At 42.2% G+C, this 57,671-nt stretch carries 51 protein-coding genes and 1 rRNA gene (1 of these 52 running past the window's edge); 35 read left to right on the forward strand and 17 right to left on the reverse strand.

Going from position 1 to position 57,671, the window contains the following annotated elements:
• The 19 genes from rrf to AAEU28_RS17900 form a co-directional block, all read left to right on the forward strand.
• Positions 1 to 103 (forward strand): 5S ribosomal RNA (gene rrf / locus AAEU28_RS17810); the annotation flags it as partial.
• Between the two features lie 1,247 nt (positions 104 to 1,350).
• Positions 1,351 to 1,968, forward strand: a complete 618-nt coding sequence (lexA, locus tag AAEU28_RS17815; RefSeq protein ID WP_421965318.1) for a transcriptional repressor LexA — start codon at positions 1,351 to 1,353, stop codon at positions 1,966 to 1,968.
• A 249-nt stretch (positions 1,969 to 2,217) separates the two neighbouring features.
• Entirely contained in the window at positions 2,218 to 3,357 is a 1,140-nt protein-coding gene (coxB, locus tag AAEU28_RS17820) for a cytochrome c oxidase subunit II (protein WP_421965319.1), read from the forward strand.
• A gap of 2 nt (positions 3,358 to 3,359) precedes the next feature.
• The gene (ctaD, locus tag AAEU28_RS17825) at positions 3,360 to 4,940 is read left to right on the forward strand and encodes a cytochrome c oxidase subunit I (RefSeq protein ID WP_138478192.1); all 1,581 of its coding nucleotides are present in this window, start codon (positions 3,360 to 3,362) and stop codon (positions 4,938 to 4,940) included.
• A gap of 1 nt (position 4,941) precedes the next feature.
• On the forward strand, positions 4,942 to 5,493 hold the full coding sequence (locus tag AAEU28_RS17830) for a cytochrome c oxidase assembly protein (RefSeq protein WP_421965320.1): 552 nt from the start codon (positions 4,942 to 4,944) through the stop codon (positions 5,491 to 5,493).
• An 8-nt stretch (positions 5,494 to 5,501) separates the two neighbouring features.
• A complete protein-coding gene (locus AAEU28_RS17835; protein WP_421965321.1) occupies positions 5,502 to 6,371 on the forward strand; it encodes a cytochrome c oxidase subunit 3 in 870 nt (289 codons plus the stop codon).
• 20 nt (positions 6,372 to 6,391) lie between these two features.
• Entirely contained in the window at positions 6,392 to 7,114 is a 723-nt protein-coding gene (locus AAEU28_RS17840; RefSeq protein WP_421965322.1) for an SURF1 family protein, read from the forward strand.
• Positions 7,104 to 7,592, forward strand: coding sequence for a transmembrane cytochrome oxidase associated protein (locus AAEU28_RS17845; protein WP_421965323.1), 489 nt, complete (start codon positions 7,104 to 7,106; stop codon positions 7,590 to 7,592). Before AAEU28_RS17840 ends, AAEU28_RS17845 begins: the two co-directional genes overlap by 11 nt.
• A gap of 8 nt (positions 7,593 to 7,600) precedes the next feature.
• Complete coding sequence (locus AAEU28_RS17850) at positions 7,601 to 8,602, forward strand: COX15/CtaA family protein (RefSeq protein ID WP_421965324.1); 1,002 nt, start codon at positions 7,601 to 7,603, stop codon at positions 8,600 to 8,602.
• Complete coding sequence (cyoE, locus tag AAEU28_RS17855) at positions 8,599 to 9,498, forward strand: heme o synthase (RefSeq protein ID WP_421965325.1); 900 nt, start codon at positions 8,599 to 8,601, stop codon at positions 9,496 to 9,498. The genes AAEU28_RS17850 and cyoE overlap by 4 nt, the downstream gene beginning before the upstream one ends.
• A complete protein-coding gene (locus tag AAEU28_RS17860) occupies positions 9,486 to 10,088 on the forward strand; it encodes an SCO family protein (protein WP_421965326.1) in 603 nt (200 codons plus the stop codon). Before cyoE ends, AAEU28_RS17860 begins: the two co-directional genes overlap by 13 nt.
• A gap of 155 nt (positions 10,089 to 10,243) precedes the next feature.
• Positions 10,244 to 10,510 carry an STAS domain-containing protein gene (locus AAEU28_RS17865; protein WP_138478207.1) on the forward strand — a complete coding sequence of 89 codons (267 nt, stop codon included), beginning with the start codon at positions 10,244 to 10,246 and terminating at the stop codon, positions 10,508 to 10,510.
• Positions 10,511 to 10,524: 14 nt separating this feature from the next.
• The gene (locus AAEU28_RS17870; protein ID WP_058031180.1) at positions 10,525 to 10,887 is read left to right on the forward strand and encodes a response regulator; all 363 of its coding nucleotides are present in this window, start codon (positions 10,525 to 10,527) and stop codon (positions 10,885 to 10,887) included.
• A gap of 14 nt (positions 10,888 to 10,901) precedes the next feature.
• The gene (locus tag AAEU28_RS17875) at positions 10,902 to 13,007 is read left to right on the forward strand and encodes a chemotaxis protein CheA (protein WP_421965327.1); all 2,106 of its coding nucleotides are present in this window, start codon (positions 10,902 to 10,904) and stop codon (positions 13,005 to 13,007) included.
• Positions 13,008 to 13,493, forward strand: coding sequence for a chemotaxis protein CheW (locus AAEU28_RS17880; RefSeq protein ID WP_421965328.1), 486 nt, complete (start codon positions 13,008 to 13,010; stop codon positions 13,491 to 13,493).
• Positions 13,494 to 13,516: 23 nt separating this feature from the next.
• Entirely contained in the window at positions 13,517 to 16,222 is a 2,706-nt protein-coding gene (locus AAEU28_RS17885) for a methyl-accepting chemotaxis protein (RefSeq protein ID WP_421965329.1), read from the forward strand.
• A gap of 101 nt (positions 16,223 to 16,323) precedes the next feature.
• Entirely contained in the window at positions 16,324 to 17,136 is an 813-nt protein-coding gene (locus tag AAEU28_RS17890; protein ID WP_421965434.1) for a CheR family methyltransferase, read from the forward strand.
• A gap of 1 nt (position 17,137) precedes the next feature.
• Positions 17,138 to 17,755: a chemoreceptor glutamine deamidase CheD gene (gene cheD, locus AAEU28_RS17895; RefSeq protein ID WP_421965330.1), complete on the forward strand. Its 618-nt coding sequence runs from the start codon at positions 17,138 to 17,140 to the stop codon at positions 17,753 to 17,755.
• Positions 17,756 to 17,763: 8 nt separating this feature from the next.
• Positions 17,764 to 18,795 (forward strand): protein-glutamate methylesterase/protein-glutamine glutaminase, encoded by a 1,032-nt coding sequence (locus tag AAEU28_RS17900; RefSeq protein ID WP_421965331.1) that lies wholly within the window; start codon positions 17,764 to 17,766, stop codon positions 18,793 to 18,795.
• Here the strand turns inward: AAEU28_RS17900 and AAEU28_RS17905 are convergent.
• The gene (locus AAEU28_RS17905; protein ID WP_421965332.1) at positions 18,785 to 19,822 is read right to left on the reverse strand and encodes a polysaccharide deacetylase family protein; all 1,038 of its coding nucleotides are present in this window, start codon (positions 19,820 to 19,822) and stop codon (positions 18,785 to 18,787) included. The two genes, AAEU28_RS17900 and AAEU28_RS17905, sit on opposite strands and share 11 nt — an antisense overlap.
• On the opposite strand from AAEU28_RS17905, the gene AAEU28_RS17910 reads away from it, so the two are divergent.
• Positions 19,799 to 21,130, forward strand: a complete 1,332-nt coding sequence (locus AAEU28_RS17910) for an MATE family efflux transporter (RefSeq protein ID WP_421965333.1) — start codon at positions 19,799 to 19,801, stop codon at positions 21,128 to 21,130. The two genes, AAEU28_RS17905 and AAEU28_RS17910, sit on opposite strands and share 24 nt — an antisense overlap.
• Here AAEU28_RS17910 and AAEU28_RS17915 read toward each other — a convergent pair.
• Both AAEU28_RS17915 and nfuA read right to left on the reverse strand, forming a co-directional pair.
• Positions 21,075 to 21,350, reverse strand: a complete 276-nt coding sequence (locus AAEU28_RS17915; RefSeq protein WP_130254198.1) for a hypothetical protein — start codon at positions 21,348 to 21,350, stop codon at positions 21,075 to 21,077. The genes AAEU28_RS17910 and AAEU28_RS17915 overlap by 56 nt on opposite strands.
• 2 nt (positions 21,351 to 21,352) lie before the next feature.
• Complete coding sequence (gene nfuA, locus AAEU28_RS17920; protein ID WP_138478225.1) at positions 21,353 to 21,928, reverse strand: Fe-S biogenesis protein NfuA; 576 nt, start codon at positions 21,926 to 21,928, stop codon at positions 21,353 to 21,355.
• 146 nt (positions 21,929 to 22,074) lie between these two features.
• Here nfuA and AAEU28_RS17925 point away from each other — a divergent pair, with 146 nt between their 5' ends.
• Positions 22,075 to 24,630: a M14 metallopeptidase family protein gene (locus AAEU28_RS17925; RefSeq protein ID WP_421965334.1), complete on the forward strand. Its 2,556-nt coding sequence runs from the start codon at positions 22,075 to 22,077 to the stop codon at positions 24,628 to 24,630.
• On the opposite strand, the gene AAEU28_RS17930 is transcribed toward AAEU28_RS17925, so the two are convergent.
• Positions 24,592 to 25,296 carry a ComF family protein gene (locus AAEU28_RS17930; protein WP_421965335.1) on the reverse strand — a complete coding sequence of 235 codons (705 nt, stop codon included), beginning with the start codon at positions 25,294 to 25,296 and terminating at the stop codon, positions 24,592 to 24,594. The two genes, AAEU28_RS17925 and AAEU28_RS17930, sit on opposite strands and share 39 nt — an antisense overlap.
• 56 nt (positions 25,297 to 25,352) lie before the next feature.
• Here AAEU28_RS17930 and bioH point away from each other — a divergent pair, with 56 nt between their 5' ends.
• The 3 genes from bioH to AAEU28_RS17945 all read left to right on the forward strand — a co-directional run bounded on the left by bioH (position 25,353) and on the right by AAEU28_RS17945 (position 27,414).
• Positions 25,353 to 26,090, forward strand: coding sequence for a pimeloyl-ACP methyl ester esterase BioH (gene bioH, locus AAEU28_RS17935; protein WP_421965336.1), 738 nt, complete (start codon positions 25,353 to 25,355; stop codon positions 26,088 to 26,090).
• A 104-nt stretch (positions 26,091 to 26,194) separates the two neighbouring features.
• Positions 26,195 to 26,503, forward strand: a complete 309-nt coding sequence (locus AAEU28_RS17940) for a hypothetical protein (RefSeq protein ID WP_421965337.1) — start codon at positions 26,195 to 26,197, stop codon at positions 26,501 to 26,503.
• Between the two features lie 5 nt (positions 26,504 to 26,508).
• Complete coding sequence (locus AAEU28_RS17945; protein WP_421965338.1) at positions 26,509 to 27,414, forward strand: putative metalloprotease CJM1_0395 family protein; 906 nt, start codon at positions 26,509 to 26,511, stop codon at positions 27,412 to 27,414.
• A 212-nt stretch (positions 27,415 to 27,626) separates the two neighbouring features.
• Here the strand turns inward: AAEU28_RS17945 and AAEU28_RS17950 are convergent, their stop codons facing one another.
• Both AAEU28_RS17950 and greB read right to left on the reverse strand, forming a co-directional pair.
• A complete protein-coding gene (locus AAEU28_RS17950; protein WP_421965339.1) occupies positions 27,627 to 29,951 on the reverse strand; it encodes a Tex family protein in 2,325 nt (774 codons plus the stop codon).
• A gap of 88 nt (positions 29,952 to 30,039) precedes the next feature.
• The gene (gene greB, locus AAEU28_RS17955; protein ID WP_421965340.1) at positions 30,040 to 30,513 is read right to left on the reverse strand and encodes a transcription elongation factor GreB; all 474 of its coding nucleotides are present in this window, start codon (positions 30,511 to 30,513) and stop codon (positions 30,040 to 30,042) included.
• A 182-nt stretch (positions 30,514 to 30,695) separates the two neighbouring features.
• On the opposite strand from greB, the gene ompR reads away from it, so the two are divergent.
• Positions 30,696 to 31,415 (forward strand): two-component system response regulator OmpR, encoded by a 720-nt coding sequence (gene ompR, locus AAEU28_RS17960; RefSeq protein ID WP_058031161.1) that lies wholly within the window; start codon positions 30,696 to 30,698, stop codon positions 31,413 to 31,415.
• An 8-nt stretch (positions 31,416 to 31,423) separates the two neighbouring features.
• On the forward strand, positions 31,424 to 32,725 hold the full coding sequence (envZ, locus tag AAEU28_RS17965) for a two-component system sensor histidine kinase EnvZ (protein ID WP_390448270.1): 1,302 nt from the start codon (positions 31,424 to 31,426) through the stop codon (positions 32,723 to 32,725).
• A gap of 68 nt (positions 32,726 to 32,793) precedes the next feature.
• Here envZ and hemN read toward each other — a convergent pair whose 3' ends face one another.
• Together hemN and AAEU28_RS17975 are read right to left on the reverse strand one after the other, a co-directional pair.
• Positions 32,794 to 34,164 carry an oxygen-independent coproporphyrinogen III oxidase gene (gene hemN, locus AAEU28_RS17970; protein WP_421965341.1) on the reverse strand — a complete coding sequence of 457 codons (1,371 nt, stop codon included), beginning with the start codon at positions 34,162 to 34,164 and terminating at the stop codon, positions 32,794 to 32,796.
• Between the two features lie 107 nt (positions 34,165 to 34,271).
• A complete protein-coding gene (locus tag AAEU28_RS17975; protein WP_421965342.1) occupies positions 34,272 to 36,302 on the reverse strand; it encodes a methyl-accepting chemotaxis protein in 2,031 nt (676 codons plus the stop codon).
• 139 nt (positions 36,303 to 36,441) lie between these two features.
• Here AAEU28_RS17975 and AAEU28_RS17980 point away from each other — a divergent pair, with 139 nt between their 5' ends.
• On the forward strand, positions 36,442 to 37,197 hold the full coding sequence (locus AAEU28_RS17980; RefSeq protein WP_421965343.1) for an NADP-binding protein: 756 nt from the start codon (positions 36,442 to 36,444) through the stop codon (positions 37,195 to 37,197).
• 7 nt (positions 37,198 to 37,204) lie between these two features.
• Here AAEU28_RS17980 and hutC read toward each other — a convergent pair whose 3' ends face one another.
• The gene (gene hutC, locus AAEU28_RS17985; RefSeq protein WP_421965344.1) at positions 37,205 to 37,924 is read right to left on the reverse strand and encodes a histidine utilization repressor; all 720 of its coding nucleotides are present in this window, start codon (positions 37,922 to 37,924) and stop codon (positions 37,205 to 37,207) included.
• A 112-nt stretch (positions 37,925 to 38,036) separates the two neighbouring features.
• On the opposite strand from hutC, the gene hutI reads away from it, so the two are divergent.
• Together hutI and AAEU28_RS17995 are read left to right on the forward strand one after the other, a co-directional pair.
• Positions 38,037 to 39,260, forward strand: coding sequence for an imidazolonepropionase (gene hutI, locus AAEU28_RS17990; protein WP_421965345.1), 1,224 nt, complete (start codon positions 38,037 to 38,039; stop codon positions 39,258 to 39,260).
• 31 nt (positions 39,261 to 39,291) lie between these two features.
• Entirely contained in the window at positions 39,292 to 41,070 is a 1,779-nt protein-coding gene (locus tag AAEU28_RS17995; RefSeq protein WP_421965435.1) for an EAL domain-containing protein, read from the forward strand.
• Between the two features lie 14 nt (positions 41,071 to 41,084).
• Here the strand turns inward: AAEU28_RS17995 and AAEU28_RS18000 are convergent, their stop codons facing one another.
• On the reverse strand, positions 41,085 to 42,137 hold the full coding sequence (locus tag AAEU28_RS18000; protein ID WP_421965346.1) for a formimidoylglutamase: 1,053 nt from the start codon (positions 42,135 to 42,137) through the stop codon (positions 41,085 to 41,087).
• The gene (gene rraA / locus AAEU28_RS18005) at positions 42,137 to 42,646 is read right to left on the reverse strand and encodes a ribonuclease E activity regulator RraA (RefSeq protein ID WP_421965347.1); all 510 of its coding nucleotides are present in this window, start codon (positions 42,644 to 42,646) and stop codon (positions 42,137 to 42,139) included. Before rraA ends, AAEU28_RS18000 begins: the two co-directional genes overlap by 1 nt.
• Positions 42,647 to 42,913: 267 nt before the next feature.
• Here rraA and AAEU28_RS18010 point away from each other — a divergent pair, with 267 nt between their 5' ends.
• Complete coding sequence (locus tag AAEU28_RS18010) at positions 42,914 to 43,927, forward strand: glycosyltransferase family protein (RefSeq protein ID WP_421965436.1); 1,014 nt, start codon at positions 42,914 to 42,916, stop codon at positions 43,925 to 43,927.
• A 129-nt stretch (positions 43,928 to 44,056) separates the two neighbouring features.
• Positions 44,057 to 45,913 carry a methyl-accepting chemotaxis protein gene (locus AAEU28_RS18015; protein ID WP_421965348.1) on the forward strand — a complete coding sequence of 619 codons (1,857 nt, stop codon included), beginning with the start codon at positions 44,057 to 44,059 and terminating at the stop codon, positions 45,911 to 45,913.
• A 68-nt stretch (positions 45,914 to 45,981) separates the two neighbouring features.
• On the opposite strand, the gene AAEU28_RS18020 is transcribed toward AAEU28_RS18015, so the two are convergent.
• The 5 genes from AAEU28_RS18020 to priA all read right to left on the reverse strand — a co-directional run bounded on the left by AAEU28_RS18020 (position 45,982) and on the right by priA (position 51,108).
• Entirely contained in the window at positions 45,982 to 46,365 is a 384-nt protein-coding gene (locus AAEU28_RS18020; protein WP_421965349.1) for a gamma-butyrobetaine hydroxylase-like domain-containing protein, read from the reverse strand.
• An 89-nt stretch (positions 46,366 to 46,454) separates the two neighbouring features.
• Entirely contained in the window at positions 46,455 to 47,783 is a 1,329-nt protein-coding gene (gene hslU / locus AAEU28_RS18025; RefSeq protein ID WP_421965350.1) for an HslU--HslV peptidase ATPase subunit, read from the reverse strand.
• A 9-nt stretch (positions 47,784 to 47,792) separates the two neighbouring features.
• The gene (hslV, locus tag AAEU28_RS18030) at positions 47,793 to 48,311 is read right to left on the reverse strand and encodes an ATP-dependent protease subunit HslV (protein WP_058031148.1); all 519 of its coding nucleotides are present in this window, start codon (positions 48,309 to 48,311) and stop codon (positions 47,793 to 47,795) included.
• Between the two features lie 84 nt (positions 48,312 to 48,395).
• A complete protein-coding gene (locus AAEU28_RS18035; protein ID WP_421965351.1) occupies positions 48,396 to 48,929 on the reverse strand; it encodes an SPOR domain-containing protein in 534 nt (177 codons plus the stop codon).
• Between the two features lie 7 nt (positions 48,930 to 48,936).
• Positions 48,937 to 51,108, reverse strand: a complete 2,172-nt coding sequence (gene priA / locus AAEU28_RS18040) for a primosomal protein N' (protein WP_421965352.1) — start codon at positions 51,106 to 51,108, stop codon at positions 48,937 to 48,939.
• 254 nt (positions 51,109 to 51,362) lie between these two features.
• Between priA and rpmE the strand changes: the two genes are divergently transcribed.
• Both rpmE and AAEU28_RS18050 read left to right on the forward strand, forming a co-directional pair.
• The gene (gene rpmE / locus AAEU28_RS18045; RefSeq protein ID WP_058031145.1) at positions 51,363 to 51,578 is read left to right on the forward strand and encodes a 50S ribosomal protein L31; all 216 of its coding nucleotides are present in this window, start codon (positions 51,363 to 51,365) and stop codon (positions 51,576 to 51,578) included.
• 821 nt (positions 51,579 to 52,399) lie between these two features.
• Positions 52,400 to 53,653, forward strand: a complete 1,254-nt coding sequence (locus AAEU28_RS18050; protein WP_421965353.1) for a malic enzyme-like NAD(P)-binding protein — start codon at positions 52,400 to 52,402, stop codon at positions 53,651 to 53,653.
• A gap of 81 nt (positions 53,654 to 53,734) precedes the next feature.
• On the opposite strand, the gene metJ is transcribed toward AAEU28_RS18050, so the two are convergent.
• Positions 53,735 to 54,058, reverse strand: coding sequence for a met regulon transcriptional regulator MetJ (gene metJ, locus AAEU28_RS18055; protein ID WP_058031143.1), 324 nt, complete (start codon positions 54,056 to 54,058; stop codon positions 53,735 to 53,737).
• A gap of 299 nt (positions 54,059 to 54,357) precedes the next feature.
• Between metJ and metB the strand changes: the two genes are divergently transcribed.
• Positions 54,358 to 55,581, forward strand: a complete 1,224-nt coding sequence (gene metB, locus AAEU28_RS18060; protein ID WP_421965354.1) for a cystathionine gamma-synthase — start codon at positions 54,358 to 54,360, stop codon at positions 55,579 to 55,581.
• 6 nt (positions 55,582 to 55,587) lie between these two features.
• Positions 55,588 to 57,671, forward strand: the 5' portion of a protein-coding gene (metL, locus tag AAEU28_RS18065) for a bifunctional aspartate kinase/homoserine dehydrogenase II (protein ID WP_421965355.1). The gene runs 265 nt beyond the window's last position; only the first 2,084 of its 2,349 coding nucleotides appear in the window; it begins with the start codon at positions 55,588 to 55,590; its stop codon lies beyond the right edge, outside the window.

Consider the following 57,671-nt stretch of genomic DNA (forward strand, 5'->3'; position numbering starts at 1 on the left):
TAGCGTTTTGGAACCACCTGACCCCATGCCGAACTCAGAAGTGAAACGAAACAGCGTCGATGATAGTGTGGGCTTCCCATGTGAAAGTAGAACATCGCCAGGGCCTAATTAGAGAAAGCCCGACTCGAAAGAGTCGGGCTTTTTTGCGTTTAAGTCCCTTTGTAGCTAAAATAGCTCACTTCACCTTGCGCAAAAGAAGCGCTCTCACTGCGTTCGCTGTCGCTAATTTTGCACGATAGCGTCGATGATTGTGTGGGCGCGGCCAGCTTGGCTTCCCATGTGAAAGTAGAACATCGCCAAGTACCTATTTAGAGAAAGCCCGATTCGAAAGAGTCGGGCTTTTTTTGCGTTTAAGTCCCTTTGCAATAGCTAAAATAGCTCACTTCAGTTCGTTTTTACTTGTTAAATCAGTTGGTATGTAGATAAACCTCGTTCGCCTATTCATCCCTGAAGCTGGGTCCCATCGCGCATCCATGCGCTCATCTCAATGAACTGCGAAGCTACGCTTCGGTCTCATTTCGTCCATGTGAAAGTAGAACATCGCCAGGGCCTAATTAGAGAAAGCCCGATTCGAAAGAGTCGGGCTTTTTTGCTTTTATGGTGCTAAATCGTCCTGCACGGTGATGAGGTAATGCTCGGTGGTAAAAAGACGAATTAGCGCAAGGTGAAGAGAGCTGCCTTCACAGTAGCGTCTCTTATCACTCTGAAACATACCCCCTCAGCTTCAGCTAAAATAGCTTATCTCACCTTGCTCAAAGCAAACGTATTCGCTTCGCTCATTGTCGTTAACACTTTGCACTACATTCATCCCTGAAGCTGGGTCCCATCGCGCATCCATGCGCTCATCTCAATGAACTGCGAAGCTACGCTTCGGTCTCATTTCGTCCATGTGAAAGTAGAACATCGCCAGCAAAGGTTGCCCAAGCTAGGCGCCCCCGAGCAATTAAAGAAACCCGTTGCAGAAATGCAGCGGGTTTTTTGCTTTTAAGTCCCTTATCATCAGCTAAGCTAGTTTATCTCACCTTGCGCAAAAGAAGCGCTCTCACTGCGTTCGCAGTCGCTAATTTTGCACGATAGCGCAAGGTGAAGTGAACAGCCTTCACCGTACTTAATCTTAACGGCCTTAACATCAGCTAAGGTGGTTTATCTCACCTTGCGCAAAAGAAGCGTACTCACTGTGTTCGCTGTCGCTAATTTTGCACCTTTCTTGCTCAAAGCAAACGTATTCGCTTCGCTCATTGTCGTTAACACTTTGCACTTTATTGCATTAAATCTATCCAAATTTAGTTTGCCATTTTGGCATAACTGTATATACTCACAGTATCTTTACCTGTATGGAAAACCAGTTGTATGCGACCACTAACGAAACGACAAGAACAAGTATTTGAACTCATCAAAGTCTTCATCAAAGATACAGGTATGCCTCCAACACGAGTTGAAATAGCAGATGCGCTTGGTTTTAAAAGTGCTAATGCTGCTGAGGAACATTTAAAAGCCTTAGCTAAGAAAGGGGTGATAGAAATGGTGCCCGGGGCTAGTCGTGGTATACGTTTAGTCGACGATGGTTCTGCTGAAGATGCAGGTCTTCCCTTGATTGGTAAAGTTGCTGCTGGAGAGCCTATTTTGGCTCAAGAGCATATTGAAAGTCATTATGAAGTCGATCCGAGTTTATTTAAGCCTGCTGCAGATTACTTATTACGTGTAGATGGAATGAGCATGAAAGACATCGGTATTCTTGATGGCGATCTTTTGGCTGTACATAAAGCGCAAGTTGCTCAAAATGGTCAAGTTGTTGTTGCTCGAGTAGACAACGATGTAACAGTTAAAAGGTTAGAACAAAAAGGCAGTAAAGTGCTATTACATGCTGAAAATGCAGAGTTTTCCCCAATCGAGGTTGATCTAGAACACGAATCTTTTGCTATTGAAGGTCTTGCTGTAGGTGTTATAAGAAATTCTAATTGGATGTAACTTCTATATAATTCTAACAATAGGTTAGCTGTACTCTTCTTCTGTTTCTTTAGTCAGCTAACCATATCTCTTCTTACTTTCCATTTTAATATATCAAATTCTTCTATTTTACTTTCTTGCTAATTGTTTATTTATTGACTAATTGTTAATAGGTCATGTATTGCCTTCGACTTTAGTCGGATCCTATGACGGTCATCCAATAATTTTAACTGCGAACTTCTTGCTGAAGTCGATAAATGGGGGCGTCGTATGAGAATAAGTAAATTTGCTTATTTGCTTACTTTTTTGTTGTTGAGTCCACTTTCATTAGCCAATAGTGACTACAACATGAGAAAAGGGGTTACTGATGTAAGTCATAGTGTTTATGAACTACATATGACCATTTTTCTAATCTGTTGTGTAATCGGCTTGATTGTATTTTCGGTGATGTTTTGGGCTTTATTAAAGCACCGAAAATCAAAAGGAGCTGTAGCCGCACAGTTTCATGAAAGTACCAAAGTAGAAATTGTTTGGACTGCAATTCCTTTTCTTATTCTTGTCATCATGGCGATCCCTGCAACTAAGACTTTAATTGCTATGGAGGATACCAGCAAAGCAGACATAACAATTAAGGTCACAGGGTCACAGTGGAAATGGCATTATGAATACCTTGGTCATGACGTCGATTTCTTTTCTGTATTATCTACGCCTTTATCTCAGGTTAATAATGAGGAAGAAAAAACAGAGACCTACCTATTGGATGTTGATAAACCGCTGGTAATACCTACAAACAAAAAAGTGAGATTTTTAATGACGTCAGATGACGTTATTCATTCATGGTGGGTACCTGATTTTGCGGTTAAAAAAGATGCTAATCCTGGCTTTATCAATGAAGCTTGGACCAAAGTAAATGAAGAAGGTATTTACCGAGGTCAGTGCGCTGAGCTATGTGGTAAAGACCATGGCTTCATGCCTGTTGTTGTTGAAGCTGTCTCGCCTGAAAAATTCGAACAATGGTTAATTCAACAACAGTTAGCCAAAACAGAAGCAGCGAAAGAGGCCGAAGCTCTACTGTCACAAACTCTAAGTAAAGAAGAGCTGATGACAGAAGGTCAGACTGTTTACATGGGGTATTGTGCAGCTTGTCATCAACCGACAGGCTTAGGGCTGCCCGGCGTCTTCCCTGGCCTGAAAGATAACGCGGTTGTTAAAGGGGACCTAGATGCGCACATCGATGTGTTGTTGAATGGTCGCCCTGGTACTGCAATGCAGGCATTTGCCAAGCAACTTACAGTAAAGCAGATTGCAGCTGTTATTACATACAAACGCAATAGCTGGGGAAATGATACAGGGGAAGTTATTCAGCCTAGCCAAGTTCAAGAATTTATTGATAAAACGTCAGGAGAGTAATCATGAGTACTCAGGTTCAAAGTTCAGAACATGCTCATGAGGAGCATCTTACAGGCATCAAGCGCTGGCTGTTTACAACTAACCATAAAGAAATTGGTTCTCTTTATTTAATCTTTTCGCTAGTGATGTTTTTAATTGGTGGGGCTATGGCTATGGTGATCAGAGCTGAGTTATTTCAGCCTGGCTTGCAGTTAGTTGACCCGCATTTCTTTAATCAAATGACCACAGTGCATGGTTTAATCATGGTATTCGGCGCTGTTATGCCTGCCTTTACTGGCCTAGCTAATTGGATGATCCCAATGATGATAGGCGCACCTGATATGGCGCTCCCTAGAATGAACAACTGGAGCTTTTGGATCTTACCTTTTGCGTTTGCAATCTTGCTTGCTTCACTATTTATGGAAGGAGGAGGTCCTGCATTTGGATGGACTTTCTATGCACCGTTATCCACAACATATAGCAATGACAATACCGCATTGTTTGTGTTTGCTGTTCATATTATGGGTATCAGTTCAATCATGGGGGCAATTAATGTCATTGTAACCATTGTCAATTTACGCGCCCCAGGTATGACATGGATGAAATTGCCTCTCTTTGTATGGACCTGGTTAATAACCGCTTTTTTATTGATTGCCGTAATGCCTGTATTGGCTGGTGCTGTAACTATGGTACTTACCGATAAATATTTTGGTACCAGCTTCTTTGATGCCGCGGGAGGTGGGGATCCGGTTATGTTTCAGCATATTTTCTGGTTCTTTGGCCATCCTGAAGTTTATATCATGATACTTCCGGCATTTGGCATAATATCGACGATTGTGCCTACTTTTTCTCGGAAAAAACTATTCGGCTACTCTTCCATGGTATACGCGACCTCTTCTATTGCCTTTTTGTCTTTTATTGTTTGGGCGCATCATATGTTTACGACGGGCATGCCGTTAGCGGGAGAGTTATTTTTCATGTATGCGACTATGTTGATATCAGTACCAACAGGAGTGAAGGTATTTAACTGGGTTGCCACTATGTGGCGGGGCTCGATAAGTTTTGAGATCCCTATGATGTTTTCCATCGCGTTTATCGTGCTCTTTACGTTGGGGGGCTTCTCGGGGTTGATGCTTGCGATCACCCCAGCAGACTTCCAATATCATGATACCTATTTTGTTGTGGCGCACTTCCATTATGTACTGGTAACAGGGGCTGTATTTTCCATAATGGCGGCTGTCTATTATTGGTTGCCTAAATGGACTGGCCACATGTACTGCATAACCACTGCGAAGTGGCATTTTTGGATGTCATTAATAAGCGTCAACATTTTATTTTTCCCAATGCACTTTGTAGGCCTTGCCGGTATGCCAAGGCGCATACCTGATTACGCACTTCAGTTTGCTGATTTTAATGCCATCATTAGCATTGGTGGTTTTGCCTTTGGCCTTTCTCAGCTCATTTTTGTGTGGTGCGTATTCAAATGTGCTCGAGGTGGTGAATCGGTGCCAGCTAAAGTGTGGGATGGTGCAGAAGGGCTAGAGTGGGAGGTACCTTCTCCAGCACCTTTGCATACATTTAGTACCCCTCCTGAGGTGAAATAGTATGCATGCGGCACTTGTTAAGAAACTCATTATTGCTGTTGTAGGCATGTTTGCTTTTGCTTTTGCACTTGTGCCGCTTTACGACGTCTTTTGTGAAGTAACAGGCTTAAACGGAAAGCCTGATATGGAAGCGGCACAGGCCAGTAGTTTAGTGGATGAATCTAGAATGGTTGATGTGAGTTTTATTACTCAAACTAAGCAAGGTGTGCCGTTTAGTGTAAAAGCAAAACAGTTTTCTGTCGCTGTAAAGCCAGGTGAGATGTCAGAGCTTGTTTTTGTCGCTAAAAACCTAAGTGAATATCAGAGAGTGATGCAGGCAGTGCCGTCTGTTTCACCGGGAAAAGCAGCCAAATACTTACATAAAGTAGCTTGCTTTTGCTTTGACAGACAGCCATTCGAACCTAATCAAGAAGTTGAGTTCAAGCTCGTATTTTATGTTGATACAGAGTTACCTCAAGACGTTCAAGAGCTAACCTTATCTTACGCCATTTTTGATATCAGCGACGTCGCGTTAGCGCGTGATGACGCGAAAACCGAACCTTACAAAGGTTAGGAGGAATTATGCAATCTCAAAGTTATTATGTGCCCGCCCAAAGCCCTTGGCCAATTATAGGTGCTGTGGCTATGTTCTTTATTGCCGTTGGGGCCGGACTGACTGTCATGCAATTGGAGAGTGAAGATTTAAGTGGTGTTCTCATATTAGGATTAGGTGTTTTGATATTACTTTATATGCTTTTTGGCTGGTTTAAGCATGTTATCCAAGAGTCAGATAAAGGTTTATATTCAGCGCAAATGGATCGCTCATTCAAGCAAGGTATGAGCTGGTTTATTTTTTCTGAGGTGATGTTCTTTTTTGCATTCTTTGGAGCGCTTCTTTATGCGAGGGTATTTTCTGTGCCTTGGCTAGGGGGAGCCAGTAATAACCAGATGACGAATGAGGTTTTGTGGCCAAATTTTGAAGCAATGTGGCCGCTACTTACTACACCCGCCGGTGATGTAACACAGAGTATGCCATGGTATGGCTTACCACTTATTAATACGGTTATTCTGCTTACTTCATCAGTTACCTTACATTTCGCGCATAAAGCCATAGAGTCAAATAAGCGTAAACCGCTTACGATTTACTTACTAATCACGGTAATACTTGGTTTTATATTCTTAGCGCTTCAAGCCCAAGAATACGTTCATGCATATGAAGCACTCAACTTGACGCTTCAGTCAGGTATCTATGGCAATACCTTTTATCTTTTAACTGGGTTTCATGGCATGCATGTCACCATAGGCGCAATTTTATTAACGATTGTATTAATAAGAGTGGCAAAAGGGCATTTTACCGAAGACAAACATTTCGCTTTTCAAGCCGCTGCTTGGTATTGGCACTTTGTCGATGTTGTGTGGGTGTGTTTATTTGTTTTCGTTTACGTTTTATAGGTGCGAAATGAGGGATTTATATGGCTTTAATCAAAGCGCTGCCATGGCGAGCTATAATCATTTGGCTAGTATGCATCACGGTTGTGACAACGTGTCTAGGTTTGTCTTACTGGCAGTTTTCTAGAGCAAAAGAAAAGCAGCTTCAACTTGATGAATTTAGTCAAGTTGAGCTGACTTCGTTCGAGTTTATCCAAGCATTGCAAAATCGTTCTATTGAAGGGTTGCATGGACAAGCTGTTTCTTTAATGGGAAGACTAGAGCAACAATACACCTGGTTTTTAGATAATAGAATTGTAGATGGACGTGTCGGTGTTGATGTTATTTCTCTTTTTAAAGTTGCGGGTTTAGAAAAGTATCTCTTGGTTAATTTAGGGTTTATACAGCTTCAAGGCCGAGGGCAACCTGAAACTCTCTCTTTTGACGAAATTCAAAACTTAAATTTAGTGATAAAAAGTCGCCATTTAGAGCACTTTACTTTAGCAAAGTCAGCGCTTGAAGCCCACTCTCAGCGGTTGCAGTTTATAGATCATTTGTACTTATCAAATTTAACAGGTAAAGATATCTACCCTGCCATTTTTTATCAATTACCTGACTCTGCAGTGATTGCTGAACCTCATTATCAACCAGTAGTAATGAGCCCTGAAAAACATCATGCCTATGCTTTGCAGTGGTTTTTAATTGCAGTCGCAGCGGCTTTTATCGCATTCAAAGCAACAAGAACAGAGGTGCCGAATGAAGCTTAAACCAATGTGGATGTTTGTTATCTGCTGTATTACGCCATTTATTTTAGCGTATGCGGCAATTCAGACAAACTGGCTGCCAGATAATACAACGAATAAAGGGCGTCTACTCAGTAACGATATACAAGTACCTAATTGGCAGGGAAATGATAATACGCTTTGGAGTATCGCACTATCTGCGCCGGTTGATTGCGGATTGGTTTGTGCTCAACAAAATCAGCGCCTACAAAAGGTGTATCAAGCTTTGGGTAAAAAACAAGACAAAGTAAGTCTAGTGATTTTGGGGGAGGTGAAAAATAATGAAATTACTCAGTATCCGGCACTACCAGAGCTGCGAGCCGGTTGGCTTTATCTTGTCGATCACCACGGTTTAGTTGTGCTTGCTTATCCATACGAAGAAAGTGAGCAAAAAAGCAGAATGTTGCACAAAGGATTGTTATCAGATTTAAAAAAATTACTCAATTATGCGCGCAGTAGCTAGGAGGAATAATGAATAAAAAATATATTTACCTCACTGTGACCAGTACTTTTATTACATTCTGTGTTGTTGCTTTAGGGGCTTATACTCGGTTAAGTAATGCTGGGTTAGGGTGCCCAGATTGGCCTGGGTGTTATGGTTTTTTGACAGTACCAAACTCTGCTGATGAGTTGCGAGCGGCTGCAAATGCTTTTCCTGGCACTACAGTTGAACCCTTTAAAGCTTGGATTGAAATGATCCACCGTTACTTTGCGTCTTCGTTAGGCCTGTTGGTGATTGGCTTATTGTATTTTGCGCTCAGGAAGCGTGTTGAAACAGTACCTAAGAAGTTAACTGTAGCTTTGTTTGTGTTGATTTTACTGCAAGGTAAGTTAGGTATGCTGACAGTAACAATGAATCTACAGCCCTTTATAGTGATGGGCCATTTACTCGGTGGATTTACTATTCTGGCACTACTTTCAATGCATTGCTTTTATTTATTTACACCAGAAAAGCGTTTTCTAGTATCTCCTACAAAAATCCCTGCTAGGTTGTCAGAAATTAGCTTGATTGTCTTGGTGTTACAAATCGCGTTAGGCGGCTGGGTCGCTGCTAATTATGCGGCACCACACTGTGTCGGATTGCCTATTTGTGAGAATATCCATTTATTTTCTGTAGAAAGTTTATTTCATCTTCCCATTGGTGAGTTGAACTATGAGTATGGAGTATTGCCATTTGAAACTCGGTTATCCATACATATGGTCCATCGAGTGTGGGCCGTTGTCACAGTACTTATACTTGGTATATGGGCTTGGTATGTGTTGACTAACAGTAAAGAAAAACTTTTAAAGAATACTGCAAGTTTACTTATTGTCGGTTTAGTTCTTCAGCTTTGTTTGGGGGCATTGATCGTGCACCTGCAATTTCCAATATTAATTACACTTTTTCATAATCTAATGGCGGCATGTTTGCTGATTGTTAGCTTATTTTTATGGTTTCTACTTACTTATAAAATTACCAAGGAGGCAGTATGAAAAGTCTTACTCTCAAGCCCGAAGTACTGTTTCAGTCATTAAACTTATCTGCGTACTTGGGTGTTTGTAAGGTAAAAGTAGTCGTTATGCTAGTCATTACCGCTTGGGTTGGGTTAATGCTTGCGCCTGATATGAACAGAACACTCCTTGAGCAATGCATGAGTTTATTAGGTATAGGGCTATTGTCAGCATCGGCCGCTGCGATAAATCATGTCGTAGATCGAGAGATAGATAAAAAAATGGCAAGAACACGACATAGGCCGTTAGTGCAAACTCAACTGAGCGTGAAACAAGCACTTGGGTTTGCAGCGCTTATTGCTCTGATAGGGAGTGTGGCGTTATTTTATTGGAGCAATGCCTTAACGCTCTTTATGACACTAGGCGCATTAGTTGGTTATGCAGTGGTGTACACCATGTTTTTAAAAAGAGCGACGCCACAAAACATTGTTATTGGAGGCTTAGCGGGTGCAATGCCACCGTTATTGGGTTGGATCAGTGAAACAGGTCAGCTCGATGTGCAAGCTTGGCTGTTAGTCATGATCATCTTTATTTGGACGCCGCCACACTTTTGGGCTTTGGCCATAGCAAGAAGGAATGACTACAAGCGAGCCAATATACCTATGTTACCTGTGACACATGGCAGTGAATTTACTCGATTATTCATTGTAATTTACTCAATACTATTATTTGTAGTGTGCTTGTTGCCTTATCTAGTTACTATGTCAGGCAACATATATTTGCTTTGTGTACTTATACTTAACAGTGTTTTCTTATATAAGAGCATCGTTCTGTATATAAAACGTTCAGATGAAGCTGCTATGGCACTTTTTCATTTTTCAATTACTTATTTGCTGCTACTCTTTATATCGCTATTTATTGATAGATGGATCCTTTGATGCGCTACATATTGTTTTTGCTAGCTTTATTATTGTTTGGATGTGATAAAGATGTGCCTGTTTCAGAGCATGCTATTCACTATAAACAAGCAAAAGAAATCCAAGATTTTAATTTGCAAGATCAGCATGGCAATACAGTCACAAAGCGAGACTTACTTGGGCAGTGGACATTGATATTTTTGGGATACACAAGTTGCCCTGATATTTGTCCAATGACATTAGCAAAGCTTACCGAGATACATACTGAATTAGTACAACAACATAATGTTAAAGTTTGGTTCGTTTCGGTCGATCCTAATAGAGATACTCAGCAACAGCGCAAGGCATATATAGACTATTTCAACTCAGACTTTAAGGCGGTATCGGCAGAGCATGCAAACCTATTTCCTTTTGTCAGAAATATCGGCTTGATATATGCAATCAATAACAGTAAGGAAACTGAGTATTATGTGGACCACAGTGCTTCAGTTGCACTTATTAGCCCACAGGGAAATCTAAGTGGTATTTTTAAGGCTAAATTTGCAGCGAATGAAGTACCATTAATTGATGCAGCGCAAGTAATAAAAGATTTTAATGCTATCGTGCATTAGAGTGCTTGGATAAACTGGGTGAGCTTTATGATTGATTCATAAATCGAGCTAACACCCTAATTATTTTTAGCTTTTAGTTAATAACTTTTATGGCATTTCTGCTAACTAGGTCTAAGCTAAAATTATAAAAATTACACAAGGAGAGCGCATCGCGCATGTTAAAACTTCCTTCAGAACTCACAATAAGTCATGTTGAAGAGTTTCATCAACAGGTATTGCAAGTGCTTCATGCTGAGCACGATGTCAGTATTGATGTGTCAGATGTGATACGTGTAGACACAGCATCAATACAAGTTTTATGTGCTTTGCAAAAGCATCTTCTTGAAATTAACAATGGAATTCGTTGGCATGGTGAAAGTCAGTCGCTTAATAAAGCGGTTGATGAGCTTGGTTTAACAGAATTACTCGCCCTATCGGCGTGAATTAAGAGGTCATTATGAAAAAGATTTTGGCAGTGGATGATTCAGCATCTATGCGACAAATGGTTGGCTTTACTTTAAAGAAAGCTGGTTTTGAAGTAGTTGAAGCAAAGGATGGCAGTGAGGCTTTAGGTATTGCTAAGCAACAAAGCTTTGATGCCGTGATCTCCGATGTCAACATGCCTGTGATGGATGGGATTACACTTATTAAAGAGCTAAGAACATTACCTAGCTATAAGTTTACACCACTACTAATGCTTACGACCGAATCAGGTTTAGACAAAAAAACTGAAGGTAAAGCTGCAGGCGCGACAGGGTGGATTGTTAAACCTTTTAACCCAGATCAGTTACTGGCTGTTCTTAAAAAAGTTATTCGCTAAGCTAGGATGTCATTATGAGTATTGATTTAAGTCAGTTTTTCGAGGTCTTTTTTGAAGAGAGTCTCGAAGGGTTAGATGCAATGGAAGCGGAGCTCCTAAACTTAGAGCCCGGCAATGAAGACATGGAAACCATCAATACTATTTTTCGTGCTGCGCACTCTATAAAAGGAGGTAGTGGCACGTTCGGTTTTACTTCTGTTTCTGATTTCACACATGTATTAGAAACATTGTTAGATCAAATCAGAGATGGTCAACGTGCATTAACAGCAGAGCATGTAAACCTTTTGCTGAAATCAGTTGATTGTTTAAGAGGCATGTTGGCTGCGTTACAGGCAGAACAAGAGCCTGACTTGACAGAAGCCGATGAAATTAGAAAGCGCTTTGAAGTTATTTTAGGTCTTTCAGAAGATACTGATTCAACCAGCTCAGATACTCCAGAAACACAAAGCGAAAATACTTACCAAATTGATTTTAAGCCTCACCCTCACTTATTCAAAACGGGTAATGAGCCCTTATATATGATTTCAGAACTTGCCGAGCTAGGTGAGTTAGAAACGCAGGCATTTTATGATGCCATACCCGATATAGATTCATTACATGCTGAAGAGTGCTTTTTAGCGTGGCGCTTTTTCTTAACGACATCTAAGCCTGAATCTGCGATTTCTGAAATATTTGAGTGGGTTGAAGACGATGCCGATATAGACATTATTTTATGTGGTGGGCTTTTTGAATCTGATTTATCAGATGATGAAGACTCTACTCCCTCAGAACAAGTGTCCACTGAATCTGAAAGTCGATTAGAAAACCCTGAGCCTGAAAGCAAAGCGGTCACGTCAATTGCCACAAATGCTCCTGTTGTGAAAAAAGCAGAGGCTAAGAAACCATCCGATTCTTCAGCAACCTCTATCCGTGTTGGCATAGATAAAGTTGATTCGTTAATTAATATGGTGGGTGAGCTTGTGATAACACAAGCCATGTTGAGTCAAATTGGTGAGCAAGAAATTACCGAGTCAACGATTACAGCATTACAAGAAGGGTTAGCTCAACTTGCCCATAACACTAGGGATTTGCAAGAAAATGTCATGCGGATCCGCATGCTGCCAATTAGTTTCGTGTTTAGCCGATTCCCAAGACTAGTAAGAGATACATCTCAGAAACTTGGTAAGCAAGTTGAATTGAAATTATTAGGTGAACAAACTGAGCTTGATAAAACCGTCATGGAGAAAATATCAGATCCCATGGTTCACCTTGTGAGAAATTCTTTAGATCATGGCTTAGAAACACCTGAACAGCGTGTTGCTGCAGGTAAAGACCCTGTTGGTACTGTCACGTTAAATGCGTTTCATCAAGGCGGTAACATTGTCATTGAGATAATGGATGATGGACAAGGTTTAAATACTGAAAAAATAAGAAGCAAAGCCATCGCTAATGGTCTTATTCAAGAAACTGATGAACTTTCGCCGGATGAAATAAATGAGCTAATTTTTATGCCAGGCTTTTCTACGGCTGATGAGGTAAGTGATATATCCGGCCGTGGCGTGGGCATGGATGTTGTTAGAAGAAATATTCAAGCGTTAAATGGTTCGGTTGAAGTCGCCTCGGCACCAGGAGTAGGATCAACCTTTACAATTCGTCTTCCGCTAACTTTGGCTATTTTGGATGGCCAATTAGTTAAGGTTGCGCAACATACTTACATTATCCCGCTCATTTCAATTGTTGAGTCATTACAAATAGATATTAGTAAAGTCAGTCGTGTAGGGAAAGACCTTGATGTGTTAAGGCTGAGAGATGAATATATTCCGATTCTTCGTCTATACGATATTTTCAACCACGATGGTGCCATTGAAGAATTAGATAAAACATTACTCGTTGTTGTCGAAAGTGATAACCACAAAGTTGGCTTATTGGTCGATGATTTACTTGCTCAACAGCAAGTGGTTATTAAGAGCCTTGAAGCGAACTACCAAAAAGTTGATGGTATCTCTGGTGCAACAATCTTAGGCGATGGCAGAGTGTCTTTAATTATCGATATCAGTGGTTTAATTAAATTAAGTGGTTTAAAAAGGCCAGGTTCCCAAGACTTAATTGTCGAGCAAAACGCAGTAGGGGGGGCAGCATAAATGTCAGAACAGGCAGAACACAATCAGCAATTGATCTTGGAAGGTCAGCACGATGAGAATCAGTACCTGACATTTATGATGGCAGGTGAAGAGTACGGAATGAATATTCTGGCTGTACAAGAGATCCGCGGATGGGAAGATGTCACTGCGATCCCTAATTCTCCCAGTTTTGTGAAAGGTGCCATTAATCTACGAGGCACAATTGTACCAATTATAGATTTAAGACTACGATTCGGTATTGCAGATAATGAGTATGGTCCACTTACCGTTGTTATTGTTGTCGCCGTTGAAATAAATGGTCAGAACAAAGTAATGGGTATCGTGGTTGATGCTGTCTCAGATGTATATAGCATTTCTGAAGAGCAGGCTAAAGATGTGCCTGATTTTCAAGATTCAGATAACGCCGAGTTTGTTCATGGATTGGTTAATGTTGGGGAGAAAATGGTTGTTCTTCTTAATTTGGAAAGCGTTTTAAACTTAGAGTAAAAATAAGCACGGGTAGGGTCAAGATGAGTGATAGAAACGTTCAAAGTGAAATAACCAATAAGCTATTGATAGCAGCGGTAGTTATAGTGGCGTCAATCGCAATTGCATTGCAAATTTTAGGTGTTCCATTGAGTGGTGAAAATGCGATTGGGTTAGGCTTGCCTTTCGTCATCACTCTAGCGGTTATGTTTTATTTAAAGCAAAGTTTCAGCACTTATGCTGCACAATTAGAAACGGTTGATAGTGCAATAAACTTGTTAAAGTTTAAAGATGAAGAAGCCGCACAGCGATTACACTTAGATGCCTACCCTCAATTTCGTACTTTGTTGGTTTCAGATGATACAGAAGCAGAGCAGGTGGATGATGGCCAACTTGTTGAAAGCATGATTAGTGCGCTACAAGTATGTCAGGCAAATATTATGATTGCCGACGCTGATTTAAACATAAGTTACCTGAATGATTCAGTAACAGATATGCTCTCTGCTAATGAACATAAATTACAAAGAGATCTCCCTAATTTCAATGTCGCCTCTTTATTGGGTCAGAACATTGATGTTTTCCATAAAAACCCAAGTCACCAAAGAGGCTTACTAGCTAATTTAAGAACGGTTTATAAGACTCAAATTAATGTGGCTGGCCTTACATTTGACTTGATTGCGACGCCTGTGTTTGATGCTGAACAGCAGCGTATCGCTACACTGGTAGAATGGAAAGATATCACTGAACAATTAGCGAATGAAAAAGAAAAGCAAGAGATGGCAGCAAATAATGCGCGTATTTCAAGCGCATTAGATGTGTGTCAAGCAAATGTCATGTTGGCTGACACAGACCTAAATATTGTCTTTGCAAACCATTCAGTACTTGAAATGTTGAGTAACAATCAAGCGCAGTTACGCACAGCACTACCAAACTTTGATGCAAGTAATTTAATTGGAGAAAACATTGATGTTTTCCATGCAAATCCAGCGCACCAAAGACAGATGCTTAATGCTTTAACAGATACTTATAAAACAGATATTAATGTTGCTGGGTTTACTTTTGGATTAATCGCCACCCCTGTTTATGATGATCAAGGCGAGAAAGTAGGTACCGTAGTCGAGTGGGACGACAAGACCCAACGACTAGCTGCTGAAGAAGCAGCTGCTAAGCTAGCGAATGAAAATTCACGTGTTAAAAGTGCACTCGACAATGTCACTACAAATGCCATGATAGCCGATGCAGAATTTAACATTGTGTATTTAAATGACGCTGTTGTAAGCATGATGCGCAATGCAGAAAATGACCTCAAGAAAGACTTGCCTAACTTTGATTCATCAAAGTTATTGGGTGCTAATATAGATATTTTCCATAAGAACCCTGCGCATCAAAGGGCAATGCTAGAAAGGCTAAGTTCTACATATAAAACAGAAATTGTTGTCGGTGGAAGAACTTTTGCTTTGGTCGCAAACCCGGTTTTCAACGATGAAAATGAAAGAATTGGCACTATCGTAGAGTGGAATGACAGAACTAGTGAAGTCGTGATAGAAAAAGAGGTTGCAGATCTTGTTAGTGCAGCTTCAGAAGGTAACTTGACCCAGAGAATTAATGAATCGGGTAAGGAAGGCTTCTACCTCAGATTATCACAAGGCTTAAATCAACTAGTTAGTATCGTTGATGATGCAGTAACAGACACTGCACAAATGCTTGATGCGTTGGCGAATGGTGATTTAACACAAAGAATTACACAGGAATATCACGGCTCATTTGATAAGTTGAAACGCGATGCGAATGTTACGGCTGATAAATTAACTGAGGTCATCAATCGCATTAGTTCGTCCGCGACTCTTGTGGCCAGTGGGGCTGAAGAAATCTCGCAAGGTAATGCCGACCTAAGTCAGCGTACAGAAGAACAGGCATCTTCGCTTGAAGAAACAGCCTCAAGTATGGAGCAAATGACAAGTACTGTTCGTCAGAATGCAGATAATGCAAAAGTTGCCAATGAGCTTGCAGAAGAAACAAGCTCCAAGGCAATGCAAGGTGGCGAAGTTGTTAACCGTGCAGTACAGAGTATGTCAGGAATTAATGAATCTAGTAAAAAGATTGCTGATATCATTGGGGTTATTGATGAGATTGCTTTCCAAACCAATCTGCTTGCATTAAATGCAGCTGTGGAAGCGGCTAGAGCTGGCGAACAAGGACGAGGCTTCGCGGTTGTGGCAGGTGAGGTTAGAAACTTGGCACAGCGTTCAGCTGGAGCTGCGAAAGAAATCAAAGACTTGATCCGCGATAGTGTAAGTAAAGTTGAAGACGGAACACTACTCGTGAATGAGTCAGGTGAAACGTTGAAGGACATTGTCGCGTCGGTGAAGCGTGTTACTGACATGATTTCAGATATTGCTGAAGCATCTGTTGAACAAAGTTCTGGTATTGAGCAAGTCAATAAAGCCGTGACACAAATGGACGAAATGACGCAACAAAATGCGGCATTAGTAGAAGAGGCATCTGCTGCAGGTGAGTCTATGGCTGAGCAAGCTAATGATATGCGCCGTTTGCTTAATTTCTTTACAATCGATGACTCGACTTCAACATCGATGATGCTTTCAGAGGCTAAGCCAAACAAAGCACCAGCGAGAATAGCTCCGACGCCTTCGGCTGTTCAAGAAACTAAGTCAGAGATCCAGTCTCCTGTGAATCCTGTAGCGACTGCTAATCAATTCGCAGATAGCTCTGATGAATGGGAAGAGTTTTAATTAGGTATGAAGAAGGTGCTTATAGTGAGCACCTTCAAATCTTAAATACACCTTTCTTGTTGAGTCACTCGTTTAAGTGTTGCCTGTTTATAGGATAAATGATGAGAGAATTTGCACTATCTGATCAGGATTTTCAGACCATTGCACAAAAAGTCTATAAAGCATGTGGTATTGTTCTTGGTCCTCATAAAAGGGAAATGGTTTATTCAAGACTGGCGAGGCGTATTAGGGCAAATCAGTTGGATTCATTTTCTTCATATTTAAGTTTCTTAGAAGAGAATGAAGAACAAGAGTTCAGTCAATTTATCAACGCTATCACGACAAACCTCACTTCATTCTTTCGAGAAAATCATCATTTTGAATATCTATCGAATACGGTTATTCCTAAGCTTCTAGAAGAAAATAAACGCTCAAAGAGAATACGTATTTGGTCAGCTGGCTGTTCTACAGGTGAAGAACCCTATAGTATCGCCATGACAATCGCAAACCGTTTCCCGTCTGATTGGGATGTGAAGATTCTCGCTACAGATTTAGATTCCAATGTACTCTCAAAGGCGCAAAGTGGTGTTTATGATGCTGGCAATGTGACCGGACTTGATGATGACGTTTTGAAAAAGTGGTTTTTGAAGAGCTCTGACAATCATGCGTATAAGGTTAAGCCAAGCCTGCAGTCATTAATCTTTTTTAAAAGGCTAAATTTACTTGAAAAATGGCCAATGAAGGGACCTTTTGATGTGATTTTCTGCAGAAATGTGTTGATTTACTTTGACAAGGAAACAAAAGATAAGTTGTTTAGAGGCTACCACCAAATGCTAGGTGAAGACGGGCACTTATTTATTGGCCACTCAGAAACCATGGGTAAAGAACATCATGAGTTTAAAAATTTAGGTCGCACCATGTATCAAAAGGTTTAGTATGGATAATCGATTTAAGCCGGTTATCAGCGGCTTTGAGCACGTCAAACGTTTTTGGGATTCAGGAAGAGGCTGTGTGATAGCCAAAGTGTTACCAGGAGAGTTCTATGTCTCAAAAAATGATGAGCTAATCTCAACTGTACTAGGATCATGTATTGCTGCTTGTGTATATGATGATAAATTGGGCGTAGGTGGGATGAACCACTTTATGCTGCCAGCAGCAAAAGGGATTAAAGAAATTCATGCAGATGATTTAACTTGCCGTTATGGAAACTGGGCAATGGAATACCTAATCAATGAAGTGCTCAAGAACGGCGCATCAAAAGCTAATCTGAAAGTTAAACTGTTTGGTGGTGGTAAAATAATTCGCTCTATGACAGATATTGGTGTCGGTAATATTCGTTTCGCAAATGCTTACATACAAGAGGAAGGACTCGAGTTGGTTTCTCATGATGTCGGTGGTCCATGGCCACGCAAAGTGGTATTTCATCCACAAACTGGTCGTGCACAAGTCAAGAAATTAAGAGAAATGCATAACGACACGATTGAAAGACGAGAAGTGCGTTATTTACATGATATTGAATCGCAAGATGCACAGACAGATATTGAGCTGTTTTAGGAGTTGGCATGATAAAAGTTTTAATTGTTGATGACTCGCCTTTAATCCGAGGGATACTGACAGAGGTGATCCAGCAGGCTAATGATCTTGAAGTGGTAGGTAGTGCTGAGGACCCTTACCAAGCGAGAGAGATGATAAAGTCGCTTAATCCAGATGTGATTACGCTAGATATTGAAATGCCCAAAATGGATGGTATCAGCTTTTTAAGAAACCTGATGCGTCTTCGTCCTATGCCTGTTGTGATGATTTCAACTTTAACGCAACAAGGCTCACCTATTACGTTAGAGGCACTCGAAATTGGTGCCGTTGACTTTATTGCCAAACCCAAAGTCAATGTAGCTGAACAGCTGCAACACTATGCAGAAACAGTGCAAGAAAAAGTACGCACAGCTGCAACTGCCCGCTTACGGCCGTATCGTACTTCTGAGGCAGCAGCGCATAAAGCACAATTACCAACAGGGCAGGCGTTCGAGCGAAACTCGATTATTGCTATTGGTGCTTCAACAGGTGGCACTGAGGCAATTAAAGAGGTTTTGGTTCAGATGCCAAAAGATGCACCACCTATCGTCATTACTCAGCATATTCCTCCTGTATTTAGCACGTCGTTTGCAATGAGGATGGATAAGACCTGTGCAATGCATGTTAAAGAAGCTGAAGATGGAGATATTCTTGAGTTTGGCAAAGTTTATATTGCGCCAGGTGATAAACACTTAAAAGTGGTCAGTAAAGGGCTAAATAAAGTCTGTGTGTTAGATGATGGCGAGCTCGTCAATAGACATAAACCAGCGGTAGATGTGTTGTTTGATTCCTTGAAGCCATTTGCAAAATATGTATCAGCAGTGCTACTGACAGGCATGGGGAGCGATGGTGCAAGAGGGATGTTAGGCTTGTTAGAAGCAGGAGCTAAAACTGCTGCACAAGATGAGCAAACGTCAGTTGTTTGGGGGATGCCAAAAGCGGCTGTAGATATGAACGCTGCACAAAAAGTGCTACCACTACAAAGTGTGGCAGCACATTTGCTCAAGTCTACTAGTCGTTAGTTTGCAACACCCAAGGCTGCGAAAACCAATAAAACTGACCTGTGTGTTTGATAGAAGGGGCTGTACAGTTATAACGTGTACGGCCTTTTTTAATGTTTTTAGGTGAAGTGACCGACACCCTTTTCTCGTTTTTCCAAATAATATCAGCACGTCCAATACCTGACACGAAACATGCAAACTGAGATTTGTAAAAATCTTTACTGGCAAACTCGATCTCAATAGTAGGTGTTGTATTAGTTGTCACAGAGTCAGTGTAAGCAAGTTCAGAGATTGCAAAAGGCAGAGAGTGCAATTTGGTTTTTAAGGTATCTAACTTACTGTAAAAGCCCGATGCAGGGTATCGTGGGACGCGTGTATAGTCGGTAAATTTTGATACCGCACCAGAGTGCTGTCCAATACCAATAAAACCGAGTTCTTTGACGAGGTTTTGTAGTGGTCTATTGAACTCACCATAGGGGTAGGCGAGTAACTTTACATTATGACCCACTTCTTCTTTGATGCGCTTTTCTGAGAATAGGATATCGTCACGGACACGTTTCAACCATTGCGCTTGGGTTTCACTGTCTTGTTTTAAATGTAAGTAATCATGCTTCGCGCTGTGATTGGCAATTAATGCACCGCGTTTTGCTAAAGCTCTGAGCTCCTCCCAAGTCATCACATACGATTTATTTTCATCGATAAGCTGAGGGTTTACAAAAATTGTATACGGGTAGCCAAATGTTTCAAGAATGGGAGCCGCTTGCTCAATGTTATTGTCGTAACCATCATCAAAAGTGATGGCCACGGTTTTGGCAGGCAGTGCCTTACCTTGTTGTGTATGCTGGAGTAACTTATCCAAGTGAATAACATTAAAGTTATTGTCTTTAAGGTAGGTTAAGTGGGTTTTAAACGTTTCTTCACTCACTGATGTTACCGCTGGTAACTTTTCGCTGACGTGGTGATACTGTAAGATCACCGCTGATAGTGATGGGTTTGAAAACAATAACAAAGCGAAAACAAAACAATGAAAAAGATATTTAAAAATCATAAAACGCACCATATAAGTTTGCTATTGCTAGCGGGTCCGATGATTTTATCAAATATATCTGTGCCATTGTTAGGGTTAGTTGATACAGCGGTGATTGGCCACTTATCAGAAGCTCACTTTCTGGCAGGTATCGCATTAGGGTCGGGCAGTATTTCACTGGTTTTTTGGCTTGCGAGCTTTCTAAGGATGAGTGCCACGGGCGTGCTTGCGCAGTCTTATGGAGCAAAAAACTGGCCTAGATTACAACAACAGCTTTTAGCGAGTTTATTGATTGCCTGGACTTTTTCAATCTCATTAATCCTTCTATCTCCTTGGTTATTAGATGGCATAAAAGCTTTATCAAATGCTTCCCAGGATGTGTTTGTCCAAGCACAAAGCTATTTTGAAATTCGAATATTTAGTGCACCTGCGGCGATGACGAATTTGGTGCTTTTGGGTCTTATGCTGGGTATGCAATACGGAAAAGGACCATTCTACTTACTGCTATTTACAAATATCACAAACATTATTTTAGATGTACTGTTTGTGATTGGTTTTGGTTGGCAAGTGGCAGGCGCTGCTTGGGCATCGGTGATTGCTGATTACACGGCACTGCTAGTCGCAGTCGTATTAATTAAAAAGCAACTGGCACAGCACCAAGTTAATTGGCGTTGGTTACTGCCAAACAAAGCGCAGTTTTTTGCATTGTTATCATTAAATCGAGATATTTTTATTCGCTCACTGTTATTGCAGCTCTGCTTTAGTTTTATGACTTTTTATGGCGCACGATTGGGCGAAACGACCCTGGCGGTCAATGCCGTTTTATTAAACTTTTTAATGTTGGTGAGTTTTGCTTTAGATGGTATTGCGTATGCTGCAGAAGCAAAAGTAGGTCAGGCAAAGGGGGAGGGCTCAGAAGCAAAAGTGAAAATTTGGGTCAACTTAAGTTTGTTTTGGGGTGCTGTATTCGCGTTGCTCTATAGCTTAATCTTTGCTGTGTTTGGTTTAAGTATCGTCAAGCTTTTAACAAATATTCCAGAGGTTATCAGTGCCTCAACAACTTATCTATTCTGGCTTATTCTTTTACCGCTATTGGCAATGTGGTGCTTTATATTCGATGGGGTTTTTGTCGGTTTAACTCGGGCTCAAGATATGCGCAATAGTATGTTCTTTTCTGCTATTTTTGGGTTTATGGTGCCTATTTGGCTAACATTAGAGTATGAGAACCACGGTCTGTGGTTTGCCATGAGTTGCTTTATGTTATTGAGAGGCGTTACTTTGGCTTATCGTTATCGTCAAATTCAACGGCAGGGTTTATTGTTGCAATAACTTGTGAGAAGCGGTTAGCAAAGATACCTAAATAACCCCAACCCGCAAAGAAAATTGCTGGCGCGAGAAATATTAGACCAATTATTTGCACCCAGGGTTGGTGATAATAACCCCAAGCAATAAAAGCAACTGCGACAGCAAACAGCCCCAAACCGATAAAAAAGCGTTTGAGGCTGAGTTTAGGTTGTTGCCCTAGACGGTAAATAATGGGCTTCAACATAATTAGTAGTAAGAGTGCTCACCAGCTTGGTGCTCTGTGATATCACGTACCCCTGTGATCTCTTCGAACTTAGCAACCATCTCTTTCTCGATGCCTTCTTTTAACGTTACATCGATCATTGAACAACCATTACAGCCACCACCAAATTGCACCACAGCGATACCTTCAGCTGTAATTTCAACTAGGCTTACTTGGCCGCCATGATTGGCAAGTTGTGGGTTTACCTCAGTCGTTAGCATATGCTCAACTCGCTCAGCTAAAGAAGCATCATCTTTAAGACGCTTAGCTTTCGCATTAGGCGCTTTAAGTGTTAACTGAGTTCCCATTTTGTCAGTTACGAAGTCGATTTCAGCTTCATCCAAAAATGGCGCGCTTTCTTCATCAACAACAGCATCGAAACCATTAAATGGTAGGCGAATATCAGTTTCTTCAACAGCATCAGGTGGACAGTAAGACACACCACATTCAGCTTGAGAAGTACCAGGGTTTACAACGAAAACACGAATGTTTGTGCCTTCAGTTTGATCAGCCAATAGCTTGGCAAAGTGACTTTGTGCAGTTTCAGAAATTGTGATCATAATCGAACTATACTTGACTAAATTACTCGGTTAATGGCTATGATACTCCGCTGGTGGCATTGTCGCCAGTGTTGAACGTAAAAATTTGGCTTATCTGATTTGGCTTGTTAGCTTACTTGCTACAATTTTAAGCAAAAGGTTTTAGTATGCGCACGCTCCTCGCACTCACATTGTTTTGCTGCACTTACTTATTCTCAAGTAGTGCAATAGCAAAACCGGTTTCCTATTACTTCCAACAGAATGTCCAGTTTGATCCTGCTATTCCAAAGCCTGAAGAGGTATTAGGTTATCAAGTCGGCCAGTGGCATGTGCGTCATAACCAATTGGTTCAGTATATGCGGGTGTTAGCTGAAAAAAGCCCAAGAGTGAGTATTGAAACCATAGGTTTTAGTCATGAGCAGCGACCGCTACTGCTACTAAAGTTTAGTCAACCAGAGAATATTGCTCAGTTAGATCAGCTTCGTGAGCAGCATCGCGCACAAGTTTTTGCAAAGCAGTCAGCGAAAAATCTACCCGCTTTTATTTGGATGGGGTATAGCGTGCATGGCAACGAATCATCTGGCAGTAATGCCGCTTTATTAGTTGCTTATTATTTAGCCGCAGCACAAGGAGAAGCAGTAGAGCAACTGCTAAATAACTCTGTGGTGTTACTAGATCCTGCCTTAAACCCTGATGGTTTGGCTCGTTTCGCTCAATGGGCAAATAGTAATAGAGGGCAAACCTTATCTGCAGACCCGCAACATAGAGAGCATGTTGAGCAGTGGCCTTCAGGTCGCACAAACCATTACATGTTCGATTTGAACAGAGACTGGTTGTTATTACAGCATCCAGAATCACGCGCTCGAATCGCCGCATTTCATAAATGGCAGCCACATGTCTTAACGGACTTTCATGAAATGGGCCCTAACAGCACGTATTTCTTCCAGCCGGGGATCCCAACGCGTACTCATCCACTTACGCCCAAGCAAAACACCCAGTTAACAACAGCGCTGGCAGATTTTCATGCGCAAGCTTTAGATGCACAAAATCAGCTTTATTTTACACAAGAGAGCTTTGATGACTTTTACTACGGCAAGGGCTCAACTTATCCTGATATAAATGGCTCGGTAGGCATTTTATTTGAGCAGGCAAGTAGTCGAGGCCATGTTCAAGAGACCATTAATGGTCAACTAACATTTGCACAAAGCATTAAAAACCAAGTTACAACCAGCTTGTCAACCTTTGCGGGCGCGATGGCAAACAAGCAGCAATTAATTGACTACAAGAATAACTTCTACCACCAAGCTGAAACTTTGGCTGATAAAGAGAAGTTTATGGGCTATGTCGTTGCCAAGGGTCAAGATCCACAACGTTTCAATGAGTTTATGTCTGTGCTGTCACAGCATCAAATTAAAGCGTATGGCTTAAATAAAGCCATCAAAGCATCTGATCAAAGCTTCGCTCGGGGTGATGTGTATATTCCATTGAAACAAGCGCAATTCCGTTTAATTAAAGCCATTTTTTCTGAGCAAACAAACTTTCAAGACAATACGTTTTATGATGTATCGGGTTGGACACTACCACATGCTTACAACTTAAAGTTTGGTCAAGTATCTAGCCGCTGGGGTCTAGATGTATCAAAGCAAGCTTGGCAGTCAGAAGATACTGGTTTTTCTGCAGTCAAAGAGAGTTATGCTTATGCATTTGATTGGCAGCCAAGCGCAGCGCCTAAGCTATTAAATGCACTATTACAGCAAGGGATTGACGCACGTGTTGCACTTAAAGGTTTTAAAGCAAAAACGGCACTAGGAAATCGAGAATTCAAAGCGGGAAGTATTGTTGTCGCTTCAGGTGTGCAAAAGCAATCTGACATTGTGACCATCATGCAACGAGCACAAGCTGACTATGGCGTACAAATTCACGCAATTCAAAGTGGCTTAACCAGCGAAGGCGTTGATCTAGGCTCTCGTCAGTTAAGACCAATTAAAGCTCCGAAAGTCTTACTAGTAGGGGGGGCTGGCAGCAGTCAATATGAAGTGGGCGAAGTTTGGTACCATTTAGATACGCAGTTAGGTATAGCGCCGACTCTCATAGAGCAAGATAGATTGCACCGTGTAGAACTTTCTAAATACACACACATTATCTTAGCCCATGGCAGTTATCGTCGTATGTCAGAAAAAGCCAAAACTAAAATTGCTGCCTGGGTGAGTAAAGGCGGAGTGATCTGGGGCCACAAAGGCGGTGCTAAATGGTTAGTTGATAATCAACTTCTGAGCGCACAATTGATCTCGCCTAAGCAAGTGGCAGAGCAGTTTGATACTGCTGGTTTAAGTTATGGAGATAGAGAAGTTTTATCAGGTAAGCAGCGTATTGCTGGTGCTATCTTTGCGTCAAAACTTGATTTAACACACCCACTCAGTTTTGGTTATGAGCGTGAATTGCTGCCGTTATTTAAAAATAGCACACAGCTGTTTGAGATGCCCGGCAAGCCATTTCTAACGGTTAGCCAATATCAGTCAAAACCTTTATTGGCAGGATATGCTGCTACAGAAAATGTCACTCAAATTGCAAACACGGCAGCATTGATAGGCCACCGTTATGGTCAGGGCAGTGTTGTTGGTATGATCGATAACCCTGTGTTTAGAGGTTTCTGGAAAGGCAGCAGCCGTTTACTAACGAATACATTATTTTTTGGTCACACTTTGGCTGTGCAAGGGCGTTAATGCTGTGGCATAAGCCCATATCTCATCAGCGCCTGCTGTATAACACGCTTTTGCAGCAGCGTTGATAGTCGACCCTGTGGTGATCACATCATCGATGATCGCCACTTTCTTACCTTTTAGATTTTGCTCCACTTCAAATGCGCGTTTTACATTTTGCTTGCGTTGTTTGAGACTCAAACCACTTTGCGCTTTTGTGGCATTGATGCGTCTTAAAGTATCGGTACTTACTTTTGTATGAGGTAAATGACTCAACCAGGTCTGTGCAACTTGGTTAAATCCACGGTCGATTAAACGGTTTTTATGAAGCGGTAAAATGATATATAAATCGGGTGAGAAGGTGGATGTACTTTCAAAGTGAGCAAGTTGAGTCGCAATAACTGCATTGATAGCCGTTTGATAATGGCTCTGTTTGGTGAACTTAAATTCACTCAGCCATTGTTTCATAGCACCTTGATACCAAGCACATGCCATTAATCCATGACAATAAGGCAAATTAAAAATGCGTGCTATGTCAGGCTGGAATAGTAAGTTTGGCTGTTCTAATGAGATAAAAGGAAAGTCTGAGAGACAAAGTTGACAGATCCCTTCGTTACTTGAAAGTGGGTTATGGCACATATGGCAGTGACTTGGGAATAAGGCATCTGCTAAATTTCTTAATAGTGACATTGTGTTCATCCTTGGTATCAGTATCATACGTTTAAGTTTGGCTTAGAGTACAAATAATGCAAAAAGAGATAGTGCTACTTCATGGCTGGGGTATGAACCGACAGGTTTGGCAGTTATTAGAGCAAGAATTACAAGGTGTTGTTGAAGGGCAGGTAAAAAGTTTAGACTTACCGGGCTTTGGCCATGCTCAGATGCCAGAACAACCATACTCACTTGCCTCCGCTGCAGCGCTTATTGCTGAACAACTAGCTGATAATTCAACCTTAGTTGGTTGGTCACTTGGTGGCTTGATTGCGCTTCACATTGCAAAGTACTATCCACAAAAGGTAAATAAAGTAGTATTGATCGCTTCAACGCCGTTCTTTGCTGAATCAGATAATTGGTCAGGTATTAAGGTAGAGGTGTTAGAAAACTTTAAAGCACAATTACTCGAGAATAGTGCCAAGACCATAGAGCGTTTTTTAGCGATACAAGCTATGGGGTCAGAACACGCTAAGCAAGATGTTAAGCAATTAAGAGCTTGGTTATTAGAAGCACCAGAGGCAAATTCCGAAGCCTTGAGTACAGGGCTTGATATTCTTTTAAATGATGATTACCGGGACGTTTTTAGTACGCTTGAACAGCCAATATATGGCTTATTTGGTAAACTAGATTCTTTAGTGCCAAGACGAAGTATTACAAAGATGAAGGCTTTAAATAGCAACTTCCAGGTAGAGGTTTTGTCTAAAGCATCACATGCGCCTTTTATCTCACACCGAACAGAAAGTTTAAATTTCCTAAAATCAGTACTTTAGTAAAAAGCGGCAAAAAATTGCCGCTTTTTACTTCCGAAAACTTTATTTTGCACTACATTTGCGCAATAATTAAACATATTTAGATTTTTGCAAAGGTGCTTATTATGCCAATTGGTGACGTGCTAAATAATGGTATAGACGGTTACAACCGCGCCAGTCAAGGTATTGAACGCGCTACGGCAGAGATAAATCGTGCTGCGGTAACCGAACAAGATGAATCTCAACTTGCACAACAACGTCAGTTGCAAGGTGCTAGCCCCGACGAAGCTGTCACTGCGCCTGTATCTCAGCCTGCAAAAATTGATGAGGCTTTAGTTAATCTCAAAGTTGAAGAGTTTAATGCTAAAGCAAACACTCAATCGATCCGAACAGCGGACGAGGCTTTAGGAACAATAATAGATATTTCAGTCTAATTCTAATGAATATTGTAACGCCGCAGCCGGCGATTAATCTTAATACTTCAAACGTCTACACAGAAACTGCTAGGCGAGACAACCAGCTGCGCGAAGTGATACCTAAACCAGCCCCTTCCAATGCAAGTCATTCCGAAAATAAGGCACTGAATGACGGTGACAAATCGCGTCCTCAACTTGCTGATGACGGCGGTACTTACGACAGTACAGGTCAGTTGCAACAAAATAAGGTTATTGCAGAAGATGGTGAGGATCAAAATTCAGAGCAAGAAAACTCTAATTCTGAAGAAGAGAATTCAGAACAAGAACAGCGCAAAGAAGAGGCCGAACAGCAGCAAATTTTAGAGTTAAAGGCACGAGATCGCGAGGTTAGACTTCACGAAGAAGCGCATGCGCGTGTCGGCGGACAATACGCTGGCTCGCCAAGTTATGAGTTTCAGCGAGGGCCAGATGGCAATAATTATGCGATTGGCGGTCAGGTGATGATTGATGTTGCTGAGATCCCTGACAATCCACGTGCAACCATAGACAAGATGCAAACAGTACGCGCAGCTGCACTCGCCCCAGCTGAGCCCTCTGGCGCTGATCGAGCAATTGCTGCAGATGCAACCCAAAAATTAGCATCAGCTCAAGCTGAATTAGCTAAAGAGTCGATTAACGGTGAGGAGCAGGAAAAGAAAGCCTCTTCGATAGGCGCATATCAAACCCGCCGTTTGAGTGAAGATTCAGAAAGAAGTTCTGAAGTTGAGCCTAATGATAGAGCAGCCTTACAAAGTGCCTCTGAACCATATTCTGTCGCGTTGCCAATAGCAGCAGACCCTGAAATTCAGGCAAGATCTTTACGAATTAACGATTTTTATCAGCATGTCGCTGTGCCAAACCCTATTAGTAATTTCTCTTTGAACGTTTAGAAAGCAATCTTTTTATAGCATATGTAATGCTTAATAAAACACAAGTCACTTTTTACGGAATATGCTTGTGAGCTGAGAGTAATAAATTATGCTGCTGTGTTTTTACGTATCTTTTGTTTTAGAGAATATTGGAATAAGAATTAGGTTCGATAGCTTTAGCAAACAATAGACCAGCTTCTAATTGAAGATCTGGTCTATTGTTAAAAGTATTATTACTTTTTCAATTTAGCAAATGCTTCAGCAAAGGCATTGCCCATTGCAGCATTACCAGCCTCTTTTTTAGGACGCTGTCCTTTAGTTTGTTTGTTAGCAGGTTTGTTTTGCTGAGATTTGCTCGAAGTAGACTTACCCTGAGGCGCGGCCTGCTGCACTTCATCATCTAGGCGCATTGTAAAGCTAATGCGTTTTCTAGCTACATCAACTTCTAACACTTTCACTTTTACAATATCACCGGCTTTTACGACTTCGCGCGGATCTGAAATAAATTTATTGGTGATCGCAGAAATGTGAACTAGACCATCTTGGTGTACGCCGACATCAACAAAAGCGCCAAAGTTAGCCACATTTGACACCACACCTTCTAAAATCATGCCGACTTTAAGATCTTGAATGGTTTCAACACCGGCTTTGAAGACCGCCGTTTTGAATTCAGGGCGAGGGTCGCGGCCCGGCTTGTCTAGTTCAGAAATGATGTCAGTGACAGTTGGTAAACCAAATTTGTCATTCGTGAATTGAGCAGGCTCTAGCTGTTTTAAAACTTCGCTGTTACCGATCAGGTCGCTCACTTCGATATTTTTTTCAGTACAGATCTGTTTAACCACAGGATACGCTTCAGGATGAACCGCTGAGCTATCAAGTGGATCAGCACCATTCACGATACGTAAGAAACCGGCTGCTTGTTCGAAGGCTTTAGGCCCTAAGCGCGCGACCTTTTTCAATTGCGTGCGGTTATTGAATGAACCGTTTTCATCTCTGAACTGCACAATATTGCTTGCCAGCGTTTTGTTTAAACCTGAGACGCGGGTAAGCAATGGCACTGACGCGGTATTAACATCAACACCCACCGAGTTTACACAGTCTTCAACTACAGAGATCAGTGACTGACCTAGCTGACTTTGAGAAACATCGTGTTGGTATTGGCCTACACCAATTGATTTAGGCTCAATTTTTACCAGCTCTGCAAGCGGGTCTTGTAGTCGGCGAGCAATTGAAACTGCACCTCGTAACGACACGTCTAAATTTGGGAATTCATTTGCGGCAAACTCTGAGGCAGAGTAAACAGATGCACCTGCTTCACTGACCATGATTTTGCTTATGTTGAGCTCTTTGTTGTTAGCCAGTAGTTCAGCTGCAAGTTTATCTGTCTCACGAGAAGCAGTACCGTTGCCAATGGCGATTAGCTCTACTTTATGTTGGCGACATAATTGCTCTAAAGTACGAACTGACTTGTCCCAATGATTTTGCGGTGCATGTGGGAAGATAGTATTCGTAGTTAACAGCTTACCTGTCGCATCAACTACAGCCACTTTGCAGCCTGTACGCAGGCCAGGATCGATCCCCATAGTTACGCGAGGACCAGCTGGGGCTGCCATCAATAGGTCCTTTAAGTTCTTGGCAAATACATCAATGGCTTGTGTCTCTGCTTTTTCACGCATGGTCCCTAAAAACTCATTTTCTAGGTGCAGAGATAGTTTTACTTTCCAAGCCCATTGAACCACTGACATTAACCAAGCACTTGCTGTTGCTGAGCTTACATTTAATTGGTAATGATCAGCGATGATTTGTGCACAATACTGTGCTGGGTTTTCGCTGCTCGGCTCAGGGTTAATGTTTAACTGTAATATGCCTTCGTTGCGGGCACGAAGCATAGCTAACGCACGATGCGAAGGGACTTTCGTGAGCTTCTCTGAATGCTCAAAGTAGTCGCGGTATTTAGTACCAGCGTCTTCTTGGCCTTTAATTACTTTAGCTTCGATCACACCTTGTGTGTCGATTTGTTTTCTAAGCTTTGCCAGTAACTTAGCATCTTCGGCGAAGCGTTCAATTAAGATAAATTTAGCACCGTCTAGTGCCGCTTTGACATCTTCAATGCCTTTTTCAGCATTTACGAATTGAGCCGCGTGGCTTTCAGGGTCTAAATCAGCATCCTTATAAAGGGCATCCGCAAGAGGCTCTAAACCTGCTTCAATGGCAATTTGACCTTTAGTACGGCGCTTAGGCTTGTAGGGTAGATATAAATCTTCTAACTCGGTTTTACTCTGCGCGCTATTGATATCACCGGCAAGGGCATCACTTAACTTACCTTGCTCGGAAATGGTATCAAGAATGAAGCGTCTTCTGTCTTCTAGTTCTCTTAAATAACCAAGTCGTTGTTCTAGAAGACGAAGTTGCGTGTCGTCTAGACCGCCGGTTACTTCTTTACGGTAACGAGCAATAAATGGAACTGTGGCACCTTCATCAAGAAGTGCAGTGGCAGCAATGACTTGCTGTTCTTTTGCATTTAGCTCTTGTGCCAAACGTGCAGAGATGTTGCTCATGCAAAATCCTTATAAATTCAGATGTATACGTGCTGTCTAAGCGTATTTTATGTGGGCGATCATAGCATAGCGTCTATGAATAAGAAGCTTATTTACGGTATTCGATAGTATTTACATACCAGAGTTTTTCTCCCTCTGGTGTGCGCACGACAAACTCGTCGTCGACTTCCTTACCTAATAGTGCTCGTGCCATTGGTGCGTCTATAGAAATATAGTCTTTTCGGTCATAAATTTCATCTGGACCGACAATTCTGAAACGCTTTATTTCTTCTTGCTCATTTTCAATTTCCACCCAAGCGCCAAAGTACACTTTACCGGCTTGTTGTGGGTCATATTGGACAATCTTTAAATCGGGCAAACGTTTTCTTAAATAGCGTACCCTACGGTCTATCTGTCGCAATAAACGCTTATTAAAGGTGTAATCAGCATTCTCAGAGCGATCACCTAAGCTGGCTGCCCAATTCACTATTTTGGTGATTTCAGGGCGTTTTTCATACCAGAGGTGGTCATGCTCTTTTTGCAGTTGGTTATAACCCTCAGGGGTAATTAAATTGGTTTTCATACATAAACTAGGGTCATTTCTACTCCACTGACACGGTAATAAAAAATCATCTGGGTGTCGAGCTAGCAAAATATTAAAAAATTGTAATGTTCGGTAACAAAACTCTTCATAGTAATGGTGTCGAGAAATCACATTTTCAATTATATTAAGCAAAGATATTGGATAAAAAGAAGAAATCAATCATGGGAAATGAAACTACCAAGGTATTAGTTGTCGACGATGATATGCGTTTACGCAGTTTGTTAGAGCGTTATCTCGTTGAACAAGGTTTTATTGTTCGTGCTGCGGCTAACAGTGAGCAAATGGATCGCTTACTGGAGCGCGAAAACTTCCATTTAATGGTGTTAGATTTAATGCTTCCTGGCGAAGATGGCTTGTCTATTTGCCGTCGCCTGCGTCAAAAAGAGAACGAGATCCCAATCGTTATGTTGACTGCTAAAGGTGATGAAGTTGACCGTATCATAGGGTTAGAGTTAGGGGCTGATGATTACATCCCTAAACCATTTAACCCAAGAGAGTTATTAGCGCGTATCAAGGCAATTTTACGTCGTCGTGCCAAAGAAGTGCCGGGTGCACCAGCTGCCGAAGAAAACGAAGTAGAGTTTGGTATTTTTAAACTGAACCTGGCGACCCGTGAAATGCAAAAGGGCGATGAAGTTATCTCGCTTACCAGTGGTGAATTTGCGGTATTGAAGGCTTTGGTGAGCCATCCAAGAGAGCCATTGAGTCGTGACAAATTAATGAACCTTGCACGTGGCCGTGATTACAGTGCCCTTGAGCGTAGTATCGACGTTCAAGTGTCGCGCTTGCGCCGCATGATCGAAGAAGATGCAGCTAACCCAAGATATATTCAAACTGTTTGGGGTCTGGGTTATGTGTTTGTGCCAGACGGTGAAAAGTAGTTTCGTTTATGAGCTTTTTTCCACGTAGCGCGTTTGGGCAAACGGTTTTCTTTGTTGGTGCTTTATTGCTTATCAACCAAATCGTTTCTTATATCACAGTGACACTGTATGTGTTTAAGCCAACCTTCGAGCAAGTGAATTTGATGTTGGCTAAGCAAGTCAAAACAGTATTCATTGATTGGGAAGAAGGGGTCGAAATAAACAAAGCGACCTCAGATAAGTTCTTTGAAATCACGGGTATTGAAGTCATGACCCAAAGGCAAGCCTATATGAACGGTTTAGAGAAAGCCAAAGAATATAGCTTGTTGTCAAAGAGTATGTCTGAGCAGCTTAATGGCTCTGCAAGAGTGCGGATCAGCCAAGGCGACCCAGTGGTCTATTGGGTAGAAGCGCCGCAAGCGCCTGGCTACTGGGTGAGGGTACCACTGACAGGCTTTAGTGAAACAAAAATGGAGTTTTTGATTTTCTACCTGTCGAGTATTGGCTTTCTAAGTGTATTGGGGGGCTGGTGGTTTGCAAGACACCTTAACCGTCCTCTTAAGGCACTTCAAACGGCGGCTGGTCGAGTCGGTGTAGGAGACTTTTCTACTCGACTCGTGGAGCGAGGATCAACGGAAGTTGTTGAAGTAACACAAGCATTTAACAAAATGTCGAAAGGCATTGCTGAACTTGAGAATGACCGACGTCTTTTGATGGCCGGTGTTTCTCATGACTTGCGTACCCCATTGACCCGTATTCGCTTAGCGACTGAAATGATGTCAGACGAAGAAGACTACTTAAAAGAAGGGATCATTGATGACATTGAAGATATGAATGCCATTATTGACCAGTTTATCGAGTATCTTCGTCACCACAACAGCGGTGAGATGCACCCTGATGATGTGAATAGTTTAGTGTCTGAGGTGGTGCATGCTGAGCAGCAACATCAGCGTGAAATTAATTTAACAGCCGCTGAGAGTTTACCAAGAGTGATCATGAATACGGTTGCGTTAAAACGCGTTGTCACCAATATGATAGAAAATGCCATTCGTTATTCCGATGAGGCCATTGATGTCAGTACCGCATACAACCCGCGTAAGAAAATGGTGATTGTCACTGTGAAAGACCGTGGACCGGGTATTCCTGAAGCTGAGCTTGAGAGTGTCTTTGAGCCTTTTAAGCAAGGAGACCAAGCAAGGGGTAGTGAAGGCAGTGGTTTAGGCTTGGCGATTATTAAACGCATAGTCGCGACACATGGCGGTACGGTGAAGCTTCGTAATCGTCAAGAAGGCGGCTTAAGTGCTGAAGTCTATTTACCGGCTTTAGCCTAATATTTGATTTAGAAAGCAAAAAGGATGGCTCAGCCATCCTTTTTTGTACGTTATTAGATGAGCAGTGCTTAAATAACGCGTGAGAATCGCGTATTTTTAATCTGCTGTTGTAAATATGCGTCAAAGCACATACAGATAATGCGAATGAATAAATTACCTTTGCTGGTGACTTCAATACGCTGCGCTGACAATGTCACCAGCTCATCTTCTGCCAGTGGTTTGAGGGCTTCTAGGGCTTCGCTAAAGTAATCGTTAAAGTCGATATTATATTTAACCTCAATCGCCTTAATATCTAATTCAAAATGACAAATAAGTTGTTTGATAACATCGGCTCTGAGCTCGTCATCATGATTCAAGCGCATGCCTTTATGGGTCGCACAGCCAATCTCGTTAATGTCTGAGTAATAAGCTTTGAGCTCTTTTTGGTTCTGCAAAATCGCATTACCAATTTGTGAAATAGATGAAACTCCTAGGCCTAACAAGTCGCAATTACCATGCGTTGTATAGCCTTGGAAGTTACGGTGAAGCTCACCATTTCTTTGCGCAACCGCAAGCTCGTCATCTTTTTTAGCAAAGTGGTCCATACCGATAAACTGATAACCTGCCTCAGTCATTTGCTGAAGCGTATTTTTGAAGATCTCAAGCTTTTGCTGCGGACTTGGCATGTCCGATTCTTTTAGTTTGCGCTGCGCGGCAAATCTATCTGGGAGGTGAGCATAGTTAAACACTGATACTCTGTCTGGGCTCAGCGCTATCAGTTGTTCAATGCTTTGCTTAAAGCTTTCTGGGGTTTGGTGAGGTAAGCCGTAGATCATATCGGTATTGATTGACTTAAACCCGAGTGCTCTTGCTTGCTTTACCAGTGCTAAAACCTCTTCGACACATTGCGGGCGGTTTACTGCAGCTTGTACTTCATCATTGAAATCTTGAATACCAAATGAAACTCGGTTGAAGCCTAAGTTTTTTAAAGTGACTAACATGTCGTCAGCAATAGAGCGTGGATCAATTTCAATACCGCGTTGCGCGCCTTCGGTGAAGTTGAAGTGTGCTTCAACAATATGAATTAGACGTGTCATCTGCTCGGCAGTTAAAAACGTTGGCGTACCGCCACCTAAATGCAATTGCTCAACGCGGTAATGCGCAAACACAGAAGACTGCGCCTGTACCTCTTTCTCTAGATGATCTAAATAGACGTCAGCTTTTGACTGATGGCGTGTGACGATTTTATTGCAACCACAGTAGTAACAAAGCTGGTGGCAAAATGGGATATGAATATAGAGCGATAATGCTTGGTTTTTTGACTGCTTCACTGCGGTATGTAAATCAGCCTGTTGATAACCGCTTTCTAATGATAATGCAGTTGGATAAGAGGTATATCTTGGTCCAGATACATTATATTTTTTGATTAGGGATTCATCCCAAGTTGGTAAATTAATCACGATACGCACTCATCTATTAGATTAGAGCGTGTAGTGTATGACGAGAAGTGAAGGTCGGTTTTGATCTGTAGCAAAGCAGGGCATAAATCATGCCCTGCTCAGAATAGTTAAAGCTTGAATTGGTTTACCGTACTATTAAGTGATTTAGCCAATCCATTTAGATCATGTGCTTCATCAGCCAAAGTGTGAGCGTGATTAGCAGTGCTGTTAACTAGGTCATTAATTGCATTTAAGCTGGTGTTTATGTCTTCAGCCACAATAGTCTGCTGCTCAGTCGCGGTTGCAATCTGATGGCTCTGATCTTGAACCGTTGCCACAGAGCTGGCAATTTCTTGCAATGAATCGAGCACTTCTTGTGTCTGTGATACAGAGCCTTCAGCCTGATCTTGGCCTTGTTGCATCATAGTGGATGCTTGCTGTGCAATTTGTTGTAGTCGCGTGATCATATTGCGAATATCGTCTGTTGATTCTTGCGTCCTACTCGCCAGCGAGCGCACTTCATCAGCGACTACTGCGAAGCCTCGACCTTGTTCACCGGCACGTGCCGCTTCAATCGCTGCGTTGAGTGCCAGTAAATTGGTTTGCTCGGCAATGCCATTGATCACGTCAATCACCGCGCCAATGTTAGTGGTTTCTTTTTCAAGACCTGCAACAACTTTCGCAGCCTCACCGATGTGGCTAGCCAATTCAGTCATCACTGTTTGTGCTTGGCTTGAGCGTGTCGCACCGTCGTTCGTCATGCGTTGTACTTGCTCAGCAGCGTGACTTGCTTCTTGTGCATTGCGTGAGATTTCAGTCACAGTTGCAGCCATTTCTGTTACCGCAGCACTGACACTGTCAACTTGCTCTTTCTCTTGTTGGATCTCACTATTGGTACTGGCAGACACAGAGCTTAATTGCTCAGAGGCATGACCTAGTTGAGAGGCTTGTTGTGCCGTGGTTTGCATCATGGCACGCAGCTTTTCGATAAAGGTGTTCATATGGGAAGCAAGCTGACCAACTTCATCATTGCTTTCAATATTGATCCGACGCGTTAAGTCGCCTTCACCTGACGCAATGTCACGCATAGTGTCAGCAAGAGACACAATCGGTTTGGTGATCATCTGTGTCGCCCATAAGATCATAAGAACCACAATGCTGATAATCACTAGGAAGGCGATCACGGTACTCATGACGGCTTCATTTACTGGCTCTTCAATAAATGATACTGGGATCATGACACCCACATGCCAATCGAGTAATGGCTCATCGAGTTTCACGCTGTTATACACCACGTAATAGTCTTGCCCTTTGAAGGTAACAACTGATGTGCCTGACTCATTATTTTTAATCTCAGAGTTTAATGCACGGAAGCCAGTGGTATCTGCAAACTGTTTTTCTAGCCCGTCTAAGCCTTCTTTTCCATTCGGACCCTCATCGGTAATAGACAACTTGTGGCCAGTTTGCTTTGATAAATGAACAACGTTTAAGTTGTTATCTAGCAGGAAGCCGTAACCTTTGCCTTGGAAGCGGATCTGCTCAACCAGCTGGTTGATTTGTTCCATTTGCAAATCAATACCTGCGATCCCCAATAACTTACGCGATGAATTGTAGACAGGTAGCTTGATCACCGCAGATACGTCGCCTGTGTTTGCATCGACTGAAACCGGGCTTACATGCAACTTACCAATCGCCATAGCCTCTGGCCACCATCCACGCTTATAAGCAAAATATGGACGACCATCAGAGAAATGAGAAGTTCGTTCGTTTTCTTTGAAGTACTCACCTGTGATAGCAGACGCAAAGAAAGTTGACAGAACATTGTCATTATTTGCCGTCAGCCTATCAAAATCTCTATTCACTAGGCCATAACCTGGTTGGCTTGATAGCTCAGCTTCGCGCTCGGTGTATTGCTCAAAAAAGTCTACAACATGGGCACTTTGTGCAAAGGTGCTGACTAGTTCACCGTATTGGGCGAAAAACGATTCCATCGACAATTTTTCGGCATAAATGTAGCTTTGCGCTTCACGCTCTACACTGTCACGAGAAATCGTTGCTAGGTGATTTACAAAGTAGCTGGAGGCGATAATAAGCAGCACAGAAATTGTACCACCGATCAGTAGGAGTATTTTTCTCCTGAGGGATAAGTTGTTAAGCATGATATATTCTTTTTATTGGTAACCGCACTACACAATCAAATCATATCTGAGTCGCTTTGACCACAGTTAACATTAGATTGACGTTATGTTGTTCCTATAATAATACATTTGCGGTTTGAAATTAATACAGAGGTATGAGATGAAGCTAGTTGTTTTGGGGGCTGGTTGGCTGGGAAGTGCATTAATCGAGAGAGCCACACAGGCGAATTGGCAAGTTCAGGGTACCAGTCGTGGCTCAAACTCCAGTAATGCAATCATTCGACAGTTTACATTGCAAGAAGACAAGTTAATTCATTCTGTAGATTTAAAAGACGCTTATTGGGTGTGTGCTATTCCTCCGAGAGCACGTCATGCTGACAGCAATTATCTTGAAATTCTATCTGCTGCGTTAAGGTTTTCTGATGAATTAGCGTGTAAAGGGTTCTTGTTATGCTCAAGTACAGGTGTGTATTCAGAGCTAGATGGTACCTATACCGAAAGTGGTGAATTAGACAGTGAAACCACGCGTAAAGAGATTTTGCTTGCAGCAGAGCAAAAAGTATTTGATGCCAAAGGAAAGGTTTTACGTTTAGCGGGACTGGTGGGGCCAAATCGAGAACCTGGGCAGTTTGTTGCGGGTAAAACACTTAAAAGTAGCAGCCAAGCGACTGTAAACATGGTGCACCAAGCCGATGTCGTCGCCGCCATTGAGACGGTAATACTGAACTGGGCAGAAGCTAATGCTGTTTATAATGTTTGTCACCCTAACCACCCAACTCGTCAAGATTATTACCAGCAAAGATGCGCTAGGTTAGGCACACAGCCCCCTTCATTTGCCAGTGACACCGCCAGTGCAAGAGTGATAGATGGTTCAGCCATTGAAGCACTGGGATTTTGCTATCAAGCAGAGATTTAACTGTGCGTTATTTCACCTTTTTCTTAAAGGTGAGATGACCGCCTAGACGGTATTTACTGCCCGGCGAAATGAGCCGAGTAAAGCTAACAATACCATTAGCACTCCATGTTCTTCTGATCATTTGTAAGCAAGGCTCTTCGTTATATAAGCCAAGCCACTGGCAAACATCTTGGCTTGGCATAATGGCTTCAATGGTGTGTTTTGCCTCAGTCAGCGGCGCCACTGCCGAAAGGTATTCATGTGGTGTGACGATAGTAAAATCTTGTGCCAGATAATCAGGTGCAAGTGCTGGGGTGACAAAACGCTCTTCAGCTTGGAGAGCTTGGCCATTCTCGTGGTGAACAATCACGCTGCGATAGACTTTGCTGTCTATATCAACACCGAGTGCGATAGCGATAGGGGCCATGGCGGCGATTTCTTCTAGGGCTATGACCTCAGCACTGTACGCACCATTTCTCTCTTTTACTTCATCGGCGATATTTTTAATCTCCAACATAGAAGACTGTGACTTGAGGCTTGCTACAAACGTACCTAAACCCTGACTCCGCGTTAATACTCCACTGTCTGTCAATTCACTCAAAGCGCGTCTGGCGGTCATACGACTTACACTAAATTGCTCAGCAAGTTCATTTTCAGAGGGAACACGTTGGTTCTCTTTCCAAATACCAGCACTAATTTGGTCGGTGATATGCTGCTTTATCAATGCAAATTTAGGTTCGTTGGTCATACTAGATAATGAAATAGAGAGTACATGCCATTAAAAATGGCACAGATTTCTTGTATATACAAGTTTGCATGATAGGCTTATAGGCAATTAAACAAACTCAAATGAGGCTGTGATGTTTGAAGCAGATTTAGTGATCACCGATGTTAATTTGGCAACCATGGATAGCAATGTTGATGCCCCTTATGGTGCTATCGAACAGGGCGCGTTAATAATCAAAGACGATAAAATTGCTTGGCTGGGCAAGCTGAGTGACTTGCCTGAGTTCGATGCTCTAGCGACACCTGTGATTAACGCAAAAGGACAGTGGTTAACGCCTGGCCTAATTGATTGTCATACGCATATTCTTTTTGCTGGAAACCGCGCTGGTGAGTTTGAACAACGTCTAAATGGTGTTTCTTACCAAGAGATAGCACAACAAGGCGGTGGTATTGCTAGTACCGTTCGAGCAACTCGAGAGGCGGATGAAGAAACCTTGTTTGTAGCTGGGAAAAATCGCTTAAATAGCCTTATGAGTGAAGGTGTAACAACGGTTGAGAGTAAGTCGGGGTATGGCTTAGATCTAGACACTGAAATTAAATTACTTGAAGTGAATAAAGTCTTAAATGACAACCACCCAGTTGATATTCAAAGTACATTTTTGGGCGCACATGCATTACCGCCTGAATTTAAACATGACTCAGATGCATATATCGATTTAGTATGCGATGTCATGTTGCCAAAAGTGGCTGAGCTTAACTTGGCAGATGCGGTCGATGTATTCTGTGAAAATGTAGGATTCAGTTATGCGCAAACAAAGCGAGTATTTGAAAAAGCACGTCAGTTAAACTTACCTGTGAAGTGCCATGCCGAACAATTATCGAATCAACATGGCACTGAGTTGGTTGCTGAGTTTAAAGGCCTGTCGGCAGATCATATTGAGTATCTCGATGAAGCGGGTGTAAAAGCGATGGCTGATGCCGGTACGGTTGCTGTGTTATTACCTGGTGCTTTTTATTTCCTGAGAGAAACACAAATGCCACCGATTGAGTTACTTCGTCAACATAAGGTCTCGATGGCGATCGCCAGTGACTTTAACCCAGGCACCGCACCGCTGTGCTCCTTGCGCTTGATGCTGAATATGGGCTGTACCCTATTTAGATTAACACCAGAAGAGACTTTGCAGGGGGTAACGGTAAACGCTGCGAAAGCGCTAGGGCTGGCAGATCGAGGTATGCTTAAAGTGGGCATGCGAGCCGATTTAGCTCTATGGGATATTGCAACACCAGCGCAATTAAGTTATCAATTTGGTGTAAATGAGCTATCAAATTTGTGGATCTCAGGTAAACTGATCCAATAAGAAGTATTTAATTTATAGGTGAAAGTTGGTGATGACCTTACTAGGTACATTGACCAGCTTTCCTGTATTCAATGGATTGCAACAGGGGGAGCTGGCACTACTAACCGCATTTTTAGGTGGGTTAGTGTTAATGGGCAGTATCGCTTTAATTATCCTTACCCATTCGCAATCAAGTCGTGCACTACATGTTGTGACTATGCTGGTGGCTTTTACCGCATTGCTTCCCAATATGTGGGCTACGTATGCCATCTCTCTGGTGTTATTCGGCCACCTCTACCTAGCGCTTAAACTTGGTTCAAAACCTCTACTTTTGGCGTCGTTTCTAGCGGCAGCAGCATACCTACTGTTATTAGGGGGGGCGATAGTTTGGTACTGGCCAATTCAGTTAACGTTACTACCTTTACTTTTGGTTTATATTTCACAGCTTTATGAGTTCTCTTTAAAACCCAGTAAAAATGGCGCCTCAGATTTACCAGAGCAGAGCGAATTAAGAAAGCAAGATGTGCTAGGTTTACCCCCTAGAAGTGCGCTGAGAGATGCTTATTATGCTCACACAGAGCAAGATGCCTCTGCTGTGGTATTAGTGATGATCCGCCTCGAAGGGTTTGAACAGGTAAATTTTCACTTAGGTCGAGAGTACGGCGATTTATTGCTCGCGCAATCAGCGAACCGAATTAAGCAGCAATTGCAAAACGAAGACATTGTAAATATAGAACAAGGGGATGAATGCGCTAAGCTTGCGCACTTAGGAGGATTAAATTTTGTATTCTTGTGCTCTTTGGCCCATCAAAAACATCTCCATGAGCAAGTTATAGGTGCCATAGTGCAAACTACGTTAAAGCCGTTTAACGTAGGCCATTGCACCATAGAAATAAAAGCTAAGGCAAGTTATGTCTCTTTCGCTGATAAAGTCAGTGATTTTGATAATGCCATCACGTGTGCATTTTTAGCGCTCGATTCAGAGCCTAATAAGGTCGTGACTGAATATCAAAATAGCATGCGAACAGCAAAACAAGAGCAGCAAGCGCGTTTGGCTGAGCTTACTCATCACGACTTCAGAGATCAGCTCGAGCTGTATTTTCAACCGATTATTCGTCACAGCGACAATGGTATCGAGTTCCTAGAACTATTGTTACGTTGGCAGCACCCAAAGCAGGGGATTTTAGCTGCTGGTAAGTTCATCGATGATATTCGTATTGCTGGGTTAGCCTTGCCTGTCGCTCAGTTCGTGATAGAGCGAGCGGCGGAGATTGCGATGGCGCTAAAAATGGAAGGGATCAAAATGGCGCTGAGCGTCAATGTTTTTGGTCCAGAAATGCTGCATGAAGAATTTATTGAGTTTTTAGACGATGTACTGCTGACTCACCATCTTGAAGCCGGTGATTTGATAATAGAATGTCCGTCTGCGTTGTTTATGTCTTTGGATGCACAGGGCGTTGCCATGATAGCTCGTCTTCGCAGTATCGGTGTTCGTCTGTGTGTAGACGGCTTCGGTGAGGCTCCGCTGGTATTGGCTAAGTTACCTAAATTAACCGTTGATTACGTCAAAGTAGGGCAGTCCCTTACCCGAGATCATCAACATCAAGGTGCACTTAGAGGCATTGTCAGAGGGCTGGTAGACATGCAGCATCAGTTAGATTGTGCGGTTATTTGTGAGGGCGTTGAAAGCCAAGAGCAGCTTAACTTTGCACAAAGCTTAAATACCTTTGCCGCTCAGGGATACTATTTCGAAAGGCCGTTGAGTAGTGTGGGTATGTTGAGCTGGATAAAACAGTATCAGCTTGAGCACCATCATTTAGTTGATCACTAAAAGGGTAGCTATTGCTACCCTTGTTGTTTACCTAATAAATAACTACAGACTAGACCACTTAGTACTTGTCCTGCTTCAGTTATGCCTTGCTCTAAGCCATTCGGGTGTGTCGAAGGTGCTGCCTCACACAGATGTAAATAACGGCTAGCACTGTGCGTTGCACCCAGATAGACAAAATGCTCTGCATCGCTGACAGAAAAACCACAATTCGTGAAAGCGCTGACAGGCATGCCACTAATGGCGTCTACATCAACTTCGATACCTAATGGTTTATCAATTTTAAAACGGGCTAAACTGTGTGTGCAGTCTGAAGTTAAACTACGGCTGCGCATAACTTGTAGGGTTTGGTAAGTGGTGTAGGTAAACCCGGCATTAGTCAGCGAGCTGATAATGGTTTGGTTATTTTTTTGCTCATGCATACCAACCACATGGTAATCATGTAAATATCCGTCTTGATATGCATAGTTGAAACCGTTGCCACTATGACGACCTTCAATGGCCCTAAAATCAGCATGTGGATCGAAGTTAATGGCATTACACGACTTAGCTTCACTGGTGCTTAAGGCCTTTAAAATTGGGTAACAATTATTGTGGCCCCCCCCTATGACAATGGCTTCTAAACCGGCATCAAAAACCGGTTTCAAAACCGCTGTCACTCGCTCATCTAATTCGCCACATAACCTTCTTAATTGTGCTAAATCTTCTGTATTTGCGTTATCCAAAGCTTTGCTTTGCGATTGCAAATCATCACAATTGACCTCGCCTAACAGCAATACTGATTTTGGATCTAGAAACTCATTGCTAGGCAAGTTTAAAAAGCGTTTTAAAAACGCTTGCCAACCTTGTGTTGCGCCTCCGCGACCACAGTTTGCTCTTGGGCCTATGTCCTCGTTAATGCCGAGTAAAACATATTTAATACCAAATTCAGCTGCATCTTTTAGTGCACTTTCTAAAGGTGCTGATTGGTCTAAATAAGAGATTGATTGCCAAAAGCGAGTTTCATTCGCTCTGCTGGTAGTAAAGCACTTTGTGTCGGCTTCACTATATCGAATTAACCAGTTGCCCATTATGCTTCGACTTCTTCAAGCGCATCTTCGAGTACCAGCTCTTCGGCGGAAATTATAATCCCGGTGCTGTCAGCATATAGATAATCGTCTTCGTAAAAAGAAACACCCGCAAAGTTTACTGGGACACCTTGCTCGCCACTGCCTTGGCTATCAGCAGCGACAGGAATAGACGCAATGGCTTGTATACCTAGTTCACACTCTTCGAGTTCATCAACATGTCTAACTGCGCCATAAACAACAATACCTTGCCAATGATTTTCTACAGCCAGTTCTGCCAATTCGATATCAATCAGCGCTCGGCGAGTAGATCCACCGCCATCGATTAATAGAATTTTACCAGTACCGTCTTGTTCTAAAATCTCTTGAATCAGTTCATTGTTTTCAAAGCATTTCACTGTGACGATGCGACCGCAAAATGCAGAGTGTCCACCAAAGTTAATGAACATGGGTTCAAGTACATCGATTGCATCTGCAAAATGATCGCATAAGTCAGATGTGCTGTAGTCCATATTGAGTTCTCCAGAGAGTATGTATTTGTTCCAGTATACTCTGATGCAAGCTCATAGCAATGGCAAAATTGCTGTAAAAGCAGGCACTTTGTGCGTTCAATCAAACTCTTTTGAATTCCATAATAGTGTCTTAAAAAGTTCACCCAACTGTTATTTTTAAAGTCTAAAGTTTAATCAGTAGACAATGGTTTTGTGTAAGAAGTACCAGTTATGACAACCTCCTGGTGTTCTTGCCACAAGGAATGAATAAGGTGAATTGCATTGAAAGTGTTATATGCAGCAAAAATCATCGAACTTGCACAATTACAGCAAACACTTGTGTTGATTAAGTGCTTCAAAGCGCATCAGGTAAACACTGACGTGATCCTGTCCGGTAATAGCCTGTCAAACCCTATGAGTAAGCAGGTAATTGCTGAAATTGAAGCGCTCAAAGTGGGGAGTTGCTTAGTACGGCATAAGCCAAATCGCTTTACGAAAACCTTCAGGCAAAAAGTTTCTGATATTTTCACTCATCGAGCGTATTTTAAAGTCGCAAATTATGACTTGGTGATCACCGACAGTGAGTCGATTGTCGCCTGGTCGGCAAAGCTTTCAGGGATCCCTGTACTCGCTTTGGGGCATCATGTCGCAGTAAACCATCACCAACTGCCTTTTGAAGGGGCGAATTTAACTAGAATTTGGCAGCAATGGTTAGTGCCTGCGGATTACCGTGTTGGGTTTCACTGGATCCCTTTTGCGAAAAATATTTTGCCGCCTATCGTACCTAGCTATCACACGACTTGTATTAAAAATAAGGTAGTCGTTTATTTGCCGTCAGAAAAATTGGAGGCGATTGAGGCATTGCTAACAAGTTTTCCAAATACGGAATTTTATTGTTTTCACCCTGCAGCAGAGGTGAAGTCGGTGGACAATATTCATTATCGACCCGATGATCATGAGCGGTTATTACATGACATGAAAAGTTGCAAAGGCGTGATTGCACATGCGCAATTTGAAGTACTGAATGCAGCGTTGAATATGGGAAAAAGCCTATTAATTAAACCGCTTGAGCAAGAGCTCACACAGGTGATTGATGCAAGTTTGTTAATTAAGCTTGGTTGGGCAAAGCAGATGCATTACTTAAATGCCAATGCGGTTGAAGATTTTTTGGATACAGCACCTCAGAAGTTGGTGGATTTTTCAGCAGATCCATGCGCCCTTGTAGAGTGGGTTAAAGCCGAACAATGGCATGATGTCACCGCATTGCATGATTTTGCTTGGAATTCATTAAAAGTTGGATAGTTCCAAAGAATGAGTCGTTTAATTATTGCACATGTTGGCACTTTTTTATTGTTTTTATGTGAAATCTAAAAGCCTAATTTTCAGCCTTGGTCTATACTAAGCATATGTTTTATAACCTTAGGTAACAGTATGGCCTTATTAGAAAATTTAACCATCAAAAGGCGTTTACAGCTCAATGCGATAGTTGTTGGTATTGCAATGCTGGTAATGCTAGCGGTGATTATCTTTGAAGCTCGCACAATGCTGAAACTCAACGAAGCAATTCAGTACGCTGAAGAGCTTGAAATTCATGAGTTATCCATGCGCAAGTTTGAGAAGAATTTTCTATTCTATAAGGACACGGAAGCGCTTAGTAAATTTGATAAAGAATATCAGCACTTAATCACAAAGATAGATCTATTAAATGTTTTACTGGATGACTTATCTATTGATCAAGGGGAGCTTGAAAAGTTTCGTGGGTTAAGTCGATCTTACAAAGAAACATTTGAAACTGTAGTCGTTCTGCAAAAGAAGATTGGTTTACACCCTAAAGATGCATTATATGGTGCGTTACGTTCTGCGGTGCATGAAGTCGAAACAGGATTGAAGCAGCATAACAACTTTGAATTACTAAGCTTGATGCTACAACTTAGACGAGCTGAAAAAGACTTTATGCTTCGCTTAGATACCAAATACCTAGGTAAATTTAATAAAACCTACGATGAGCTTTACCCCAAACTACAGTCTTACGGCTTATCACCTTTACTTTTGGAATACAAAAACAAGTTCACTAACCTTGTTGATGCACAAGTCGAACTAGGTGTATCGCTTGATAGCGGTGCATTAGGCGAGATGGTTAAAATTGTAAAGCAAGGTGATGCAACGGTTGAGAATATTGTACTGCAAACAAAGCAAGCTATTGAAGATAACGCGAAAGCAACGCAAGCTGCTGCCATAGGTATATTTGTCGTCGCAGCGATCATCGTCATGATTTTGGTACTGTCTACCAGTCGTTCAATCATTGGGCCTGTGGAACGTGTCTATCAAACCATTGAGCGAATTCGCCGTGAAAACAATTTAGCTATTAAAATTGAATCGACAGGTAATGATGAAATTACCACGATGACAGAAGACTTTAATAGCTTGATAGATGACTTTAAGATTCTGATCTCAGAAGTAAACACGGCTTTAGGCACAATTAATGAAGCGACTCATCATTTAAGTGAAACCACCGCACAAACCAGCGCAGGTATGCATGAGCAGCTGCATGAGGCGGATATGGTGGCGACTGCTGCGACTGAGATGCAGGCGACGATTCAAGATATCTCCCATAATACTGAAGCTGCAGCGAATAAAGCTGAGTCAACCAATGGCAATGCGCAACAAGGTAGAGTAGAAGTCGATGCGACAATTCAGCGTATTATGGCCTTATCTGATTCATTAGGTGGCGCATCAGATGTTGTTTCACAACTTGAGCGTGATGCTGAAACAATTGGCTCGGTTTTAGATGTTATTCGTGGTATTGCAGAGCAGACAAATTTACTTGCTTTGAATGCGGCAATTGAAGCTGCACGTGCTGGTGAGCAAGGTCGAGGCTTTGCTGTTGTAGCCGATGAAGTTCGCTCTTTAGCACAGCGTACACAAGACTCGACACAAGAAATTGAGAGTATCATTTCTACTCTGCAAGAGCGCACCCAGTCTGTTGTGAGTATCATGCAACAGTGCCGTACTCAAGGTAGTGAGAGTGTTTCTCAAGCCGAGAAAGCTGGTGAGTTGTTAAGCTCGATTACAGCGGATGTTCAAACTATTATGGAAATGAGCACGCACATCGCAACAGCCATTGATGAACAGAACCAAGTTGCTTCTGAGGTGAATAAGAACGTAGTTCGCATTCGAGATATTGCGCAAGTTGCATCTGAGCATGCACAGAGTAATGCCCAAAGTAGTGAAGAGGTTTCAGAGCAAGCCAAAGTACTACATGAGGCGGTTGCCAAGTACCGCTACTAGATTGCTAATAAAACTAAAAAACGCAGCGTTTGCTGCGTTTTTTTATATTTAAGTTTTAGCACTCAAAGCTAGGGCGTGAACTTGATTGGAATACGATCTTTGTTGGCATGATAGTCCTCAACCCTCGCTTGGTATCTCTTCCAGCGTTCAGTCTGCTCTTCTGAAAGTGCACGAAGATATTGCCAGCTATATAAACCTGAGTCATGGCCGTCATCAAAAACCAGCCTTACGGCATAATGTCCAACAGGCTCAAGTTTTTTGATAGCTACCTCTTGTTTATTCAACACCAGATTCAGTGGATCTTTAGATTGATTACCATGTCCTTGCACTTCAGCAGAAGGGGAATGGGTTCGTAAATACTCACAGCTTAACGTGAAGACTTGCTCATCATCGAAATGAATGTCGAGCGTTTTAGATACAGTATGATAGTGAAGTTTATTGACAATATACATGACGTTTCTCAATGGATATTTTTGGCTATATCTTACAAAAAAGCGGGGCATAGGCCCCGCTTAATAATAGCGCATAATCTTTGCTAAACTTAAAGAATAAAGCGGCTTAAGTCTTCGTCTTGTACTAGCATGTCTAAATGCTGCTCAACATAACTTGCATCGATAGTCAGCGTTGAGCCTGTCTTTTCAGAAGCATCAAAAGAGATTTCTTCCATCAGTTTTTCCATCACAGTATGAAGACGACGCGCACCAATGTTTTCTGTTTTCTCGTTCACTTGCCATGCGGCTTCAGCAATCTTAGTGAGCGCATCATCAGTGAAGTCGATAGTCACTTGCTCGGTGCCAAGCAGTGCTTGTTGCTGTTCAGTAAGCGATGCATGAGGCTCGGTAAGAATGCGTTTGAAGTCAGCTGCAGAAAGTGCTTCAAGTTCTACACGAATAGGTAAGCGACCTTGTAACTCAGGAATTAAGTCTGAAGGTTTAGCCATTTGGAACGCACCAGAGGCAATGAAAAGAATATGGTCAGTTTTAACCATACCGTGTTTCGTGCTGACCGTTGAGCCTTCAATTAGAGGCAGTAAATCACGCTGCACACCTTCACGGCTCACATCTGGACCTTGTGCTTCACCGCGCTTACAGATTTTGTCGATTTCATCGATGAACACAATACCGTTTTGCTCTACGGCAAAAATAGCTTGTTCTTTCAGTTCTTCTTGATTCACCATTTTGGCGGCTTCTTCTTCAATAAGAAGCTTGAAAGCATCTTTGATTTTCAGCTTACGGCTCTTACGCTTGTCTCCACCCATGTTTTGGAATAGACCTTGTAGTTGGTTGGTCATTTCTTCCATACCAGGTGGTGCCATGATCTCAACTTGAGGTGCAACTTCAGCAACATCAATGTCAATTTCTTTGTCGTCTAGCTGACCTTCACGCAGTTTCTTACGGAATACCTGACGTGTACTGCTATTTTCTGCAGGCTGAGCTTCACCCCATGCGTCTTTTGCAGGTGGAAGAAGCGCATCAAGAATACGTTCTTCTGCGGCTTCTTCTGCGCGATGTTGGTGCTTTTTCGCTTGTTGCTCGCGCGTCATCTTGATTGAGATATCAACCAGATCACGGATGATAGTCTCAACTTCTTTACCTACATAGCCTACTTCAGTGAACTTAGTCGCTTCAACTTTCAGGAAAGGTGCATTGGCAAGTTTTGCTAAACGGCGTGCAATCTCCGTTTTACCGACACCTGTTGGGCCGATCATTAGAATATTCTTTGGGGTTACTTCAGCGCGTAAGTCGTCGTCAAGTTGCATACGACGCCAGCGATTACGAAGTGCAATTGCCACGGCTTTTTTGGCTTTATCTTGACCGATAATGTGCTGATCTAACTCGTGCACGATCTCTCTTGGGGTCATCGCAGTCATGGCAATCCTCTATAGTTCTTCGATGGTTTGGAAATTATTAGTGAATACGCAAATATCGCCAGCAATTTTCAGGCTCTTTTCTACGATTTCACGTGCACTTAGATCAGTATTCTCTAACAGTGCTGTTGCTGCAGATTGAGCGAAGTTACCACCACTACCAATGGCGATTAGGTCATGCTCTGGCTGCACTACGTCACCGTTACCAGTGATGATCAATGAAGCGGTTTCATCGGCAACTGCCAGTAAAGCTTCTAATTTACGAAGCGCGCGGTCGCTGCGCCAATCTTTCGCCATTTCCACTGCAGCTTTAGTTAAATGACCTTGGTGCATTTCTAGTTTGCTTTCAAAGCGCTCAAATAACGTAAATGCGTCTGCAGTACCACCGGCAAAACCCGCTAATACTTTACCGTTATAAAGACGGCGTACTTTTTTGGCATTACCTTTCATTACTGTATTGCCAAGTGACACTTGACCGTCGCCGCCGATAACAACTTTGTCGTCACGACGCACGCTTACGATAGTAGTCATAAAATTCCTTACTGTGCGTTAACTCACACTTGTCTTACTTAAATATCTTAGATTGCTGTAGGTATATGGGCTATTAGTGAGAAATCAAGTCCAGCCCCAAATTCCACAGCTTACGATGTTGATGCGCTTGAGCTTATTTTTATCGCTTTCCGCTTGTCTCTTACTCTCATAAGGGCCTAGACGCACTCTAAACCAGACACCATTTGACCCTTCGGTTCTGCGGATTTCAGCAATTAGGCCAACAAAAGCAATTTGTGCTTTCATGCTCTCTGCATCTTCATGCTTTCTAAATGAACCGCATTGCATCTGGTATGGGCCACGTTTTTTTATTTCTTTAATTTCGACTTTGATTTCTGCGTCTTTAATTTCTTGAATAAAATCAGGATCTCTAGGTTTTGGCTTCTCTACTGATTGCTCTTTTTTGGCAACTGGTTTAGCGGCTTCTTCTACTTTTTTAGGATCGGCATTTTGTGTGATATACCAAAGACCATATGCAAAACCGCCAACGAGCAGTAATGCCAGCAAGATAAGCAATTTTGAGACGGGTTTTGGGCTAGGCGCCGCTTTTTTGGTGTTTCTGCCTTTGGGCTTTTTATTTATAAAGTCGTGTTGTGCCATAAGTTACTTAATAAGTATCCATAGGATCTATGTCTATACTCCAGCGCAGTCGGTTTGCTAATGGGTGCTTGTCTACATAGGCTAATAACTGAGTTAAGTAGCTATGTAGAATTGCACGGTCCTGCGCTTGAATATGTAATTGATATCGATATTTTCCTGCCACACGCTCCATCGGTGCGGGAATTGGTCCAAGCAATTGTATACCAGAGAATGGGCTTGCAGGAACCAGATCCGATAAAAAGTCGATGACTAATTTGGCGTTGTTAGCTTCGGCGCGTATTAAAGCCAAAAAACTAAATGGCGGTAGGGCAACTTCTTCACGCTCTTTGAGTGCATAACGGGCAAAGTCGCCGTAGCCATTATTGACTAGATCTTGTAACAACGGGTGTTCGCAATAATGAGTTTGTAATAATACCGTGCCGGGTTCGCCACTGCGCCCAGCGCGTCCAGCAACTTGAGTGATTAACTGAGCCATATGTTCCGTGGCTCTAAAGTCACTACTATATAAACCACTGTCGACATCTAAGATAACCACTAGGCTGACATCGGCAAAGTGGTGACCTTTCGCCAGCATTTGAGTGCCAACCAGAATACGTGCGCCACCTTCATTAATTTCATTGAGGGCTTCTTCAAGTGCGCCTTTACGGCGGGTTGAATCTCGATCTATACGGCTCAGTGGCGTGTCGGGAAACTGTGCTTCTAAAAACTGTTCAACTTGTTCAGTGCCCAAACCCACTGGCAAAATATTGGTGCTGCCACAGTCAACACACTGGGGTGGCACATAGCTTTGCTCACCACAGTGATGGCAGACTAAACGAGACATACCTTTATGGTAGGTGGCACTGGCACTACAGCGGTGACATTCGCTGAGCCAGCCACACTCATGACACATTAAGGTAGGCGCATAACCCCGTCGGTTTAAAAACACCATTACTTGTTTGCCATGTGCAAGCGTACGTTCAATATGCTGTAAAGTAGTTGGTGCAAAACCATTTTGATGTGGCTGGCCTTTCATATCAACCAACAAGTAGGCGTTATCTACTTTGGTTTGCGCACGCTTGGTCAACGACACCAATTGGTATTTATCAGTGAGTGCATTGTGTAGGGTTTCGAGTGCAGGGGTTGCAGTGCCTAATAAAAGCGGTATCTGTTGTGTCGCGCAGCGATAAACGGCCAAGTCTCGAGCGTGATAACGCAGTCCATCTTGTTGCTTAAAAGATCCGTCATGCTCTTCATCTACCACGACCATGCCTAGACTTTTAAAAGGTAAGAAAATCCCTGAGCGAGTTGCGATAACCAAAGCACTACTGCCTTGTTCAGCGCGTCGCCAAGTGTGTAAGCGCTCATTATCAGTTAAATTTGAATGCCATAAATCAATCGGAGTATTTGGAAAGCGGCGCCTGAAGCGATTGACGGTTTGAGGCGTCAGGCCAATTTCAGGTACTAAAACCAGTGCTTGTTTACCGGCATTAAGCACTTTCTCTAAACATTGTAAGTAGACTTCAGTCTTACCACTGCCCGTAACGCCTTCAATTAAGAAAGTACGGTAGCCCACTTGTTGATTCACGGCGGCACAAATGGCAGCTTGCTCTTCATTGAGGCGCGGTTTGCTTGCAATCTCAAGTGTGTCTGACGACCAAGCTTCACAGTGGTTAATGGCTTCTGTGATAAAGTTTTTCTCTTTAAGCGGTTTTATTTGTTGTGTTGTAAACCCTAATGCCTTTAACTCAGTGAGGCTCGTTACGCCCGAGCCTTTTAAATGCTCAATCAGTGCTAATTGCTTTTTTGCGCGAAGCTTGGGAGATGCTTTTCCTTCCTCAGTGAGTGTGTAATCGGGCACTTGAGTTTTATCTGGATGCTCACCTTGACGCAGAGATGCTGGTAGCGCAGTAAAAATAGTTTCACCTAGCGAATGGCAATAATAACGTGCTGTAAATTTCAAAAAGGTAAGATAAGCATCACTGATAATCGGGCGCTGATCAATGACAGAGGTAATGGCTTTGATTTTATTATCGGGCACATCTGACTGAGTCTTGATGTCAACGACCATGGCGACTAATTTTCTATTGGCAAAAGTCACCCATACACGACAGCCTTTTTGAACTGTTATATTCGGGTCGATTTTATAATCAAAGGTTCTATGTAGTGGGACTTTTAGGGCAACTTCAACAAATAGCATGAATGTTCGAACATGACAGTAGATGTTTATAATGTACTAAAGCAGACCTTGAAATCCCAGTGAAAAACGCGAGGTAAATTGCTGTTCATTGGATTAGGTGTAATGAACGCGGAATTTATTTACTTTTTGTGCAATTATTGCTTGTAGATCTCGGACGACTCCAATAAAATACGCGTCCACTAATTTGAATATAACTACGTATGGTGCCAAACTTCGGGTTTGGAGAGCGATACGGCCTAACCTAGAGGTTTACTATGAAAGAAGGTATCCACCCTAAGTACGAGTCAATCACAGCAACTTGTTCATGTGGTAACAAATTCGAAACTCGTTCAACACTATGTAAAGACATTCACCTAGACGTATGTTCTGCATGTCACCCGTTCTACACTGGTAAGCAGAAGATCCTTGATACAGGTGGTCGTGTTGATCGCTTCAACAAGCGTTTTGGTGCTCTTAGCAGCAAGAAATAAGCATCGCTTGTTTGAGAAAAGCACCCATTTGGGTGCTTTTTTTATGCCTAATACCAATCCTTTTAATTAAGAGAACTATTTTGAGGCAAGGAAAACTGGTCGATAGCACCGCTCACGCGTCCTGCTATCGCTGAGGTACCTACTTCCATGTAGGCAAGGCTAAAATTTTGCTATTTAGTTGTTCTAAATAAGAAATTTTTATAAGAAATTTTTAACGAAGCTAGCGTCAGTTTTAGTCCCTCAAAATGATTGAGTATTATTGAGGATTGGTATAAAACTCATTAATCCTCTGAATATTCATTATTTTCTGCTGATTTAGCATCGCTTATCTGGTTGTTCTTCTGCAAAATTATTTCTGATACATCAAACCTTTTTCATAGCACAGCCGTAGAAAATGGCGTAATAACTAAATGCATAACTTTGCACTTTTTATCGAGATTGACTTTAGCTTTCTCAAAGATACGGTTGCTTCAACTGGTTTTTTTGAGAGTTAAAGTTGTCTAAATGAGTTTAAAAGTGTCTAAAATACAGTAAAAGTCGCTAAGTTTAGATTTCTTTTCGCGATTGATAGGGTGACATTTTTAGTCGTTTAAATTGCTGGTTTATTAAGCGTGTTGACCCTTTTTTAGGTCAATGAAATGTCAAAAAAGCTAAAAGAATGTTTCATAAAATCTGCAAAATTGCGGTATCTTGCAGATAAATTTCGCTAAAAAGTGGATAGACCTGAAATTGCTTGAATATATCTAGAAAGCGAGTATCTTTTAGTTATTGCGAATTATTTCACTCTCACTTTTAACTTCTTTGCAGGAAAAAATCGCGTCATGTCAGACTTTCGTGAACAAGCTTTACATTACCACGCTCATCCCGTTCCAGGTAAAATCAGTGTTGAATTAACTAAACCAGCCGAAACAGTTAAAGATCTTGCGTTGGCCTACAGCCCAGGTGTGGCTGAGCCAGTTCGAGAAATTGCTGCAGATCCTGCTAATGCTTATCGATATACAGGTAAAGGCAATATGGTTGCGGTGATCAGTAATGGTACTGCAATTTTAGGTTTAGGTAACTTAGGCCCACTTGCTTCTAAACCAGTAATGGAAGGTAAAGCGCTACTATTCAAACGTTTTGCAGGCTTAGATTCAATCGACATTGAAGTAAAGCACCGCACCACGGAAGATTTTATTAATACGGTTGCGAACATTGCAGATACCTTTGGTGGTATCAACCTTGAAGATATTAAAGCACCAGAATGTTTTGAGATTGAAAAAGCGCTTATAGAGCGTTGTGATATCCCTGTATTCCACGACGACCAGCATGGTACTGCGATTGTAACTGCTGCGGGTATGTTGAATGCACTTGAAGTACAAGGCAAAGACATCCACGACGCTATCATTGTATGTTTAGGTGCAGGTGCTGCAGCAATCGCATGTATGGAACTGCTGATTAAATGTGGTGCGCAACGTGAGCATATTTACATGCTAGACCGTAAAGGCGTTATCCATACGCGTCGTGATGACTTAAACGAATATAAAAAGCTATTTGCTAACAACACTGATAAGCGTACGCTTCAAGACGTAATTGCAGAAGCAGATGTATTTGTGGGTGTATCTGGCCCTGACTTACTTTCTCCAGAAGACCTAAAGCTTATGGCAGACAAGCCAGTCGTGTTTGCCTGTTCAAACCCTGACCCTGAAATTAATCCAGAAGTTGCGCATGGTGCACGTAACGATTTAATTATGGCGACAGGTCGTTCAGATTATCCTAACCAAGTGAACAATGTTTTATGTTTCCCGTTTATCTTCCGTGGTGCACTTGATGTGCGTGCAACAGCGATTAACGATGAAATGAAGATCGCAGCGGTAGAAGCCATTCGTGGTATTGCGAAAGAGCCAGTGCCTGAGCAAGTGCTTAAAGCGGCCGATGTTGAGTCGTTAGAATTTGGCGCTGAGTATATTATTCCTAAGCCAATGGATCCGCGTTTATTGCCTCGCATTGCTAAAGCTGTAGCAAAGGCTGCGATTGATTCTGGCGTTGCACAAATCGATTTACCAGAAAACTACATGGCACAATTTGAATCTTAATCCTAGGCAAGACTAGATTAATAAAAAACCTCGCAATGGCGAGGTTTTTTTATGTTTTCTTTGTAATAACAAAAAAGCTGATTAACCTTCTTCGTTAATCTCAGGGATCTCTAAGCCCATCTCTTTCATAATGTTACGCACTTCAACAGGGATCTTCTCCGGATTGTCTTTACGTAAGTCCTCGTCGCTCGGCAACGGTTGGCCCGTAAAGGCATGCAGAAATGCTTCACACAGTAACTCGCTGTTTGTTGCATGGCGCAAGTTGTTCACTTGACGGCGGGTACGCTCATCAGTCAGTACTTTTAACACATTTAAAGGAATAGATACGGTGATCTTCTTCACTTGCTCTGATTTTTTGCCATGCTCTGCATAAGGGTGAATATATTCACCATTCCATTTAGCCATAATATTTTTTCTGATGCCTTTAGAGTAATTACTGCCAATAAGACTACGCTCGTTTGCGACGGCTTTAATTGACCTAGTTTGACTAACGCCCAACTCAAACTAAGGTTAATGTACCGATTTATGGTCAAAAACCCAGTCTTATTAACAATATTAGTTAACGAGGTGGCGAAATTTTATCGGTTTAAAAAAGATAGTCAAATTCTAGTTAAATAGCCATTTAGCAGTATAAATGTTTTGACTTCTCTAATTTGATCATCTAACCTTTTAGACGTCTAAACATCCATATACTAGGTGGTGATATGAGCCAACGCAATAAATCAACAGTCGCAGTCAGACATGGTATCGAAGCCGATAAACATCATGGCGCGGTTGTGCCTCCTCTTTATCTTTCAACAACGTATTCGTTCGCTGACTTCGATACTAAGCGTGATTACGATTACGGCCGTAGCGGTAACCCAAATCGCGATATTCTAGCTGAAGCATTAGCGCAGCTTGAGGGTGGAGAAAAAGGCATCATCACAGCGACCGGTATGGCAGCTGTACACCTAGTAACACAACTTTTAAATCACGACGATACCTTAGTTATTCCACATGATTGTTATGGTGGTAGTTATCGTTTATTCACATCACTTGAAAAGCGTGGCTTGTTAAAACTAAAAGTTTTAGATTTAACTCGCGCTGACAGCCTTGCACAAATTGCAGAGATCAAACCTAAACTGGTTTGGATTGAAACACCGAGTAACCCAATTCTTCGTCTTACAGACATAGAGGCGGTTGTGAATGCAGCCCATGCAGTGGGTGCTTTAGTGGGGGCTGACAATACGTTTTTATCTCCAGCGCTACAGAACCCAATTTCATTTGGTGTTGATATTGTGGTGCATTCGACCACGAAATACATTAACGGCCATTCTGATGTCGTTGGTGGCGCGGTGATTGCGAAAACTCAAGCGTTAGGTGAAGAGCTGGCTTGGTGGGCAAATAACATTGGTATTACTGGTGCGCCATTCGATAGCTATCTGACATTACGTGGTTTAAGAACCCTTAAAGTACGCCTTAAACAACATGAAGAAAATGCCTTAGCTATCGCCAAGTACTTAGAGCAGTCTGAGTACGTACGTAAAGTGTATTACCCTGGTCTTGAATCACACTCGCAACACGAACTGGCTAAAAAGCAGCAGTTAGGGTTTGGTGGCATGGTGAGTTTTGATATCGCAGGTGGTCTTGAAGATGCGGCGGCATTCTTAACAACAGTGAAAGAGTTCTCGTTGGCTGAGTCTTTAGGCGGTGTTGAGAGTTTAATTTGCCACCCAGCGACCATGACACATGCTGGCATGGAGCCTAAAGCACGCTTAGAAGCAGGTGTAGGCGATACTTTGATCCGTATTTCTGTTGGTATTGAGGAAGTAGCAGACCTACTTGCAGACCTAGAAGCGGCTTTTGCTAAAACACAGCCAGGAAAGGCACCTGCGTCTGCTGATAGCAAAGCCTGTAAATTAACACCTGCCCATCCGGCACTTTGGTAAAAGAAAATGACAAGAGTAGTACATAAATTTGGCGGGTCGAGCTTAAGCTCGGCTTCGCGTTATCAGGCTGTCGCACAAATCGTGGTTGGCCAGTGTCAGTTGGGCGATTGTGTTGTGGTTTCTGCCGCAGGTAAAACCACCAATACCCTAGTTAAACTATGGCAAAGCTATCAGCAGCAAGAGCAGCAAAGTTTTAACGATATTTTGTTGCAGGTTGAGAACCATCAAATCGAACTGATTAATGCATTATTCCAGGGTGAAAAGCAGCGCCAACTAGCCGATACTCTATTGACTGAATTACAAGTGATCACCCAAGCCGCGAACAGTAAAACTCTAAATGAAGCTGAGCTATTAGCACATGGTGAATTATGGTCTGCGCGCATTCTAGCGAGCTACCTATCAGAAAGCGGTTTACAAGCCCAACCGATTGATGCCAGAACGTTATTTACTGTACATAACGGTCAATTAGTGCATCAGCAAAATAAGCAAGCGTGTTTAGCGACCTTAGATAACGATCATATTTTTGTGGTCACAGGTTTTATTGCAGCAGATGACCAAGGCAATACTGTGACGTTGGGACGTAATGGCAGTGACTACAGTGCAACATTGTTAGCAAATTATAGCGACGCAGAAGCAGTCTCAATCTGGACCGATACGCAAGGTGTATTCAGTACTGATCCTCGTAAAGTCAGCAATGCAATTAAATACCCTAAAGTGTGTCGAGAGCAGGCCAATCTGTTGGCGCGTTTAGGTAATCCTGTATTGCATGCTAAAACTTTATCTCCTTTGAAAAATACCAGCATCAAGTTACAGGTTCGTAGCAGTTTTGACCCTGAAGCACCAGGTACTGAAATCGTCAAAGCGGGTTACAGTAAGGCGAAACGTTTTATTACGTCATTTGATAACTTAGATCTTGTGCGTGTTGATCGTTTAGGTGTAAATGAAGTGCGTGAAGTGAGTCAGCTTATTCAGCATAGCATTCATCACTTTGTTCAAAATGGCGAAGAGTTTTTATTGTTACCAGGTGCCTTTACACATCAAGTAAGTCAATATTTTGCTGGCCGTCTCACCTTGGTTGAAAGTCACTTACAAGGCTTTGCACTGGTTGCACCAAAAGCCGATATCTCTGCATTAGAGCTGCAGGCTAAATCAGTTTTGGCAGAGCAAGACGTGGTACTCAGGTTTGCGCACAGTGATGAAGATTATGCACTGTTTTTGACTGACCAAGCGATTGACAGCGATGTTTTGGCGATTTTACATGACAAACTAGTTAATAAAGGCCGAGAGCTGGCGGTTATCATTGCGGGTCTAGGTAATGTCGGTGAGGTTTTCCTTGATCAGTGCCAAACTCAGGTTGCTCGTTTGCAAGCGCAATTTGATTTAAAAGTAGTCGGTTTATTACGCTCGCAACAAATGCTATTTGCAGCCAGTGGTTTAAATTTAGATAACTGGCAAACTCAGTGGCAAAATGAAGCACAAGTATACGAGCAAAATGAAGTGCTAGAGCGTATTGAAGAGCTCGACTACGAACATAAAGTGGTGATTGATATCACAGCGAGTGAGTCATTTAGCTTGTTATATCCAGAGTTCGTGAAGCGTGACTGTCATCTTATCAGTGCTAATAAGTATGCAGGCACAGCGCAACAAGATTGGTATTTATCTTTGCGTCAGCAACTTGAAGAGCGCAATTTATTATGGCGTTATAACACCAGTGTTGGTGCGGGTTTACCAGTTAACTTTGCATTAGCTGACCTGCAAAATAGCGGTGATAAAATCACCCAAGTTGAAGGTGTGTTTTCGGGTACCTTGTCTTGGCTGTGTAGCGAGTATGATGGTAGCAAAGCTTTCTCAGATTTAGTGCTAGAAGCGCAAACTATGGGTTATACCGAGCCAGATCCTCGTGAAGATTTATCAGGTCGAGACATGCAGCGTAAGTTGTTAATTCTTGCTCGGGAGCTTGGTCTTTCATTGGATGTAGATAATATTGGTTTAGAACCATTAATGCCTGAGCATTTAGCAACTGGTAGCTGGCAAGATTTTCTAGCTAAGAAAGATGAGCTAGATGCATTTTATGAGACTAAGTTTGCACA

Source organism: Pseudoalteromonas sp. SS15 (assembly GCF_049257195.1).
In the GTDB taxonomy this organism is placed as follows: Bacteria; Pseudomonadota; Gammaproteobacteria; order Enterobacterales; family Alteromonadaceae; genus Pseudoalteromonas.

What these genes read in the sequence shown, in the direction of transcription:
- priA (WP_421965352.1), bottom strand. Translation starts at nt 51,108, where the DNA reads ATGCTATTTGTTGAAGTTGCCCTAAAAGTCCCACTACATAGAACCTTT.
- cyoE (WP_421965325.1), top strand. Translation starts at nt 8,599, where the DNA reads ATGAAAAGTCTTACTCTCAAGCCCGAAGTACTGTTTCAGTCATTAAAC.
- lexA (WP_421965318.1), top strand. Translation starts at nt 1,351, where the DNA reads ATGCGACCACTAACGAAACGACAAGAACAAGTATTTGAACTCATCAAA.
- AAEU28_RS17890 (WP_421965434.1), top strand. Translation starts at nt 16,324, where the DNA reads ATGAGAGAATTTGCACTATCTGATCAGGATTTTCAGACCATTGCACAA.
- hutC (WP_421965344.1), bottom strand. Translation starts at nt 37,924, where the DNA reads ATGACCAACGAACCTAAATTTGCATTGATAAAGCAGCATATCACCGAC.
- AAEU28_RS17865 (WP_138478207.1), top strand. Translation starts at nt 10,244, where the DNA reads ATGTTAAAACTTCCTTCAGAACTCACAATAAGTCATGTTGAAGAGTTT.
- AAEU28_RS17930 (WP_421965335.1), bottom strand. Translation starts at nt 25,296, where the DNA reads ATGTCACTATTAAGAAATTTAGCAGATGCCTTATTCCCAAGTCACTGC.
- greB (WP_421965340.1), bottom strand. Translation starts at nt 30,513, where the DNA reads ATGAAAACCAATTTAATTACCCCTGAGGGTTATAACCAACTGCAAAAA.
- AAEU28_RS17850 (WP_421965324.1), top strand. Translation starts at nt 7,601, where the DNA reads ATGAATAAAAAATATATTTACCTCACTGTGACCAGTACTTTTATTACA.
- AAEU28_RS17830 (WP_421965320.1), top strand. Translation starts at nt 4,942, where the DNA reads ATGCATGCGGCACTTGTTAAGAAACTCATTATTGCTGTTGTAGGCATG.
- AAEU28_RS17910 (WP_421965333.1), top strand. Translation starts at nt 19,799, where the DNA reads ATGAAAAAGATATTTAAAAATCATAAAACGCACCATATAAGTTTGCTA.
- AAEU28_RS18035 (WP_421965351.1), bottom strand. Translation starts at nt 48,929, where the DNA reads ATGGCACAACACGACTTTATAAATAAAAAGCCCAAAGGCAGAAACACC.
- rraA (WP_421965347.1), bottom strand. Translation starts at nt 42,646, where the DNA reads ATGGACTACAGCACATCTGACTTATGCGATCATTTTGCAGATGCAATC.
- AAEU28_RS17995 (WP_421965435.1), top strand. Translation starts at nt 39,292, where the DNA reads ATGACCTTACTAGGTACATTGACCAGCTTTCCTGTATTCAATGGATTG.
- AAEU28_RS17975 (WP_421965342.1), bottom strand. Translation starts at nt 36,302, where the DNA reads ATGCTTAACAACTTATCCCTCAGGAGAAAAATACTCCTACTGATCGGT.
- AAEU28_RS17940 (WP_421965337.1), top strand. Translation starts at nt 26,195, where the DNA reads ATGCCAATTGGTGACGTGCTAAATAATGGTATAGACGGTTACAACCGC.
- metJ (WP_058031143.1), bottom strand. Translation starts at nt 54,058, where the DNA reads ATGGCTAAATGGAATGGTGAATATATTCACCCTTATGCAGAGCATGGC.
- hutI (WP_421965345.1), top strand. Translation starts at nt 38,037, where the DNA reads ATGTTTGAAGCAGATTTAGTGATCACCGATGTTAATTTGGCAACCATG.
- AAEU28_RS17950 (WP_421965339.1), bottom strand. Translation starts at nt 29,951, where the DNA reads ATGAGCAACATCTCTGCACGTTTGGCACAAGAGCTAAATGCAAAAGAA.
- AAEU28_RS18020 (WP_421965349.1), bottom strand. Translation starts at nt 46,365, where the DNA reads ATGTATATTGTCAATAAACTTCACTATCATACTGTATCTAAAACGCTC.
- metB (WP_421965354.1), top strand. Translation starts at nt 54,358, where the DNA reads ATGAGCCAACGCAATAAATCAACAGTCGCAGTCAGACATGGTATCGAA.
- bioH (WP_421965336.1), top strand. Translation starts at nt 25,353, where the DNA reads ATGCAAAAAGAGATAGTGCTACTTCATGGCTGGGGTATGAACCGACAG.
- AAEU28_RS18000 (WP_421965346.1), bottom strand. Translation starts at nt 42,137, where the DNA reads ATGGGCAACTGGTTAATTCGATATAGTGAAGCCGACACAAAGTGCTTT.
- AAEU28_RS17870 (WP_058031180.1), top strand. Translation starts at nt 10,525, where the DNA reads ATGAAAAAGATTTTGGCAGTGGATGATTCAGCATCTATGCGACAAATG.
- AAEU28_RS17860 (WP_421965326.1), top strand. Translation starts at nt 9,486, where the DNA reads ATGGATCCTTTGATGCGCTACATATTGTTTTTGCTAGCTTTATTATTG.
- AAEU28_RS17880 (WP_421965328.1), top strand. Translation starts at nt 13,008, where the DNA reads ATGTCAGAACAGGCAGAACACAATCAGCAATTGATCTTGGAAGGTCAG.
- hslU (WP_421965350.1), bottom strand. Translation starts at nt 47,783, where the DNA reads ATGACTGCGATGACCCCAAGAGAGATCGTGCACGAGTTAGATCAGCAC.
- AAEU28_RS17875 (WP_421965327.1), top strand. Translation starts at nt 10,902, where the DNA reads ATGAGTATTGATTTAAGTCAGTTTTTCGAGGTCTTTTTTGAAGAGAGT.
- ctaD (WP_138478192.1), top strand. Translation starts at nt 3,360, where the DNA reads ATGAGTACTCAGGTTCAAAGTTCAGAACATGCTCATGAGGAGCATCTT.
- AAEU28_RS17905 (WP_421965332.1), bottom strand. Translation starts at nt 19,822, where the DNA reads ATGATTTTTAAATATCTTTTTCATTGTTTTGTTTTCGCTTTGTTATTG.
- coxB (WP_421965319.1), top strand. Translation starts at nt 2,218, where the DNA reads ATGAGAATAAGTAAATTTGCTTATTTGCTTACTTTTTTGTTGTTGAGT.
- AAEU28_RS17925 (WP_421965334.1), top strand. Translation starts at nt 22,075, where the DNA reads ATGCGCACGCTCCTCGCACTCACATTGTTTTGCTGCACTTACTTATTC.
- AAEU28_RS17945 (WP_421965338.1), top strand. Translation starts at nt 26,509, where the DNA reads ATGAATATTGTAACGCCGCAGCCGGCGATTAATCTTAATACTTCAAAC.
- hslV (WP_058031148.1), bottom strand. Translation starts at nt 48,311, where the DNA reads ATGACTACTATCGTAAGCGTGCGTCGTGACGACAAAGTTGTTATCGGC.
- envZ (WP_390448270.1), top strand. Translation starts at nt 31,424, where the DNA reads ATGAGCTTTTTTCCACGTAGCGCGTTTGGGCAAACGGTTTTCTTTGTT.
- AAEU28_RS17980 (WP_421965343.1), top strand. Translation starts at nt 36,442, where the DNA reads ATGAAGCTAGTTGTTTTGGGGGCTGGTTGGCTGGGAAGTGCATTAATC.
- cheD (WP_421965330.1), top strand. Translation starts at nt 17,138, where the DNA reads ATGGATAATCGATTTAAGCCGGTTATCAGCGGCTTTGAGCACGTCAAA.
- AAEU28_RS18050 (WP_421965353.1), top strand. Translation starts at nt 52,400, where the DNA reads ATGTCAGACTTTCGTGAACAAGCTTTACATTACCACGCTCATCCCGTT.
- AAEU28_RS17840 (WP_421965322.1), top strand. Translation starts at nt 6,392, where the DNA reads ATGGCTTTAATCAAAGCGCTGCCATGGCGAGCTATAATCATTTGGCTA.
- AAEU28_RS18015 (WP_421965348.1), top strand. Translation starts at nt 44,057, where the DNA reads ATGGCCTTATTAGAAAATTTAACCATCAAAAGGCGTTTACAGCTCAAT.
- ompR (WP_058031161.1), top strand. Translation starts at nt 30,696, where the DNA reads ATGGGAAATGAAACTACCAAGGTATTAGTTGTCGACGATGATATGCGT.
- AAEU28_RS17900 (WP_421965331.1), top strand. Translation starts at nt 17,764, where the DNA reads ATGATAAAAGTTTTAATTGTTGATGACTCGCCTTTAATCCGAGGGATA.
- nfuA (WP_138478225.1), bottom strand. Translation starts at nt 21,928, where the DNA reads ATGATCACAATTTCTGAAACTGCACAAAGTCACTTTGCCAAGCTATTG.
- AAEU28_RS17885 (WP_421965329.1), top strand. Translation starts at nt 13,517, where the DNA reads ATGAGTGATAGAAACGTTCAAAGTGAAATAACCAATAAGCTATTGATA.
- rpmE (WP_058031145.1), top strand. Translation starts at nt 51,363, where the DNA reads ATGAAAGAAGGTATCCACCCTAAGTACGAGTCAATCACAGCAACTTGT.
- AAEU28_RS17835 (WP_421965321.1), top strand. Translation starts at nt 5,502, where the DNA reads ATGCAATCTCAAAGTTATTATGTGCCCGCCCAAAGCCCTTGGCCAATT.
- AAEU28_RS17845 (WP_421965323.1), top strand. Translation starts at nt 7,104, where the DNA reads ATGAAGCTTAAACCAATGTGGATGTTTGTTATCTGCTGTATTACGCCA.
- AAEU28_RS17915 (WP_130254198.1), bottom strand. Translation starts at nt 21,350, where the DNA reads ATGTTGAAGCCCATTATTTACCGTCTAGGGCAACAACCTAAACTCAGC.